Annotated in this window: 58 protein-coding genes and 1 other RNA gene (2 of these 59 cut by a window edge); 21 read left to right on the top strand and 38 right to left on the bottom strand. The window is 66.0% G+C overall.

What is annotated here, in order from left to right; translation table 11 throughout:
* The 3 genes in view from BLW05_RS14090 to BLW05_RS14080 are tightly spaced (at most 44 nt apart) and all read left to right on the top strand, a layout consistent with a single transcriptional unit that may run on beyond the window.
* Window positions 1–431, top strand: the final stretch of a protein-coding gene (locus BLW05_RS14090) for a vWA domain-containing protein (RefSeq protein ID WP_093164048.1). It extends 718 nt beyond the left edge of the window; only the last 431 of its 1,149 coding nucleotides appear in the window; its start codon lies off the left edge, out of view; the stop codon is at window positions 429–431.
* 36 nt (window positions 432–467) lie between these two features.
* Window positions 468–1,070, top strand: coding sequence for an SRPBCC family protein (locus BLW05_RS14085; protein WP_093163431.1), 603 nt, complete (start codon window positions 468–470; stop codon window positions 1,068–1,070).
* A gap of 44 nt (window positions 1,071–1,114) precedes the next feature.
* A complete protein-coding gene (locus BLW05_RS14080; RefSeq protein ID WP_093163429.1) occupies window positions 1,115–2,122 on the top strand; it encodes an XdhC family protein in 1,008 nt (335 codons plus the stop codon).
* A gap of 6 nt (window positions 2,123–2,128) precedes the next feature.
* Here BLW05_RS14080 and BLW05_RS14075 read toward each other — a convergent pair whose 3' ends face one another.
* Entirely contained in the window at window positions 2,129–2,353 is a 225-nt protein-coding gene (locus BLW05_RS14075; RefSeq protein ID WP_093163428.1) for a hypothetical protein, read from the bottom strand.
* 182 nt (window positions 2,354–2,535) lie between these two features.
* Here BLW05_RS14075 and BLW05_RS14070 point away from each other — a divergent pair, with 182 nt between their 5' ends.
* The 4 genes from BLW05_RS14070 to BLW05_RS14055 are packed head-to-tail and all read left to right on the top strand — an operon-like array spanning window position 2,536 to window position 5,917.
* Window positions 2,536–3,534, top strand: coding sequence for a zinc-dependent alcohol dehydrogenase (locus BLW05_RS14070; protein WP_256330294.1), 999 nt, complete (start codon window positions 2,536–2,538; stop codon window positions 3,532–3,534).
* A gap of 27 nt (window positions 3,535–3,561) precedes the next feature.
* Window positions 3,562–3,975 (top strand): 6-pyruvoyl trahydropterin synthase family protein, encoded by a 414-nt coding sequence (locus tag BLW05_RS14065; RefSeq protein ID WP_093163426.1) that lies wholly within the window; start codon window positions 3,562–3,564, stop codon window positions 3,973–3,975.
* Window positions 3,976–3,995: 20 nt separating this feature from the next.
* Window positions 3,996–5,036, top strand: coding sequence for a glycosyltransferase family 4 protein (locus BLW05_RS14060; RefSeq protein ID WP_218135167.1), 1,041 nt, complete (start codon window positions 3,996–3,998; stop codon window positions 5,034–5,036).
* On the top strand, window positions 5,033–5,917 hold the full coding sequence (locus BLW05_RS14055; RefSeq protein WP_093163423.1) for a class I SAM-dependent methyltransferase: 885 nt from the start codon (window positions 5,033–5,035) through the stop codon (window positions 5,915–5,917). Before BLW05_RS14060 ends, BLW05_RS14055 begins: the two co-directional genes overlap by 4 nt.
* A gap of 9 nt (window positions 5,918–5,926) precedes the next feature.
* On the opposite strand, the gene BLW05_RS14050 is transcribed toward BLW05_RS14055, so the two are convergent.
* From BLW05_RS14050 to BLW05_RS14035, 4 genes are read right to left on the bottom strand one after another with little or no spacing between them, the layout of a single operon-like run.
* Entirely contained in the window at window positions 5,927–6,820 is an 894-nt protein-coding gene (locus tag BLW05_RS14050) for a RibD family protein (protein ID WP_093163422.1), read from the bottom strand.
* The gene (locus BLW05_RS14045; RefSeq protein WP_093163420.1) at window positions 6,817–7,515 is read right to left on the bottom strand and encodes a glutathione S-transferase family protein; all 699 of its coding nucleotides are present in this window, start codon (window positions 7,513–7,515) and stop codon (window positions 6,817–6,819) included. The genes BLW05_RS14050 and BLW05_RS14045 overlap by 4 nt, the downstream gene beginning before the upstream one ends.
* Window positions 7,512–9,152, bottom strand: a complete 1,641-nt coding sequence (locus tag BLW05_RS14040) for a (2,3-dihydroxybenzoyl)adenylate synthase (RefSeq protein WP_093163418.1) — start codon at window positions 9,150–9,152, stop codon at window positions 7,512–7,514. The genes BLW05_RS14045 and BLW05_RS14040 overlap by 4 nt, the downstream gene beginning before the upstream one ends.
* A 15-nt stretch (window positions 9,153–9,167) precedes the next feature.
* Window positions 9,168–10,307 carry an FAD-dependent monooxygenase gene (locus tag BLW05_RS14035; RefSeq protein WP_093163417.1) on the bottom strand — a complete coding sequence of 380 codons (1,140 nt, stop codon included), beginning with the start codon at window positions 10,305–10,307 and terminating at the stop codon, window positions 9,168–9,170.
* A 77-nt stretch (window positions 10,308–10,384) separates the two neighbouring features.
* Here BLW05_RS14035 and BLW05_RS14030 point away from each other — a divergent pair, with 77 nt between their 5' ends.
* A complete protein-coding gene (locus tag BLW05_RS14030) occupies window positions 10,385–11,608 on the top strand; it encodes an NAD(P)/FAD-dependent oxidoreductase (RefSeq protein WP_093163415.1) in 1,224 nt (407 codons plus the stop codon).
* Here BLW05_RS14030 and BLW05_RS14025 read toward each other — a convergent pair.
* Window positions 11,605–11,823, bottom strand: coding sequence for a hypothetical protein (locus tag BLW05_RS14025; protein ID WP_093163413.1), 219 nt, complete (start codon window positions 11,821–11,823; stop codon window positions 11,605–11,607). The two genes, BLW05_RS14030 and BLW05_RS14025, sit on opposite strands and share 4 nt — an antisense overlap.
* A 51-nt stretch (window positions 11,824–11,874) precedes the next feature.
* Window positions 11,875–13,311 (bottom strand): DHA2 family efflux MFS transporter permease subunit, encoded by a 1,437-nt coding sequence (locus BLW05_RS14020; protein WP_093163412.1) that lies wholly within the window; start codon window positions 13,309–13,311, stop codon window positions 11,875–11,877.
* Between the two features lie 160 nt (window positions 13,312–13,471).
* On the opposite strand from BLW05_RS14020, the gene BLW05_RS14015 reads away from it, so the two are divergent.
* Complete coding sequence (locus BLW05_RS14015) at window positions 13,472–13,660, top strand: hypothetical protein (RefSeq protein ID WP_093163410.1); 189 nt, start codon at window positions 13,472–13,474, stop codon at window positions 13,658–13,660.
* A 6-nt stretch (window positions 13,661–13,666) separates the two neighbouring features.
* On the opposite strand, the gene BLW05_RS14010 is transcribed toward BLW05_RS14015, so the two are convergent.
* On the bottom strand, window positions 13,667–14,191 hold the full coding sequence (locus BLW05_RS14010; protein ID WP_093163409.1) for a DUF2306 domain-containing protein: 525 nt from the start codon (window positions 14,189–14,191) through the stop codon (window positions 13,667–13,669).
* 211 nt (window positions 14,192–14,402) lie between these two features.
* On the opposite strand from BLW05_RS14010, the gene BLW05_RS14005 reads away from it, so the two are divergent.
* Window positions 14,403–15,224, top strand: coding sequence for an alpha/beta fold hydrolase (locus BLW05_RS14005; protein ID WP_093163407.1), 822 nt, complete (start codon window positions 14,403–14,405; stop codon window positions 15,222–15,224).
* A 177-nt stretch (window positions 15,225–15,401) separates the two neighbouring features.
* Entirely contained in the window at window positions 15,402–15,941 is a 540-nt protein-coding gene (locus BLW05_RS14000; protein WP_177142660.1) for a GAF domain-containing protein, read from the top strand.
* Window positions 15,942–16,018: 77 nt separating this feature from the next.
* Here the strand turns inward: BLW05_RS14000 and BLW05_RS13995 are convergent, their stop codons facing one another.
* From BLW05_RS13995 to cyoA, 7 genes are read right to left on the bottom strand one after another with little or no spacing between them, the layout of a single operon-like run.
* On the bottom strand, window positions 16,019–16,561 hold the full coding sequence (locus BLW05_RS13995; protein ID WP_093163404.1) for a response regulator transcription factor: 543 nt from the start codon (window positions 16,559–16,561) through the stop codon (window positions 16,019–16,021).
* Window positions 16,545–17,906 (bottom strand): ATP-binding protein, encoded by a 1,362-nt coding sequence (locus BLW05_RS13990; protein ID WP_093163403.1) that lies wholly within the window; start codon window positions 17,904–17,906, stop codon window positions 16,545–16,547. The genes BLW05_RS13995 and BLW05_RS13990 overlap by 17 nt, the downstream gene beginning before the upstream one ends.
* Window positions 17,890–18,675, bottom strand: coding sequence for an SURF1 family protein (locus BLW05_RS13985; protein ID WP_093163401.1), 786 nt, complete (start codon window positions 18,673–18,675; stop codon window positions 17,890–17,892). Before BLW05_RS13985 ends, BLW05_RS13990 begins: the two co-directional genes overlap by 17 nt.
* Complete coding sequence (gene cyoD / locus BLW05_RS13980) at window positions 18,675–19,079, bottom strand: cytochrome o ubiquinol oxidase subunit IV (protein ID WP_093163399.1); 405 nt, start codon at window positions 19,077–19,079, stop codon at window positions 18,675–18,677. Before cyoD ends, BLW05_RS13985 begins: the two co-directional genes overlap by 1 nt.
* Window positions 19,076–19,717 (bottom strand): cytochrome o ubiquinol oxidase subunit III, encoded by a 642-nt coding sequence (gene cyoC, locus BLW05_RS13975; protein ID WP_093163398.1) that lies wholly within the window; start codon window positions 19,715–19,717, stop codon window positions 19,076–19,078. Before cyoC ends, cyoD begins: the two co-directional genes overlap by 4 nt.
* Window positions 19,710–21,713 carry a cytochrome o ubiquinol oxidase subunit I gene (gene cyoB, locus BLW05_RS13970; RefSeq protein ID WP_093163396.1) on the bottom strand — a complete coding sequence of 668 codons (2,004 nt, stop codon included), beginning with the start codon at window positions 21,711–21,713 and terminating at the stop codon, window positions 19,710–19,712. The genes cyoC and cyoB overlap by 8 nt, the downstream gene beginning before the upstream one ends.
* Window positions 21,714–21,715: 2 nt before the next feature.
* Window positions 21,716–22,780, bottom strand: a complete 1,065-nt coding sequence (gene cyoA, locus BLW05_RS13965; protein WP_093163395.1) for a ubiquinol oxidase subunit II — start codon at window positions 22,778–22,780, stop codon at window positions 21,716–21,718.
* 148 nt (window positions 22,781–22,928) lie between these two features.
* On the opposite strand from cyoA, the gene BLW05_RS13960 reads away from it, so the two are divergent.
* On the top strand, window positions 22,929–24,266 hold the full coding sequence (locus tag BLW05_RS13960) for an MFS transporter (protein ID WP_093163393.1): 1,338 nt from the start codon (window positions 22,929–22,931) through the stop codon (window positions 24,264–24,266).
* Between the two features lie 42 nt (window positions 24,267–24,308).
* Here the strand turns inward: BLW05_RS13960 and BLW05_RS13955 are convergent, their stop codons facing one another.
* From BLW05_RS13955 to gyrA, 23 genes are all read right to left on the bottom strand, one after another.
* Complete coding sequence (locus BLW05_RS13955; protein WP_177142658.1) at window positions 24,309–24,863, bottom strand: DedA family protein; 555 nt, start codon at window positions 24,861–24,863, stop codon at window positions 24,309–24,311.
* Window positions 24,864–24,961: 98 nt separating this feature from the next.
* Entirely contained in the window at window positions 24,962–25,273 is a 312-nt protein-coding gene (locus BLW05_RS13950) for a hypothetical protein (protein WP_093163389.1), read from the bottom strand.
* A gap of 69 nt (window positions 25,274–25,342) precedes the next feature.
* The gene (gene mnhG / locus BLW05_RS13945; protein ID WP_093163388.1) at window positions 25,343–25,696 is read right to left on the bottom strand and encodes a monovalent cation/H(+) antiporter subunit G; all 354 of its coding nucleotides are present in this window, start codon (window positions 25,694–25,696) and stop codon (window positions 25,343–25,345) included.
* Window positions 25,693–25,971 (bottom strand): K+/H+ antiporter subunit F, encoded by a 279-nt coding sequence (locus BLW05_RS13940; protein WP_093163386.1) that lies wholly within the window; start codon window positions 25,969–25,971, stop codon window positions 25,693–25,695. Before BLW05_RS13940 ends, mnhG begins: the two co-directional genes overlap by 4 nt.
* The gene (locus BLW05_RS13935; protein ID WP_093164046.1) at window positions 25,968–26,462 is read right to left on the bottom strand and encodes a Na+/H+ antiporter subunit E; all 495 of its coding nucleotides are present in this window, start codon (window positions 26,460–26,462) and stop codon (window positions 25,968–25,970) included. Before BLW05_RS13935 ends, BLW05_RS13940 begins: the two co-directional genes overlap by 4 nt.
* Window positions 26,462–28,117, bottom strand: coding sequence for a monovalent cation/H+ antiporter subunit D (locus BLW05_RS13930; RefSeq protein WP_177142671.1), 1,656 nt, complete (start codon window positions 28,115–28,117; stop codon window positions 26,462–26,464). The genes BLW05_RS13935 and BLW05_RS13930 overlap by 1 nt, the downstream gene beginning before the upstream one ends.
* A 41-nt stretch (window positions 28,118–28,158) precedes the next feature.
* Entirely contained in the window at window positions 28,159–28,512 is a 354-nt protein-coding gene (locus BLW05_RS13925) for a Na+/H+ antiporter subunit C (protein WP_093163385.1), read from the bottom strand.
* A complete protein-coding gene (locus BLW05_RS13920; RefSeq protein ID WP_093163383.1) occupies window positions 28,512–31,463 on the bottom strand; it encodes a monovalent cation/H+ antiporter subunit A in 2,952 nt (983 codons plus the stop codon). Before BLW05_RS13920 ends, BLW05_RS13925 begins: the two co-directional genes overlap by 1 nt.
* A gap of 39 nt (window positions 31,464–31,502) precedes the next feature.
* On the bottom strand, window positions 31,503–31,880 hold the full coding sequence (gene crcB, locus BLW05_RS13915; RefSeq protein WP_093163382.1) for a fluoride efflux transporter CrcB: 378 nt from the start codon (window positions 31,878–31,880) through the stop codon (window positions 31,503–31,505).
* 27 nt (window positions 31,881–31,907) lie between these two features.
* On the bottom strand, window positions 31,908–33,221 hold the full coding sequence (locus BLW05_RS13910; protein ID WP_093163381.1) for a TRAP transporter large permease: 1,314 nt from the start codon (window positions 33,219–33,221) through the stop codon (window positions 31,908–31,910).
* 155 nt (window positions 33,222–33,376) lie between these two features.
* The gene (locus tag BLW05_RS13905; protein ID WP_093163380.1) at window positions 33,377–33,973 is read right to left on the bottom strand and encodes a TRAP transporter small permease subunit; all 597 of its coding nucleotides are present in this window, start codon (window positions 33,971–33,973) and stop codon (window positions 33,377–33,379) included.
* A 3-nt stretch (window positions 33,974–33,976) separates the two neighbouring features.
* On the bottom strand, window positions 33,977–34,945 hold the full coding sequence (locus BLW05_RS13900; protein ID WP_093163378.1) for a TRAP transporter substrate-binding protein: 969 nt from the start codon (window positions 34,943–34,945) through the stop codon (window positions 33,977–33,979).
* 176 nt (window positions 34,946–35,121) lie between these two features.
* Window positions 35,122–35,469 (bottom strand): ComEA family DNA-binding protein, encoded by a 348-nt coding sequence (locus tag BLW05_RS13895; protein ID WP_093163377.1) that lies wholly within the window; start codon window positions 35,467–35,469, stop codon window positions 35,122–35,124.
* Window positions 35,470–35,584: 115 nt separating this feature from the next.
* The gene (lapB, locus tag BLW05_RS13890) at window positions 35,585–36,769 is read right to left on the bottom strand and encodes a lipopolysaccharide assembly protein LapB (RefSeq protein WP_093163375.1); all 1,185 of its coding nucleotides are present in this window, start codon (window positions 36,767–36,769) and stop codon (window positions 35,585–35,587) included.
* Window positions 36,759–37,079, bottom strand: a complete 321-nt coding sequence (locus BLW05_RS13885; protein ID WP_093163374.1) for a LapA family protein — start codon at window positions 37,077–37,079, stop codon at window positions 36,759–36,761. The genes lapB and BLW05_RS13885 overlap by 11 nt, the downstream gene beginning before the upstream one ends.
* 68 nt (window positions 37,080–37,147) lie before the next feature.
* Window positions 37,148–37,465: an integration host factor subunit beta gene (locus BLW05_RS13880; protein ID WP_093163372.1), complete on the bottom strand. Its 318-nt coding sequence runs from the start codon at window positions 37,463–37,465 to the stop codon at window positions 37,148–37,150.
* A gap of 68 nt (window positions 37,466–37,533) precedes the next feature.
* The gene (gene rpsA / locus BLW05_RS13875) at window positions 37,534–39,222 is read right to left on the bottom strand and encodes a 30S ribosomal protein S1 (protein WP_093163371.1); all 1,689 of its coding nucleotides are present in this window, start codon (window positions 39,220–39,222) and stop codon (window positions 37,534–37,536) included.
* Between the two features lie 159 nt (window positions 39,223–39,381).
* The gene (locus BLW05_RS13870; protein WP_093163369.1) at window positions 39,382–41,376 is read right to left on the bottom strand and encodes a bifunctional 3-phosphoshikimate 1-carboxyvinyltransferase/cytidylate kinase; all 1,995 of its coding nucleotides are present in this window, start codon (window positions 41,374–41,376) and stop codon (window positions 39,382–39,384) included.
* A gap of 140 nt (window positions 41,377–41,516) precedes the next feature.
* A complete protein-coding gene (locus tag BLW05_RS13865) occupies window positions 41,517–42,395 on the bottom strand; it encodes a prephenate dehydrogenase (protein WP_093163368.1) in 879 nt (292 codons plus the stop codon).
* Between the two features lie 18 nt (window positions 42,396–42,413).
* Entirely contained in the window at window positions 42,414–43,529 is a 1,116-nt protein-coding gene (pheA, locus tag BLW05_RS13860; protein WP_093163366.1) for a prephenate dehydratase, read from the bottom strand.
* A 20-nt stretch (window positions 43,530–43,549) separates the two neighbouring features.
* Window positions 43,550–44,671 (bottom strand): 3-phosphoserine/phosphohydroxythreonine transaminase, encoded by a 1,122-nt coding sequence (gene serC / locus BLW05_RS13855; protein ID WP_256330292.1) that lies wholly within the window; start codon window positions 44,669–44,671, stop codon window positions 43,550–43,552.
* On the bottom strand, window positions 44,668–45,258 hold the full coding sequence (locus tag BLW05_RS13850; protein ID WP_093163364.1) for a DUF2059 domain-containing protein: 591 nt from the start codon (window positions 45,256–45,258) through the stop codon (window positions 44,668–44,670). The genes serC and BLW05_RS13850 overlap by 4 nt, the downstream gene beginning before the upstream one ends.
* Window positions 45,255–47,903, bottom strand: a complete 2,649-nt coding sequence (gyrA, locus tag BLW05_RS13845) for a DNA gyrase subunit A (RefSeq protein ID WP_093164041.1) — start codon at window positions 47,901–47,903, stop codon at window positions 45,255–45,257. The genes BLW05_RS13850 and gyrA overlap by 4 nt, the downstream gene beginning before the upstream one ends.
* A 224-nt stretch (window positions 47,904–48,127) precedes the next feature.
* On the opposite strand from gyrA, the gene ompA reads away from it, so the two are divergent.
* The 9 genes from ompA to BLW05_RS13800 all read left to right on the top strand — a co-directional run.
* A complete protein-coding gene (gene ompA, locus BLW05_RS13840) occupies window positions 48,128–48,775 on the top strand; it encodes an outer membrane protein OmpA (RefSeq protein WP_088956155.1) in 648 nt (215 codons plus the stop codon).
* 99 nt (window positions 48,776–48,874) lie between these two features.
* The gene (gene ubiG, locus BLW05_RS13835; protein WP_093163363.1) at window positions 48,875–49,594 is read left to right on the top strand and encodes a bifunctional 2-polyprenyl-6-hydroxyphenol methylase/3-demethylubiquinol 3-O-methyltransferase UbiG; all 720 of its coding nucleotides are present in this window, start codon (window positions 48,875–48,877) and stop codon (window positions 49,592–49,594) included.
* Entirely contained in the window at window positions 49,594–50,262 is a 669-nt protein-coding gene (gene gph, locus BLW05_RS13830; protein ID WP_093163361.1) for a phosphoglycolate phosphatase, read from the top strand. The genes ubiG and gph overlap by 1 nt, the downstream gene beginning before the upstream one ends.
* A 12-nt stretch (window positions 50,263–50,274) precedes the next feature.
* Window positions 50,275–50,662, top strand: a transfer-messenger RNA (tmRNA) gene (gene ssrA, locus BLW05_RS13825).
* A 51-nt stretch (window positions 50,663–50,713) separates the two neighbouring features.
* Complete coding sequence (ggt, locus tag BLW05_RS13820) at window positions 50,714–52,450, top strand: gamma-glutamyltransferase (protein ID WP_093163359.1); 1,737 nt, start codon at window positions 50,714–50,716, stop codon at window positions 52,448–52,450.
* Window positions 52,450–53,208 (top strand): pseudouridine synthase, encoded by a 759-nt coding sequence (locus BLW05_RS13815; RefSeq protein ID WP_093163358.1) that lies wholly within the window; start codon window positions 52,450–52,452, stop codon window positions 53,206–53,208. The genes ggt and BLW05_RS13815 overlap by 1 nt, the downstream gene beginning before the upstream one ends.
* A 72-nt stretch (window positions 53,209–53,280) precedes the next feature.
* Window positions 53,281–54,231, top strand: a complete 951-nt coding sequence (locus tag BLW05_RS13810; RefSeq protein WP_371126943.1) for a YVTN family beta-propeller repeat protein — start codon at window positions 53,281–53,283, stop codon at window positions 54,229–54,231.
* Window positions 54,218–55,012 carry a polysaccharide deacetylase family protein gene (locus BLW05_RS13805; protein WP_177142657.1) on the top strand — a complete coding sequence of 265 codons (795 nt, stop codon included), beginning with the start codon at window positions 54,218–54,220 and terminating at the stop codon, window positions 55,010–55,012. Before BLW05_RS13810 ends, BLW05_RS13805 begins: the two co-directional genes overlap by 14 nt.
* 31 nt (window positions 55,013–55,043) lie before the next feature.
* Window positions 55,044–55,070, top strand: the 5' end (the start) of a protein-coding gene (locus BLW05_RS13800) for a sterol desaturase family protein (protein ID WP_093163352.1). Its footprint extends 945 nt past the window's final position; the window shows 27 of its 972 coding nt (coding positions 1–27); its start codon is at window positions 55,044–55,046; the stop codon falls past the right edge of the window.

The raw sequence follows: 55,070 nt of genomic DNA, 5'->3' as shown, positions 1-55,070 counted from the left end.
TCGCCTTCGGCACCCACCTGACCGACCTGACGCCCGCCTTTCGCATCGCCGACACCGATTCGATGCTGGCCGCCGCGAGCGAGGCGATCGACGACTTCGCGGGCGGCACGCGGCTCGGCGAATCGCTGGTGGAACTGCGCCGTCGGCACGCGCGTCGGCTGACCGGCCGCCGCACGCTGGTGCTGGTGATCAGCGACGGGCTCGACACCGGCGAGCCCGACGTCCTCGACAATGAACTGCAATGGCTCAAGCGCCATTCGCGGCGCGTGCTGTGGCTGAACCCGCTGCTGCGCTACGAAGGCTATGCACCCCTTGCGCGCGGTGCGGCCATGTTGCACCGCCATGCAGACGCGATGCTGGCGGTCCACAATCTCAGCGCTCTGGAACAACTGGCGGCAAGCCTCGCCGCCCTAATGCGGTCGGGCCGCTAGCCCGTCGCGACATGACACCCACAAGGAAGATTCATCATGGAAATGCTCGGCAACCGCAAGCTCGGGATCACGCAGCAACAGGCTTGGGACGCGTTGAACGACCCGGAGACGCTGAAGAAGTGCATTCCCGGCTGCGACAAGTTCGAGTTGACCGGCGACAACGAGTACAGCGTCGGACTGGCGGTCAAGATTGGTCCGGTCTCGGCCAAGTTCAGCGGCAAGGTCACGCTGTCGGACATCCAGGCGCCCGAAAGCTACAAGCTCACGTTCGAAGGGCAGGGCGGCGTGGCCGGCTTTGCCAAGGGCGCGTCGGGCGTGTCGCTCAAGCCCGCGGCCGATGGGGCCGAGGGCTGCGAACTCGACTACACCGTGCAGGCGCAGGTCGGCGGCAAGATCGCGCAACTCGGGCAGCGGCTGATCGACGGCGCGGCCAAGTCCACCGCCGACGATTTCTTCAAGCGCTTCGAAGCCGAAATGCAGAGCCGCTACGGTCCGCCGCCTGCGGAAGCGCCGGCTGAAGGAGAGGCGGCGCCTGCCGAGAAGGAGGGCGCGATGGCGGGCTTCATGCGGAAGATCGGCTTCGGCAAGAAGGACAAGGACGAGGACGGCGACGCAGCAGCCGAGAAGCCGGCCGACTGAAGGGCAAGAGACGGAAGACGTCAGAGAGATAGAGAGACAGAGCTATGGAAAACCTCGATGTAATGGTGCTTCGTGCGCTGCGCGACTGGCGACAGGCCGGCCGCCGCGGCCTGCTGGCAACGGTAGTGCGCACCTGGGGCTCGTCGCCGCGCCCGATCGGATCGATCATGGCGATGGCGGAAGATGGCGCGGTCGTCGGCTCGGTGTCGGGCGGCTGCGTCGAAGACGACCTGATCGCACGCTACACCCGCGCGCACGGTGACGGCGTGATGCCCACGGGCGCGCCGGCCTTCGTCAAGTACGGCATCACCGCCGATGAAGCGCACCGCTTCGGGCTGCCGTGCGGCGGCACGCTCGAACTGCTGCTCGAATACGACCCCGATCCGGCGTCGCTGCAGACGCTCGTGGCGGCGCTCGAACGCGGGCGGCTGATGCAGCGCACGGTGGCGCTCGTGGATGGATCGGTGAAGCTGGCCGAGGCTTCGTCGCCTGCGGAGTTGACGGTCAATGACGCGGAGCTGGTCAACACCTTCGGCCCCGAGTACCGCATGCTGCTGATCGGCGCCGGGCAACTGGCCGAGTACCTTGCGACCATGGCGCAGTTCAGCGGCTTCGCGGTCACGCTGTGCGACCCGCGCACCGAGTACCAGACCTCCTGGAACGTGCCGGGCGTGACGACCACCACCGAGATGCCCGACGACGCGGTGACCGCCTTCAAGCCCGATCGCCGCAGCTGCGTGGTCGCGCTCACGCACGATCCGAAGCTCGACGATCTCGCCTTGCTGGAGGCGCTGCAGACCGAGGCGTTCTATGTCGGCGCGATCGGCTCGCGCCGCAATGCCGAGGCGCGGCGCGAACGCATGATCGAGCACTTCGACCAGACCGAGGCTTCTCTGGCTCGCCTGCGCGGGCCGATCGGCATCTACATCGGCAGCAAGACGCCGCCGGAGATCGCGGTGAGCGTGATGGCGGAGATCCTCGCTGTGAAGAACGCGGTCCAGTTGCCGCGTGAAGCGGCAGTCGCGGTGGCGAAGGCCGCGGCGGCCGTCTGAACCGGCTCAGCGGCGGGTGTCCGTCAGCCCGCCGAGAAAGGTGGTGCTGCGGCCCATCGCACGGCGCATGTCCTTCGATTCGAGCGATTCGCTGCGGGACATCGAGAACAGGAAGAAGGCGGCGACGATCGCGATGCACAGCGCCGCCGCGATGAGCAGGCCAGCCAGCGAGCCGAAGTAAAAGGCGAGTGCGAGAAGACCGAAATTGGCAAGAAGGACGATGGCGCGCATGGCCTCACAGGCTATCAGAGAACAGTGGCGCGAACGGCCCCGGACGCTGCGTAAAAACACTGAGGACTTTCTTGTACGCGCGCGCCGCATGCCGGAGATCGGAGGACCGCGAAGTCATCGTCTTAAGATCGGCGTCCGTCGGTTGATTTGAGGGTCGCTCGCGGCAGCGGGCGTTGCGAACGATGCCTGCATATCCGTCCCACGACATTCCGGGTGACGCCAGGGCTTGCTGGATCGAGGCGCCCGGCCGGGCCGCGATCCGAGCCGCGACGACGCCTTCGCTGGCGGCGGGTCAGGTGGTCATCCGGGCCCTTCACTCCGCAGTCAGCCGGGGCACGGAGGTGCTAGTGTTTCGCGGCGAAGTGCCGACGGCCGAGTTCCAGCGCATGCGCGCGCCCTTCCAGGAGGGGGATTTCCCCGCGCCGGTGAAGTATGGGTACGCCAGCGTCGGTATCGTCGAGCAAGGCCCCGAAGCACTGAAGGGCCGCCACGTCTTTTGCCTGCATCCGCACCAGACGCGCTATGTCGTTCCGGCGGAAGCGGTGCATGTGTTGCCCGAGGGCCTTCCGCCCGCGCGGGCGGTGCTCGCCGCGAACATGGAGACCGCCGTCAACGCCATGTGGGATGCCGCGCCGCGCGTGGGTGACCGCGTGGCAGTGGTGGGCGGCGGGGTGGTCGGGTTGATGGTGGCCTGGCTCGCGGGGCGCGTGCCGGGCTGCAAGGTGGAACTCGTCGATGTGCGTGCGTCGCGTCGCGCATTGGCCGAGGCGCTGGGCGTCGGCTTCACGCTGCCGCAGGACGCCACACCCGATGCCGACCTGGTGGTCCACGCGAGCGGGAACCCACAAGGCCTTGTCACTGCGCTGGAACTCGCAGCCTTCGAGGCGACGGTCATCGAGATGAGCTGGTATGGCGCACGCGAAGTGTCGCTGCCGCTGGGCGAGGCCTTCCATTCGCGCCGGCTCACGCTCAGGAGTTCGCAGGTCGGCCATGTGGCGACGGCCCAGCGTGCGCGATGGGATCGCGGGCGGCGGATGGCGCTGGCGCTGTCGCTGCTGCGCGATCCGCTGTTCGATGCGCTGATCACCGACTGCGCGCCTTTCGATGAATTGCCCGCGGTGCTCGAACGGCTGTCCGGCGGCTCGCCCGACACGCTCTGCCAGCGCATCGACTATCCCTGAACCTCTCCTCGAATCCGAAAGGCCCGCATGTACAGCATCAACGTCCGCGACCATTTCATGATTGCCCACAGCTTCAGCGGCGAGGTGTTCGGGCCGGCGCAGCGCCTGCATGGCGCGACCTACGTGGTCGATCTGGAAATGCGCCGCGCCGAACTCGATCCCGATGGGGTGGTGGTCGACATCGCGCTCGCGACCGAGGTGCTGCGCCGCGTGCTTGGCGAACTCAACCTGCGCAACCTCGACGACGATCCGGCCTTCAAGGGCAGGAACACGACGACCGAATTCATGGCGCGCGTGATCTTCGACCGCGTGGCCGCGTGCATCGCCGCCGGTGAACTCGGCGCGCACGCGGGCGGCCTGTCGAGCCTGCGGGTGCGCCTGAACGAATCGCACGTCGCGTGGGCGGCCTACGAGGGCGCATTGCCTGCGCGGGCGTCGTGAACCGGCGCTGCAGCTTTCTCGTGCCAGGCGAGCTCGGCGCACGCACCGGCGGCTCCACCTACGACCGGCATATCGTCGATGGCCTGCGGACGCTGGGCTGGCATGTCGATGTGCGCTCGCTCGGCGATGGCTGGCCGGTGCCTGGCGATGCGGCCATGGAGGTAGCCCGCCTGGTCGTGGAAGCATTGCCCGACGACTCGCTGGTCGTCGTGGATGGGTTGGCTTTCGGCGCGATGCCCGACCTGGCGCAGGCCCATGCGAAGCGGCTGCAGTGGGTGGCGCTGGTGCACCATCCGCTCGCGCTGGAGACCGGGCTCGATGCCGGGATGCAAGCGGTGTTGTTCGACAGCGAACGAAGGGCGCTTGCGGCCGTGCGCGCGGTGATCGTCACCAGTCCTTCGACCGCGCGCGCACTGGCTGCGTACGAAGTGCCGGCCGCGCGCATCACCGTGGTCGAGCCCGGCACGGCGCCTGCACCGCTCGCTGCCGGATCCGGCGCCGGCGGACTGCACTTGCTGAGCGTGGCGAACGTGAGCCCACGCAAGGGCCACGCCCTGCTGGTCGACGCGCTCGCCGGCCTGCGCGACCGGCGCTGGGTGCTGGACTGCGTCGGCAGCCTCACGATGGATGCCGCGTGCACTGCGGCGCTCGTCGAGGCGATCGATCGCCACGGCCTGCGTGATCGCGTGACGCTGCACGGCGAACAGGACGAGGCGGCGCTGCATGCGTTCTACGCGCGCGCGGATGTCTTCGTGCTGCCGTCATTCCACGAGGGCTACGGCATGGCGCTTGCCGAGGCGCTGGCGCATGGCCTTCCGGTGATCAGCACCACGGCCGGCGCGATTCCGGACACCGTGCCGGCCGATGCGGGCGTGCTCGTGCCGCCCGGCGACGAGTCGGCCCTTCGCGCGGCCTTGCAGCGGTTGATGGACGATGCCGCCTGGCGCGAACAGCTCGCGGAAGGCGCGCGGGCGGCACGCGATCGGCTGCCAACCTGGGCGGACAGCGCGGCGCGCTTTGCCATGGCGCTCGAAGCGCTCCAGACTGCCGACGACGAATGAACGCCTTCAGCACCGACTGGCTGGCACTGCGCGAACCGTTCGATCGCGAAGCGCGCGGCGCCGCTTCCGGGTCGTTCGATCTCGCAGGCCTCGCGGCACGACTGCGCGGCGGGGACCCGGCGTTGACGGTGCTCGATCTGGGCTGCGGTACCGGCGCGAACCTGCGTGTGCTCGCGCCTCGCCTCGGTGGCGTGCAGCGCTGGACGCTGGCCGATCACGATCCGCGATTGCTGGCCGCATTGCCCGGCGCGATGGCGCCATGGTGTCGGACACACGGTTTGTCGGTGGTCACGGGCGAAGGCGGTCTCAGCTTCGAAGGGGCCGGGCTGAAGGTCGAGGTCGAGATGCTGTCCTGCGATCTCGCGCAACCGTTCGATGCCGCGTTGTTCGGGTGTCATCGCCTGATCACCGCCTCGGCGCTGCTCGATCTCGTGTCGGCGCAGTGGGTCGACCGACTGACCCGGTGCGCGCGGGACGCCGAAGCAGCGGTGCTGTTCGCGTTGAGCGTCGACGGCAGCGTCGAATGGCGGCCCGCGCTTTCAGGCGATGAAGATGTTCATCGCCTGTTCGCCGCACACCAGCGCCGCGACAAGGGCTTCGGCCCGGCACTCGCGGGCGACGCGGTGCAGGTCGCTGCCGCGAGGCTTGCCTCGCTGGGCTACGACGTTGCGCACGCCGCGAGCGACTGGCACATCGACGGCCGGGATGGCGCGCATTCGATCGTCATGCTGCGCGCCATGATCGAAGGCACAGCGGCCGCGGTGCAGAAGCAGGACCCGGCGTTCACATCGATCGAAGGCTGGGTGGCGCGGCGGCTCGAACGGATCGAGTCAACGACCCTGCGTGTCGGTCATCGCGACCTGCTGGCGACCTTGCCTTGAGGCTCGCGTTCAGCCTTTGGAGTCGGACCGCGTCTCGCGCAGGTCCAGATCCCACAGCACATCCTCGCCCATGCGGAACACACGCGCCGACGGCCGCAGGCAGTCGCGCATCGCAGCGCTGCGCGGAATCTGCAGTCCGGGCCGCCCGGAGCCGATGACGACCGGTGCGATGCTGAGATGCAGCCGGTCGAGACAGCCTTGCGCGATGAAGCGCGAGACCGTGACACCGCCGCCCTCGACAAAGAGAACCCGCAGATCGCGCGACGCGAGTTCGGTCACCAGTGCGCGCAGGTTCAGGCGGCCTTCGCCGTCCACCAGCGCGGGCACGCCGAGCACCTGATCGGCGCCGAAGCGCCGGGCCGCTTCCGCGGCGCGACGGGCGTCGCAGGCGAGGAGGGTCGGCGCGAGCCGGTCCGACAGGGCGCGCAGCGTGGGCGTCAACCGCAACGCCGGATCGATCAGCACGCGCACCGGATGTCGCCCCTCGACATGCCGCGTGGTGAGTTGCGGATCGTCGAGGGCCGCCGTGTTCGCACCGACGATGACTGCATCGCAGAGCGCACGCAGGCGGTGGAGATGCACCAGTACCTCGCGGCCGTTGACGTAGTGCGAGTCGCCGCTGTGCGTGGCAACGTAGCCGTCGAGGCTTTGGCCCAGTTGGCCGATGACCCACGGCGTGCCTTCGCGGGGCCGGTCGAGCAGCGGCTTGATGAGTTCGAACAGCTCGACCGCCGCGTCGTCCCACACCCCGCGCAGTGAGAAACCGTGCGCGGCGTCGCCGGCCAGCGGTGCATCGGGCTTCCAGGGGAGGCGCGCCAGCCCGCCGCGGCGATGCAGGGCGATGTCCAGGCACAGGGGCCAGAGCGCATCGACGCCGGGCGTGGCGGTGGGGGTGGGCATCATGGTGGGCCGATTCTCCCGTGTTGGACCCCGGTGGGAGAGGGTGCTGACGGAACGCCCTGCGCCACCGCCGCGTCATGTTGCGCGGCGAGCGCGCGTCGATAGCCTTCGCGCTGCTGGAGGCGCTCCCAGTAGGCCGCCACCGCCGGAGGGAAGTGCTCGGACAGGCGGACTTCGCAGGCCAGCATCAGGGCATAGCCCACCGAGACATCGGCGGCGGTGAAGCGGTCGGCGCAGAGGTAGTCATGCTGTTGAAGCACCGCGTCGATGCCGCGCAGTCGTGCGAGGAACCACTTGGCGTAGTCCTCGGCCGCCTGCGGGAGCTTGCGTTCGTCGGGCTCGAAATAGCGGTAGCGCAGCACGATGGTCTGCGGAAAGGTCAGCGTGGCCTCGCCGTGATGAAGCCAGTTGAGCCAACCGCCGAAGCCGGGTTCATGCGGGCGCAAGGCCAGTCCGTGCGCATTGTCCGGGTCGCAGCGCTGCGCGAGGTACTGGCACATCGCGGCCGATTCGGTCATGCGCGTTTCCCCGTCGATCAGATACGGGATGGTGCCCAGCGGATTGATCTCGAGATAGCTGCGTTGCAGCACGCGCGGCGGAAAGGGCAGCATGCGCAGTTCGTAGTCGGCGCCGAGCTCCTCGAGCACCCAGAGCGGCCGGAACGAACGCGCGCTCACGCAGTGGTAGAGGACGATCATGCGCTCGCCTGCCCCACGAGCCGCTCGCGCAGTTCGCGCTTGAGGATCTTGCCCACGGGGCTCACCGGGAACTCCTGCATGATCTCCAGCCGCTCAGGCAGCTTGAAGGAGGCGATCTTCTGTTGCTTCAGGTGGGCGATGAGCTCGTCGAAGCCGAGCGTCGCGCCGGGCTGCAGGATCACGCAGGCGCAGGCCTTTTCGCCGAAGACCGGATCGGGCAGGCCCACCAGCGCGACCACCCTGACCTGCGGCATGCCGAAGATCAGGTTCTCGATCTCGTCACAGCTGATCTTCTCGCCGCCGCGGTTGATGAGGTCCTTGCGCCGGCCTTCGGTGAAGACGTGGCGCCCGCGCTTTCGCACGATGTCGCCCATCCGGTAGAACCCGTCGGGCGTGAAGGCCTCGGCGTTCTTCTCGGGCGCGTTGTAGTAGCCGCGGATCGTGTAGGGACCGCGCGTGACCAGCTCGCCGGGCTCTCCGTCGGGTACCTCGCGGTCGTTGTCGTCGAGCACCTTGATCTCGTCGTATTCGCTGACCGGTGCACCGGAGCTTTCGAGCAGCAGGTCGTCCGGGTCGTCGAGCCGCGTCATGTTGATGAGCCCTTCTGCGGTGCCATAGATCTCCTGCGGCGTGCAGTGGAACTGCTCTCGCAGGCGCGCGCGGAGCTCTGGCGCGAGCCGCGCGCCGCCGTTCTGGATCACCTTGATCGTCGAGCGGTCGAAGCGCGCCGGCACGTCGCTGTTGATCCAGTTCGAGATCAGCGGCACCACGCTCGCGATGACCGAGACGCGCTCTCGTTCGACCGTGGCAAAGGTGGCCTCGATGTCGGTGCTCGCGGCGATGACCACGGTGCCGCCCGCATGGAAGGTGCCGAGCATGCCGGGCGAGGCGAGGTTGTAGTTGTGCCCGAGCGGCAGGATCGCCATGAACACCGTTTCGCGGTCGAAGCCCGCCGTGTGTGCGCACAGGCGCGCGTTGAGCACATAGTCGTTGTGCGTGCGCGGGATCAGCTTCGAGACCGAGGTGGTGCCGCCGGAGAGCAGCATGGTCGAGACATCGTCCGGCGAAGGGCGCACCGCATCGAGGCGCTGGCCGAGCGTGTGGGCGTCGATCCCGCTAGCGTCGATGAGCGGCGCGAGCGCGCGCTGCCCCGGCGCGGGCTCGCCCGCGACGATCACATGGCGCAGGTGCGGAAACTCCGCTGCCATCTCTGCGGCCATCGGCCGGTAGTCGAAGTTGCCGACCACGTCGGGCACCAGGTACGCGGTTGCACCCGAGGCGCGAATGAAATGCCGCACCTCGTTGTGCCGGTGCGCGCGCAGCGCCATCACCGGAATCGCGCCGATCCGGTTGAGCGCAAGGTAGGTGACGACGAACTCGGGCACGTTCGGCAACTGCATCACCACGCGATCGCGCGGCTTCAGGCCGAGGTCGAGCAGGGCCAGCGCAAAGCGCTGCGACGATCGCACCAGGTCCGCATAGCTGATGCGCTGGTCGTCGAAGACCACCGCGGTCTTGTCCGGCATGGTGCGCATGGTGCGGTCCACCATCTCGGCGACGGTGATGTCTTCCCACAGGCCAAGCTTGCGGAACTTGTCGGCGGCCTCCGCGGGCCAGGGCACGCAGCCTTCGAGCATGGTGGTTCCCTCCGGTCAGAAGCTGAGTTCGGGGTGCAGCTTTTCGTAGGCGGCCGCGAGTTCCGGGTCACGCTTGCGAACGTCGTCATGGTCCACGCGGCCGCTGCGCGTGACGTAGTCGTAGGCGAAGGAGATCGGATCGAGCGGCAGCTTGGGCCCCAGGTTCTCGTACCACTCGGTGCTCTTGATCGCGGCCTTCTGAAGCGAGTCGGAGCCGGGCTGCCGGATGCGGACGAATTCCTCGAGCATCTTCGGAATGTCGTTGCCACAGGTCTTGCAGGCATCGAAGAGCGCGATCGAATCCTGCATGGCGAGCCGCGTGCCGGACCCCACGGATGGGTGGCCCGTCCGCAGCGCATCGCCGATCAGGACGATGTTGCGCCAGTGCCATTGGCGGTTCTTCACGATGGTGTAGCGGAACCAGTTCGACTTGTTCGACAGCAGCGGGTGGCCCTGGAGGTCATCGGCGAAGACCTTCTCGCACCACGCGAGGCTTTGGGCCTCGCTCATGCGGCCGAGTCCGGCCTTCTCGAAAGTGGCCGGGTCCGCTTCGACGAGGAAGGTGCTGTGCGTGCGGCTGTAGCGGTAGGTGTGCGCGATCGCGAGGCCGTCGGGGTTCTGGCGGAAGATGAGCGACAGCGGATTGAAGAGCTGCGTGGTGCCATACCACGCGAGCAGGTTCGGACGCTCGTCGAGCGTGGGCTGGAAGTGCTCCTTGAAGCGCGTGCGGATCGCGCTGTTGGCGCCGTCCGCGGCGACGATCAGGTCCGCATCGGCGAAGGCACCGACGTCGTCCACGCGACGCTCGAACTCGATGGCGACACCGGCCTTGCGGCAATGGGTGTGCAGCGCCTTCAGCAGGTCGATGCGCGCCATGCGGTGGAAGGTGTTGTGCGCGAGCGTGACATGCACGCCCTGGTGCACCACCGCCATCTCGTCGAACACCTCCTGGTTGCGCGTCATCGCGTCGTAGAGCTCGGGGGCGATGTCGCGCACGAAGGCGAGCGCGACATCGGAGAACACGACGCCCCAACCGTAGGTGGCGCTTTCAGGGTCGCGCTCGTAGACGCGGATGTCGTGCGACGGATCGTCGCGCTTCATCAGGTAGGCGTAGAACAGGCCCGCGGGGCCGCCGCCGATGATGCGTATCTTCATCTCGCTGTCTCTGTGTTCTCTGTGGTGGTGGCTGCCATGCTAAGGCTACAGTGGCAGACACGTCACGGAAACCCATCATGAATTCGAACATCGTCATCATCGGCGGCGGCCATGCGGCCGCTCAACTCTGTGCCGGCCTCGTGGAAGCGGGGCAGGGCGCGCGCATCCACATGGTGTGCGAGGAGGCGGCCATCCCCTATCACCGGCCGCCGCTGTCCAAGACCTTCCTCAAGAGCCCTGACGAGGTGCCGCAGCAGCATCGCGCCGAGGCCTGGTACGCAGAAGCGGGTATCACGCTGCACCTGGGCGACGCGGCGCAGGCTATCGACCGCCAGGCGCGCACCGTCACGCTCAAGTCGGGCGCGGTGCTCGAATGGGAACGGCTGGTGCTTGCCACCGGCACGCGCGCGCGCCGCATCTCGGCGCTCGAAGGACTGGAAAACGTGGCGCTTCTGCGTGCGGCGCACGAGGCGGTTCAGCTTCGCGACAAGCTCGCTACAGCGCAGCATGTGACGGTGCTGGGCGGTGGCTTCATCGGGCTCGAAGTCGCAGCGACCGCGCTGGCGCTTGGCAAGCAGGTGCTGGTGCTCGAAAGCGCGCCCCGGCTGCTGGGCCGTGCGGTGTCGCCGGAGCTGTCGGCGCATGTGCTCGCGACGCATCGCGCGGCGGGCATGGACATCCGCGTCGGGGTGAAGACGGATGTGCTGCAGGTCGACGGCAACTACCTGACCGCGATCGAGATCGACGGTCAGGCGCAGCCGATCGACCTTCTGCTGCTCGGGATCGGCGCGGTGCCCGAGGTCGCGCTCGCACAGGCGGCAGGGCTCGAATGCGCCGACGGTGTGGTGGTCGATGCCTTCATGCAGACCAGCGACGAGGCGATCCTGGCGATCGGTGACTGCACGCGCTTTCCGGACCAGCGTTCGGACACGCCGCTGCGGCTCGAATCGGTTCAGAACGCCAACGACCAGGCGCGAACCGCGGTAGCGACGCTGACCGGCGCGCCGCGTCCGCATGACGTGGTGCCGTGGTTCTGGTCGGATCAGGGAGGCCTGCGGCTGCAGATGGCCGGGCTGGCCCCTGCGCCGGGGACACCGGGCGCACTCACGGTCCGCCGACCGGGCGCGAACGCCGCGTCGTTCTCGCTGCTGCACTACGTCGGTGCGCAGCTGCGTTGCGTCGAATCGGTGAACGCACCGGTCGACCACATGATGAGCCGCAAGCTGCTCGAAGCGGGCCGCAGCCCGGAACCGGCGGTCGCGGCCGATCCGGCCGTGCCTCTGAAATCGCTCCTGGCTTAGGAGTTGTTGCGCTGCGCGGGCGCCTCGACGTTCTTGCGAATCTCGGCGTCCATGATGCGCGTACCGGCCGCGAGCGCGGCCTCGTAGGTGTCCGCTCCGTACTCGGCCGAGCGCAATACCTTGCGCGGCGCGCCGCCAGCATCGGTTTCGAGAAGCGTCCAGATGAACGATCCGGGCGCGGGCTCATCAATGACCAGTTTGATCGGGTTTTTCATGCGTTGATGGTGGGCGCGCGCCCCCGGATTTTCTGTAGGCCGATGCCTACGTTACGCCCGTGTCATCGACGCTGCGGCGTGTGCACTGCCGCGAAGAAGTGCCGCCCCGAGCACGGCTGCAACGACCGCGAAGATCGCGCCGACGAGGAACGCCGATTGATACCCCGCGGTGAGCGCGGCGGGTGTCGCGATGCCGGCCGCGAGCAGACTCCCGGTGCGTGCCGCTGCGACGCTCGTCAGCACCGCGAGGCCGAGCGCGCCGCCCATCATGAAGGCGGTGTTGACCACGCCGGAGGCCAAGCCCGATTCACTCGGCGAGACATCGCTCATCGCCACCAGCAGCAGGGGATTGAGCGCCATACCCGCGCCGATGCCGAGCAGTGTCATGCCCGGCAGGACATCGACGACAAAGCTGCCGTCGACCGGCGCCCGGGCGAACAGGGCGAGGCCCGCGGCTGCCAGGAGCAGGCCGAAGGAGAGCGGCCCGCGGTTGCCGAAGCGCATCACCAGCCGGGCCGAGAGCCCGAGCGAGAAGGCCGCCATGATGAGATTCGCTGGAAGGAAGGCGAGGCCCACCTGCATCGGCGTGCTGCCCAGCACCAGTTGCAGGTACAGCGCCGAGATGAAGAACCACGCGAACATCGCCGCCGCCCAGAGCACGCCGATCACGTTGGCCGTCGACACGTTGCGCAGTCGGAAGAGCCGCAGCGGCATCAGCGGATGCTGCACGCGCGATTCGATGAAAAGGAAGATCGCCATCAGCACGATCGACACGCCGAGCAGCGACAGCGTCTGCGTCGAAGTCCAGCCCGCCTCGTTGCCGTTGACGATCGCGTAGACGGCGAGCATCAATGCGGCGGTGACGGTCACCGCGCCGCCGACGTCGAGGCGTTCCCCGGCCGCCTGCCCGCGTGCGTCGGGCAGCAGGGCCATGCAGAGCGCGTAGACCGCGACGCCGATCGGCAGGTTGACGAGGAAGATCCAGTGCCAGCTCAAGGCGCCGGTGAGCAGCCCGCCCAGCAGCACGCCGATGCTGCCGCCGCCCGCGCACACGAAGCCGTAGACGCCCATGGCCTTCGCACGCTCGCCGGGTTCGGTGAAGAGATTCATGATGAGCGACAGCGCCACGGCGGACACCACCGCGCCGCCCAGTCCCTGCACCGCGCGCGCCGCCACCAGCAGCGCCTGCGAATTCGAGAGCCCGCAAGCCAGCGAGGCGAGCGTGAACAGCGTGATGCCGTGCAGAAAGAGCCGCCGGTGCCCGTAGAGATCGCCGAGCCGCCCGCCCAGCAGCAGGAATCCGCCGAAGCTCAGCATGTAGGCATTGACCACCCAGACCAGCGAGGTCTCGGAAAAGCCGAGGTCCTGGCGGATCGAGGGCAGGGCGACGTTCACGATCGTGGTGTCGAGCACGATCATCAGGACGCCGAGGCACAGAACCGTCAGCGCGAGCCAGCGCCGGCGGTCGTCCATGGAATGCGGGGGCATGGGCGCGGTCTCCTGAAAGATTTGTGGATGCTGTACACAAACCTTAGCAGAGACGCTGGACAGCGTCGATATCCGCCCAGCGAGCACTTTTTCGCGCTCCGGGTTTCCGTGAGGCCCGACCCTTGTCGGTATTCGTGTAAGTGTAGTTAAAATGTATTACATGAATACCAATCGCGACAACTTCCACGACTGGCATCGGGACAAGCCGGACACCACCTCGTTTTCCGGCCTCCATCGCAACGAAATGCCGGACTACAAACAGCCTGTCGCGCGCTGGGGTCGACTGGTTTTCTTCGCCGTTCTCGGTGTCGTGCTGGTTCTCGGTTTCAAGTATTTCGCGCGCCTCTGAGGCGGTTCAACCCAATACGCGAAGGACATCGGCCGGGCTGCCCGCGCGGGCGGCGCGCAGGCGCAGCACCTGGAGAGTCGCACCGAGCAGGAAGACGACGAACAGGCCACCGATGATCGCCTGCAGCACCGGCGACGCATCCGGATCGGCGACCCACGGAGCGCCCAGCGGCAGGCGCGTCGCGGTCTCCGTGACGCCCGGAATCATGTGGAAGAAGAAGGTCAGCGAATAACTGACCATCGCCACGTAGGGCGACAGCCTCCCGAACACGTTCGAGCGCCCCGCCTGCCAGGCCACCGCAAGCACCACCAGAGTGACGATGCCCAGCGCATGCGGCTTGCCGAAGCCGCCGTGCTGGAAGATGCCGAAACCTGTGAGACAGGTGAGCACCGTGGCGATCACATAGACCCGACCCGCGCGGGTGTTCATCGCGATCTCCCTGAAGCGAAAGAGGGCGATGAGCCCGGTGATCACCGCCACGAGGCTGATGGCGGTGTGGACTGTACCCAGCGGCGTCAAACCATAGAACATGCGAGCTCCTTGTTCGGGGTGACTTCGGCACGCAAGGTGCGCGCCAGCTTATAGCGCGCCGGTTGCCGGTCGCGCCATCCGTCGTTGGACGTATCGCGCGGCATGCCCCGGCGCTTCCAAAAAGAAGGTCGCTCGTCTACGCTGCCCTGCCTCGCCCGATCGGGCGTGGATCTCCCTCCATCCCTCCCAGCACAACCACGGAAAGGACCGCATGAGCACCATCACCACCCAAGACGGCACGCAGATCTACTACAAGGACTGGGGCAAAGGCCAGCCAGTCGTGTTCTCCCACGGCTGGCCGCTCACCGCGGATGCGTGGGATGCGCAGATGGTCTTCCTCGGGGAGCGCGGCTATCGCGTCATCGCGCACGACCGGCGTGGTCATGGCCGTTCGAGCCAGCCGTGGGACGGCAACCACATGGACACGTACGCGGATGACCTCGCGGAGCTGATGAACAAGCTCGACATCAGGGATGCGGTGATGGTCGGCCACTCCACCGGCGGCGGCGAGGTCACGCGCTACATCGGACGGCACGGCACGTCCCGCGTCGCCAAGGCGGTGCTGCTCGGCGCGGTGCCGCCGCTGATGCTCAAGACCGCCGCGAACCCGGGCGGCCTGCCGCTGGAAGTCTTCGACGGCATCCGCGCGGGCGTGACCGCCGACCGCTCGCAGTTCTTCATGGACCTCACGATCCCGTTCTATGGCTACAACCGGCCGAACGCCAAGGTGTCGCAGGGCGTGCGCGATTCGTTCTGGCTGCAGGGGATGATGGGCGGGCACAAGGGCCTGCTGGACTGCATCAAGCAGTTTTCCGAAACCGACTTCACCGAAGACCTGAAGAAGTTCGATGTGCCCACGCTGATCGCGCATGGCGACGACGACCAGATCGTGCCGATCGGCGCCTCGGCCATGCTGTCTTCGAAGCTGGTGAAGGGCTCGACGCTGAAGCTCTACCCCGGCGGCTCGCACGGGCTGGCGACCACCCGGGCCGATGAATTCAACGCCGATCTGCTGGCCTTCATCAAGGGTTGACGCAGGCCGATCGAACATGCGGGGCCCGCTGCCTCTTTCGGAGGCAATTCAGCGGCAACCCGCATGGTGTCGAGCTCCGCGACATGGCCTCCACGCACTACACACAACGTTATCCACAAAACCCCGGTACAAGTCGGCGCGCCGAGCACCTACGATCGTTGCACCACGGGGGCAAGAATGACCAAGACATCCGACGGCGGCGCCGATGACCTGGAGACCTGGGCTTCGCGCATGGCCGCAATCACGCCGGAAAGCGGGTTCCATGTGCATGGAAGTCTCACCGAGCGCAGCATCGCGAGCCTTTTGCGCATGGTGCGCGAGCAGCTCAATCTTGAAGTGGTCTTCGTCGGCGAATTCGTCGACGACCACCGCATCTTTCGCCACATCTCCTCGAAGACGATCGACGCGATCATCAAGACCGGCCAGGGCCATCCGCGCATCGAGTCGATCTGCCAGCGCATCGTCGACGGGCGCATGCCCTGCATCATCCCCAACGTCACGCCAGTGCGGGCGGCGAACGGCTTGCCCGAGTACTACCACGGCATGGGCGCGCACGTCGGCGTCCCGGTGCGGTTCACGGACGGCAGCTTGTACGGCGTCCTCTGCGGATTCAGCTTCGAGCCGCGCACCGATCTCGATGAGCGCGACGTGAAGCGTCTGGAAATGGCCGCCAAGGCCGCCGCCAGGCTTCTCGCGCAGGCCGAAGGGCGCGTATGAGCCGCCGGGCCGCCCCAAGGCGAATACCGCAGCGCTGCTGCGCGGAGGCTTCCCAATGAGCCGCCGGACGCGACGGGCTACTTGACCTGCTGCTTGCCCAGCTTGCGCGCCAGCGTGCGGCGGTGCATGCCGAGCCGGCGTGCGGTTTCGGAGATGTTGAAGCCGGTCTCGGCGAGCGTCTCGTGGATGCGCTCCCACTCCAGCGTCTTGATCGATGTCGAACGGTTGGTCAGTTCGACGTCGACGGTGCCCTCGGCGCGCCCGAAGGCGGCCTCGATGTCGTCGGTGTTCGACGGCTTGGCGAGATAGTGGCAGGCGCCCAGCTTGATCGCCTCGACCGCGGTGGCAATGCTCGCGAAGCCGGTCAGCACGACGATCAGCATCGAAGGATCGTGCCGGTTGAGCGTCTGGACGCATGCGAGGCCCGAGGCATCGCCATTGAGCTTGAGATCGACAACCGCGTAGCCGGGCGAGTGGTCCTTCAGCAGCAGTGCGACCTGATCGACATTCGATGCGTGCATGACCGTGTAGCCCCGGCGCTCGAACGACCGGCCGAGCGTGCGCGCGAAGGCCGCATCGTCCTCCACGATCAGCAGCAGGCGTTCAGGGTCGGTGTCCATCGTCGTCTTCGTCGTCCTCTTCGAGCGTGATCGCGGCCAACGGCAGCGTCAGGGTGACGACTGCGCCGCCCTCGGGACGGTTGCGCGCCGTGACACTGCCGCCGAGCGTGCGCGCCACGTTGACCACGAGGAACAGGCCCAGCCCGCCGCCGGGCCGGCCTTTGCTCGACTGATAGGGTTTCCCGAACTGCGCCAGCATTTCCGGCGCGAAACCGGGGCCGACATCCGAGACCGTCAGGGTCAGCGCATCGCCATCGTGCGCGGCCGTGAGGCCCACCCATTGCGGCGAAGCCTCCAGCGCATTGTCCAGCACGTTGCAGATCATCTGCTTCAGGGCCGAATCCGAGACCATGGGCAGGTCGTGGCCGAAGCGGTTCTCGTAGGCGAAGGAATTCGCGGCGCGCGTGGTGCGCCATTCCTCGACGAGGTCGTCGAGGAAGGTGCTGACGGTGGTTTCCTCCGAGTTCTCGCCGCGCGCTTCACCGGCCGACAGCAGGATGCCGCTGAGGATGGTCTTGCACCGCTTGACCTGCGCTTCCATCTCGATGACCTCTTCCAGCAGTTCCGGATCGGAGGTGAAGTGGGGCAGGTGGCGCCAGTCGCCCAGGATCACGGCGAGCGTGGCGAGCGGCGTGCCGAGTTCGTGCGCCGCACCGGAGGCCAGCAGCCCCATGCGGACGATGTGCTCCTCTTCGGCTGCGCGCTGGCGCAAGTCTGCAAGGCGGGCGTCGCGGCCGCGCAGGATGCGGCTGATGCGCGTGATGAACACCACCAGCAGCGCCGCCACCAGCGCGAAGCAGATCAGCATGCCGACCACGTAGGGCCTGAACAGACCCTGGCCCGGGTCCGTCGACAGCGGCAGCGGTTCGGAAAAGAGTGCAAGGCCGGCGAAGCAGGCGATGGTCACGCCGACCATCGTCCAGGTCGACCATGACTCCAGAAGCACCGCCGCGATGATCACCTGCAGCAGGTACAGGAAGACGAAGGGGTTGGCTGCGCCGCCGCTGAGATAGAGCTGCGCAGTGAGCATGCCGACGTCCACCAGCAACGCGATGAACAACTCGGTGTTCGTCACGTCGCGGGGGATGCGCCACCGCAACTGGCTTGCCGCGTTGAATGCCGCGAGACAGGCCAGCACCGCCAGCATCTGGTCGAGCGGCAGCCGGATGCCGAAGCCGAAGTGGACGACGAGGATCGTCGCGACCTGGCCGACCACCGCGATCCAGCGCAGCTGGATGAGCTGCTGCATGTTCTTCAGGCCGGTGGCGTCGCCGAAGCGCGAGCCGGAGGCGCTGTCGGATCGAGGCGCCGGCGCGATCGCGGTCGTGTCAGTCATGGTGCGCATCTTCGCGCATGCCGCTGCGGCGTATCCGAAGCTCATCCCGCGCCACGTACCAGGCGGCCGCGACGATCATGAGTGCGAGGGCGAACCAGGTGATCGCGTAGGTCAGATGATTGTTCGGAAAGCTGATGACCGTCAGCCCCGCGACCGGCCAGGTCTGCGCTTTCGGTGCGGCCGCGCTCTGGCCGGCAGGGGCTTCCTCGTCGATGAAGAACGGTGCGACACGGTCGAGTTCGCGCGCGGCCGCGATGGCTTGCACGTCGCGCGAATACCAGCGGTTCGCGGCCGGGTCGTTGTGCCGGAGGAAGCTGCCGCCGGGCTCGGTGATTCGCAGCAGCCCGGTGATGGTGATTTCGCCGATCGGCGCGTTGTCGCCGCGATTCGCGCGATCGCGGCGCTCTGGCGGAACGAAGCCGCGATTGATCAGCACGATGCTGCCATCCGTGCGCTGCAGCGGCGTCAGCACCCAGTGGCCGCCGCCGAGGGCCGTGGTGGCCTGCACCAGCGTTTCGCGATCGTGAAGGAGGGTGCCGGTCGCGGAGACGCGACGGTATTCGTCGGCGGCCGGGTTGACTTGCGGCCATTGCCCGGGGCCGGGCGCCGCAACGGGCTGCGCGTGCACGCGCTGGTCGACCTTGGCGATGAGATCCAGTTTCCAGGCCCGCCGCTCGACCTGCCAGAGGCCGAGGGCGACCAGCCCCGCGAAGACCCCTGCCGCGCAGATCCCGAGCGCGATCAGGAAGGGCGCGGATCGGGGGCCGCGCTCGGTCATCAAGGCTTGTGGTGCTGTTCCGTCGACATGTGCGGCATCATGTTGTTGTTCATGTGGTACATGACCCACAACGAGCCGGTCAGGGTGATGACGACCACCACGACGGTGAAGATGAACGCCAGCATCGTCCAGCCATGCTGGGACTTCGAGTCCATGTGCAGGAAGTACACCATGTGCACCACGATCTGCACCGCCGCGAAGGCGAGGATGACGATCGCGGTCGTGCTGGGCTTCTCGAACACGTTGCCCATCACCATCCAGAACGGAATCGCCGTCAGGATGATCGACAGGACGAAGCCCGTCATGTAGCCCTTGAAGGTGGCGTGAGGTGCGCCATCGTCGTGGCCATGGTCGTCGTGATGATCGTGGCCGTGGTGGTCGGAGATTGCGTTGTGCGCGCTCATGGCAGCACTCCCATCAGGTAGACGAAGGTGAAGACGCCGATCCAGACCACGTCCAGGAAGTGCCAGAACATCGACAGGCACATGAGGCGGCGGCGGTTCTCGGCGATGAAGCCGTGCTTGGCGACCTGGCCCATCAGGACGATCAGCCAGATGATGCCGAAGGTCACGTGCAGGCCGTGCGTGGAGACCAGCGCGAAGAACGACGACAGGAACGCGCTGCGCTGCGGGCCATAGCCTTCATGGATCAGGTGCGAGAACTCGTAGAGCTCGATGCCGATGAAGCCAGCACCCAGCAGGCCCGTGACGACCAGCCAGATCATCACGGCTTTCACCTTGTTGCGCTGCATCTCGAGCATCGCGAAGCCGTAGGTGATCGACGACAGCAGCAGCAGCGAGGTGTTCAGCGCGATCAGCCGCAGGTCGAAGAGATCCGCGCCCGAGGGGCCGGCCGCGAAGCTGCGCCCGAGGACGCCGTAGACCGCGAACAGGCAGGCGAACACCAGGCAGTCGCTCATCAGGTAGAGCCAGAACCCGAGCAGCGTGCCGTTTTCCGGATGGTGCTCGGTCTTCAGGTAGAAGCGCGAGCTCGGGCTGGCGCTCGCGGCGCCGGCGGGGGAGAGTGCAGTAACGTCAGACATGGGCGGCCAGGAGGCGGGTGCGTGCGCCTTCGGTTTGGACGACTTCTTCTGCAGGGATGTGGAAGTCGCGCTTGTAGTTGAAGGTGTGGATGATGACGGCGGCCAGCATGGCGACGAAGCCGACGCCGGCGACCAGCCACATGTGCCAGATGAGGCCGAAGCCCATGATCGTCGCCAGGGCCGCGATGATGAAGCCGGCGCCCGTGTTCTTGGGCATGTGGATCGGGATGAAGCCGTCGGTCGGGCGGACGAAGCCGTGCTTCTTCATGTCGGCCCAGGCGTCGTTGTCATGCACGCGCGGCGTGAAAGCGAAGTTGTAGGCCGGCGGCGGCGAGGAGGTCGACCACTCGAGCGTGCGGCCGTCCCACGGATCGCCCGTGTTGTCGCGCAGCGATTCGCGGCGGATGAAGCTCACCACGAGCTGGATGATGAACGAGGCGATGCCCAGCGCGATCAGCACGGCGCCGAAGGCCGCGATCACGAACCAGATCTGCAGCGACGGATCCTCGAAGTGGTTCAGGCGGCGCGTCACGCCCATCAGGCCGAGCACGTACAGCGGCATGAAGGCGACGTAGAAGCCCACCACCCAGAACCAGAACGAGCACTTGCCCCAGAACGGATCGAGCCTGAAGCCGAAGGCCTTCGGGAACCAGTAGGTGATGCCGGCCAGCAGGCCGAACAGCACGCCGCCGATGATCACGTTGTGGAAGTGGGCGATCAGGAACAGGCTGTTGTGCAGCACGAAGTCGGCCGGGGGCACCGCGAGCAGGACGCCGGTCATGCCGCCGATCACGAAGGTGATCATGAAGGCGATCGTCCACATCATGGGCAGCTCGAAGCGGATGCGGCCCTTGTACATGGTGAACAGCCAGTTGAAGATCTTCGCGCCCGTCGGGATCGAGATGATCATCGTCGTGATCCCGAAGAACGAGTTCACGCTCGCGCCTGAGCCCATCGTGAAGAAGTGGTGCAGCCACACGAGGTACGAGAGGATGGTGATCACCAGCGTCGCGTAGACCATCGAGGCGTAGCCGAAGAGGCGCTTGCCGCAGAAGGTCGCCACCACTTCGGAGAAGATGCCGAAGGCCGGCAGGATCAGGATGTACACCTCCGGGTGGCCCCAGATCCAGATGAGGTTGACGTACATCATCGGATTGCCGCCGAGGTCGTTGGTGAAGAAGTTCGTTCCAACGTAGCGGTCGAGCGACAGTAGCGCGAGCACCGCGGTCAGCACCGGAAATGCGGCGACGATCAGGATGTTGGTGGCCAGGGCGGTCCAGGTGAACACCGGCATCTTCATGAGGGACATGCCCGGCGCGCGCATCTTCACGATGGTCGCGATCAGGTTGACGCCGGAGAGCAAGGTGCCGACCCCCGCGATCTGGAGCGACCAGATGTAGTAGTCGACCCCCACGTCAGGACTGAAGTCGAGCCCCGAGAGCGGTGGATAGGCCAGCCAGCCGGTGCGCGCGAATTCGCCGACGAAGAGCGATGCCATCACCAGGATGGCGCCGAAGGTGGTCATCCAGAAGCTGAAGTTGTTCAGGAACGGGAAGGCCACGTCGCGCGCGCCGATCTGCAGCGGCACCACGTAGTTCATCAGGCCGGTGACCAGCGGCATCGCCACGAAGAAGATCATGATCACGCCATGGGCGGTGAAGACCTGGTCGTAATGGTGCGGCGGGAGGTAGCCGGCCGAGTCGCCGAAGGCGATGGCCTGCTGGGCGCGCATCATGAGCGCGTCGGCAAAGCCGCGCAGCAGCATGACGAGACCGAGGATCACGTACATGATGCCGATCTTCTTGTGGTCGATGCTGGTGATCCAGTCGCGCCACAAGGGGCCCCACAGGCGGAAGTAGGTGATCGCGCCGAGGACTGCGATGCCGCCAAGCACGACGGCGCAGAAGGTCACCAGAAGGATCGGTTCGTGGAATGGGATTGCATCCCAGGTGAGACGGCCGAAGATCAGCTTCGTCAAATCAAGATGTTCGGACATCGTTACTCTTCGATGCGAAAGTTGGTACGCGGGATCGAGATGCCGGCAGGGTCTTCGACGGTGCACATGGCCGTCACGTAGCTGCGGATCGGGGAATTCTTCTCATCAGGCTGCCAGGGCTTCCTGGCGACGTTGTACGCACCGGGCGCGCCGCCGATGCCGCCGGTCGCGTCGATGGCCATCATCTGGTTCATGCACATCTTGTTGCGGTCGACGCAGCGGTTGAGGATCGCGTCGTACAGGTCGGGGGCCACGGTGCCGAAGCGGCGCACGGGTTCGCGCTCGCTGGGGCGCTCGAGCTTCTGGTAGACCTCGCGGCTGAGCTCGGTGCTTTCCGCGCGGGCTTTCTGGACCCACTGGTCGAAGCCTTCGTGGGTCACGCCGTGGAACTTGAAGCGCATGCCGGAGAAGCCTGCACCGCTGTAGTTGGCGGAGAAACCTTCGAACTCACCGGGCTGGTTGATGACCGCGTTGAGCTTGGTTTCCATGCCCGGCATGGCGTAGATCTGGCCCGCCAGCGCGGGGATGTAGAAGGAATTCATCACCGAGGAGGCCGTGATCTTGAAGACGATCGGCCTGTCCACCGGCGCCGCCAGCTCGTTGACGGTGGCGATGCCTTGCTCGGGGTAGATGAAAAGCCACTTCCAGTCGAGCGCAACGACTTCGACGGTCAGGGGCGTGGTGTTGTCCGGGATCGGCCGGTTGACCTCGAGGCGCCGCAGCGGGCGGTACGGGTCGAGCGTATGGGTGCTGATCCAGGTGATGGCGCCCAGCGCGATGATGATCATCAGCGGCGCGGCCCAGATCGCGAGTTCCAGCTCGGTGGAATGGTCCCACTCGGGCTGATACTTCGCCTCCTGGTTGGACTGGCGGTATTTCCAGGCAAAGAATATGGTCAGCCCGATCACCGGCACGATGATGAGGAGCATGAGCACCGTGGAAATGACGATCAGCTGGCCTTGCTGGCGGGCGATGTCGCCGGAGGGATTCAATACCACCATGTTGCAGCCCGCCAACAGGGCGAGCGGCAGCAACAGCAGTCCGCGGAGTTTGGTGAGGGGAGGCATGCCGAAGAGTGAGCTTTTGCTGGGCAAAGAGTCCAGAATCTACTTGGTTTGGCAGGTGCCGGATATTGGACGTTTTGTCCTATGGCGGCAATCCCGAAACGGTGAGAACCTCGCGGGGTCCTAGGATGACTTACGAACCTTTGCAGAAATGATGATGTCCGGCATCAGTCCCACCAACGCCCCTACCGAGATCAGCGAGTCCCTCCACGGGGATGATCACTCGCACATCACGCCCTCCGAGATCGCTGTCGGCGTGGTCATCGGCCGTGCATCGGAGTATTTCGACTTCTTCGTCTACGGGATCGCCTCGGTCCTGGTGTTCCCGGCGGTGTTCTTCCCGTTCGAGAACCGCCTCGACGGGGTGCTTCTCGCCTTCACGATCTTCTCCTTCGCCTTTATTGCGCGGCCGCTCGGCACGTTGATCTCGATGTCGGTCCAGCGCCGTTTCGGACGCGAAGCCAAGTTGACGATGGCGCTGTTCCTGCTCGGCATCTCCACTGCCGGGATCGCCTTCCTCCCGGGCTACGCCAGCCTGGGCACGGCATCGATCGTGCTGCTGTCGATCCTGCGCGTGGGCCAGGGGCTGGCGCTGGGTGGTTCGTGGGATGGTCTCCCGTCGCTGCTGGCCCTGAATGCGCCGCCGAATCGCCGCGGCTGGTACGCGATGCTGGGCCAGCTCGGCGCGCCGCTGGGCTTCTTCCTGGCCAGTGCGCTGTTCGCCTACCTCTACTCGAGCCTCCCGACGGAGGATTTCCTCGACTGGGGATGGCGTTACACCTTTTACGTTGCGTTTGCCATCAATGTCGTGGCCCTGTTCGCGCGCCTGAGACTGGTGTCCACCAACGAATACGACCGCGCGCTCGAATCCAAGGAACTCCAGCCGACCAATGTGCTGGAGATGACGCGGTCGCAGGGCTACAACATCGTCATCGGCGCCTTCGCCGCGCTGGCCAGCTACGCGCTGTTCCACCTGATCACCGTGTTCCCGCTCTCGTGGATCTCGCTGTTCTCGACCCAGTCGATCAGCGAATTCCTGGTGGTCCAGATGGTTGGCGCGGTGCTTGGCGCGATCGGCACGGTCGCCTCGGGCGTGATCGCCGACCGCATGGGCCGTCGCAACACACTCGGCAGCCTTGCGGTGCTGATCGCGGTCTTCAGCGGCTTCGCGCCGACGCTGCTCGACGGCGGCAAGCTCGGCCAGGACGTGTTCATCCTGGTGGGCTTCCTGATCCTGGGTCTGTCCTACGGCCAGGCTGCGGGTGCGGTGACTGCGAACTTCGAAAAGCAATACCGCTACACCGGCGCTGCGCTGACGAACGACCTGGCCTGGCTGATCGGGGCCGCCTTCGCGCCACTCGTCGCGCTCGGCTTGTCTTCGAGCTTCGGCTTGGGCTATGTCAGCGTCTACCTGCTCTCCGGCGCCCTCTGCACGCTCGCCGCGCTGTATGTGAATCGCGCAATTCTCGAGCGCGGCGAAAACGAGTGATCCACGCAGTGCCGCGCCAGCGGCCTGCTTGCCGTTCGGCCTTCAGCGCCGCGTGCGCCACTGCCTGAGCAATGCCAGCACCACGGCGATCGCGAGCGCCGAGGCAATCAGCGTGTGCTCGTGGGGACGCAGATGGCCGACCAGGGCATGGATCCACCCCGTGACCTGGATCCCGAACAGACTGATCACCGTGGACCAGACCACGGCGGCGATCGCGCACAACGCGGCGTAGGGCAGCGCCGCCATTCGGCCCATTCCAAGCGTCAGCGGCATCGCGATTCGCAGACCCCAGGCGAATCGCATCACGAAGATGGTCGCGACCGGGTGCCGCGTGACGAAACCATTGATCCGTTCCACATAGGAATGCAGCTTCGGGCGCTTCGCGAGCAGTTCGGTGCCCTTGCGGCGACCGAGATGAAAGTAGAACTGGTCGGTGCAGAACGCCGCCGCAGCACCGCAGGCAATCAGCGGTCCCAGCGACAAGTACCCCTGGTGCACCGCGAACGCGCCCAGCATGAGGATGGTTTCGCCCTCGAACAAACCACCGAGGAAGACGGCGAGATAGCCGTAGTTCTGCAGGAATTCGGACAGATGCATGGCGCCAATCATGCAGGCAACCGTGGGCGGGCATGGCGGCTGCGTGCGGTGCTGCTCGTTTCCGCCGGGGCGCGGGCATTTGCGCCGGCGGCGGTGAGCTATCGGCTGGTGGCGGGTGCGGGGCGAGGGATGGGGTCGCCTTCGCCCATTTGAGGTCCTCGGGCCGCCTGCGCACCGGCCTTGGCGCGCCGGGTGCGTGCTGCGGCACGCTCGTCGGTGGAGGTTCTCGGCCGCGCATCGGGGATCGGATCGCCTTCGCTCACCTGCGGGTTGCGCGCAGCGGCTTTCCCTTGCCGGGCGCGCTCGACGCGCGCCGCGCCGCCGTCGTCGACACCGAAGACCTGCGCCTGCGCATTCAACGCGACCAGTTGGATGACAGCGAGCGCCGCTGTCAGAACGAGAGCCTTCATGGCACGAACTCCAGGAAACATTGCGATGGGATGATCCGCCTTTGCATGGCCGGGGCCAAGTCTTCAGGGTTATCGGGAATCTGCGCTGGGGACGTTGCCGCCCTTGAGCCGCTCGCGGAAGAGCGCGGCGCGCATCAGGAAAATGGTCGTCACCGGCGCAGACAAGGCCACGAAAAGCGTGATCAACACGGCGTGCAGGAACAGGCTGCCGCCTTGTACCGAAAAGTAGATGATGGTCGCGAGCGTGATGCTCCAGACCCCCAGCGTCGCGCCGAGTGTCGGCGGATGGATGCGGCGGAAGAAGGTCGGCAGCCGCACGAGCCCGAACGATCCGATGGCCGCGAAGGCGGCACCCAGCACCGCGAAGGCCGCGGTCAGGATTTCCGCCCACACGGGCAGTGGCGTGGCGATGAGGTCGTTCATTCGATCACCTCGCCGCGCAGGAGGAATTTCGCCAGCGCCGTCGAGCCGAGGAAGCCGAACAGCGCGATCAGCATCGCGGCCTCGAAGTAGACGTTACTGGTGTAGTTGATGCCGAGGACGAGCATCATCAGCATGCCGTTGATGTAGAGGCAGTCGAGCGCCATCACGCGGTCCTGCGCAGTCGGGCCGATGAGCAGCCGCGTGACCGCGCAGAGCATCGCCACCGCGAGAAGAAACAGAGCGAGCTTGAGCGCCCAGAAGAGGACTGGCGTCATGGTTCGAAGATCTCCATCAGCGGGCGTTCGTAGCGCGACTTCACGAGCGCGATGAAGGCCTCGGGGTCACGCTCGTCGAACAGGTGGATCAGCAGGCTCGAGCGATCGAGCGAGATCTCGCCCCACGCCGTGCCGGGCGTGAGGCAGACGATCATCGCGAGCGCCGCGAGCGCGTTGGGATCGCGCAATTCGAGCGGAACGCGCACGAAGCGCGACTGCATCTCGTCGTTGCGGCGGGTTAGCAGGAGGCGCGCCACGGTCAGGGCGGATTCGACCATGTCGTGCAGGACCACGAAGGCGAGCTTCACTGCCGTGCCCGGCCGACGGATGCGCACCGTCCGCCGCGGGCGAAGCGACTGTGTGAGCAGCGGCACTGCGATGGCGAAGATCGCGGCCAGAAGCAGCGTCGCCACGTCGAGCGACTGGTTGAGCAGCAGCCAGACCACGAAGAGGCCCAGCGACAGCGGCGGGAAGGGGAGCCAGCGCTTGATCATTTTGCGACTCCAGGTTTTGGCGCAGGGCTGGGCACTTCGCGTGCATGAAGCACCGCGTCGCGATAGGCCGTTGGCGTGCGCAATCCCTCGGCCGTGGCGACGGCATGCTGCATGGCCGGTCCGGCGCCGAGCGCCAGCGCGAGGCAGGCGGCGAGCAGCAACCCGACCGGGATCACCTCCACGGCGGGCAGCGACGGCAGGTGGCCGTGCTCCTGCGTCCAGAAGTGCCGGATGCCGGTGCGGCTGAACGCAATGAGCGTGAAGAAGCCGGACATCAGCAACAGCACCAGGAAGCTCCAGGCCGCCGGCGTGATCCGCGTGGCGTCGAGCAGACCAGACAACATCGCGAACTTGCCGAGGAAGCCCGACAGCGGCGGCAATCCGGCGAGCAGGATCGTGCAGCCGACGAAGCCGAGCCCGAGGAACGCCACACCGGCCGGAATCGCGCGGCCGTAGAGCGCCTGCGCGTTGTCGTCGAGGTTCACGTTGTCCATGTGCTGCAGGTCGGCGGAAAGGAAGGGCACGTCGTCCGCCCCCTCGTGCGGTGCGACGCTCATGCCGGCATTGCGCCAGCGTTCGATCATGTCGATGAGCAGGAAGAAGGCGCTCACCGCCAAGGTCGAGCTGAGCAGGTAGTAGAGCGCACCGGCCCACACGGCCGCGCGGCCGAAGCCGACCGCGGTTAGCAGCGTGCCGGCGGAGATCAGGACGCTGAAGCCGGCGAGATTCGACAGCCGCTGCGTGCCCACGATGCCGAGCGCGCCCACGAAGAGCGTCGCCAGGCCCATCGCGATCAGCACGTGTTGCCCGAACCCCGCCGATGCGCCTGTGTCGGGGGCGAACATCAGCGTCCAGAGCCGCAGCAAGGCGTAGATGCCGAGTTTGGTCAAGAGCGCAAACACGGCGCCGACCGGCGAAACGGCCGAGCTGTAGGCGGGCACCAGCCAGAAATTGAGCGGCCACGCGCCTGCCTTGGCGAAGAAGGCCGTGGCGAGGATGGCTGCCGCGGCATGCACCAGCCCACGGTCCGCCGGGTTGATCTGCGCGATCTTCACGCCGAGGTCGGCCATGTTGAGCGTGCCGGTCACGCCGTAGAGCATCGCGGCGCCGATGAGGAACAGCGACGATGCCGCGAGGTTGATCGCGATGTAGTGCAGGCCCGCGTGAACGCGCCCGCGCCCCGAACCGTGCAGCAGCAGGCCGTACGAGGCGGCAAGCATCACTTCGAAGAAGACGAAGAGATTGAACAGGTCGCCAGTGAGGAAGGCGCCGTTGAGGCCCATCAGCTGCAATTGCAGCAGCGGATGGAAATGCACGCCGGCGCGGTCCCAGCGCGAGGTCGAATAGATCGACGCCGCGAAGGCCACGACGCCGGTCAGCGCGACCATCATCGTCGACAGCCGGTCGGCGACCAGCACGATGCCGAAAGGCGCCTGCCAGTTGCCCGGCAGATAGACGCCGATCGAGCCGGGGCCGCCGCCGGTGGCCGGCGCGTTGACCCACCGCAGCAGCGCGAGCGCGACCAGGAGGCCGATCAGGCCCGACGCCACGCTGAGCGCCGATTTGGTCCGGCGGCGTTCCTCGCGCAGCAGCAGCATGAGCGCGGCGGTGAGCATCGGCACCAGGATCGGCGCGGCGACGAGGTGCGGCATGCTCAGTTCGAGCATGCGGTCGAGCAGGTGGAAGAAGCCGGTCACGGGTCGGTCCCCCGGCGCTCTTCACCGTCGACGTGATCGGTGCCGGTGAGCCCTCGCGAGGCGAGGAGGACCACCAGGAAGAGGGCGGTCATCGCGAAGCCGATCACGATGGCGGTGAGCACCAGCGCCTGCGGCATCGGGTCTGCCGTGTTGGCGAGCGTGGCGGCGAAGCCCGGCGTCAGCACCGGTTCGCTGTCGACCTTGAGGCGCCCCATGCTGAAGATGAACAGGTTGACCGCATAGGAGATCAGCGTGAGGCCCATGATCACCTGGAAGGTGCGCGGACGCAGCAGCAGGTACACCCCAGACGCGGTGAGGATGGCGATGGCGATGGCGAGGACGATTTCCATCAGGCGGCATCCTTGACTTCGGCCGTGGCGGCGCGCTCGGCTTCCTTCTCGGCCTGCTCGTCGGACCAGCGGTGGCTGCGGATCGACTGGTGCGCCAGCGCGGTGAGGATCAGCATGGTGGCGCCGAGCACCAGCGCGAACACGCCGGTGTCGAAGAACAGCGCGCTCGGCACATGCACTTCGCCGAGCAGCGGCAGGTGCAGATGCGCGGTATGCGTGGTGAGGAAGGGGTAGCCGAGGAGGATCGCGCCGTCGCCCGTGATCAGCGCAAGCAGCAGCCCGACGGCGATCCAGCGCCGCGGATAGATGCGCAGATGCTCTTCCACCCATTCGGTGCCGGACACCATGTACTGGAGCACCAAGGCCACCGACATCACCAGGCCAGCGACGAAGCCGCCGCCGGGCTGGTTGTGACCGCGCATGAAGAAGTAGACCGACACCAGCACCGACAGCGGCAGCAGCAACCGCACGAGCACCGCCGGGACCATCAGGTAGCCGACCGCGGTGTCCTTGGCGCGGCGCGGATTGAGCAGGTCGCTGCTGCCGTCGTCCGGATACGCGCGCTGCTGCCGCGGCAGCGCCATCGATTCCGGCGCAGGCCGGAAGCGGCGCAGCAGCGCATAAACCGTCAGCGCCACGACACCGAGCACCGTGATCTCGCCGAAGGTGTCGAAGCCGCGGAAGTCGACGAGCATCACGTTGACCACGTTGGTGCCGCCGCCGCGTGTCAGCGCGTTGTCGAGGAAGAAGGGCGAGATGCTTTGCGGGAAGGTGCGCGTCATCATCATCCAGGCGATCGAGCCAAGGCCCGCGCCGGCAGTGATGGCGATCGCCAGGTCGCGGCCGCGCCGACCCCATTGACGCAACCAAGTCCAGGTGGGCTCGGGCGTTGCGGTGCGCATCGGCAGCCAGCGCAGGCCGAGGAGGATCAGCACGGTCGTCACCGCCTCCACCACGAGCTGCGTGAGCGCGAGGTCGGGCGCCGAGAACCAGATGTAGGTGATGCAGCTCACCAGCCCGGCGGCCGAGGCCAGCATCAGCGACGCGAGGCGATGGAACTTGGCCTGCTGCGCGGCGGCGATCGCGCAGGTACAGCCGATCAGCCAGATCATCGCGAACATCGGCGAGAAGGGCAGCAGCTCGCGCGATCCGCGTGCAGCCGGCGTGAAGTGGAGCGCCGCGGCCGCACCGGACATCGCGACGCCGACGAGCAGCAACAGCTGGATCTGCAGGCGCCGCGTGCCGAGAATCCGGCGGCTGCGGCGGCCGGTCTCGCTCAGGCGCGCCAGCAGGTTCTCGAAGATGCGCTGGCCGTCGAAGCGATGCAGCAGTGGCGTCGTCGCTTCCGCCAGCACGCCGCGTTCGCGGCCGCGGCGTTGCAACAGGTAGAGCATTCCACCGCCGACCAGTGCGATGAAACTCATGAGCAGGGGCAGGTTGAATCCGTGCCACACCGCAAGGCTGTATTCCGGCAGGACACCGCCGACGACCGGCCTTGCGGCCGTCGCGAGAAACGCGCCGACCGACCATGCGGGCGCGACGCCCACGACCAGGCAGATCAGCACCAGGAGTTCCACCGGCACCCGCATCCAGTGAGGCGGCTCGTGCGGCTGCCTGGGCACCTCGGGGGACGCGCAGGGCGGGCCGAAGAACACATCGAACACGAAGCGGGCCGAATAGGCCACGCTGAAGAGACCGGCGATCGTCGCGACGATCGGCAGGCTGCGGCTCACCCATGGGGTGGCCTCGATGAACACCGTCTCGGCGAAGAACATCTCCTTCGACAGGAAGCCGTTGAGCAGCGGCACGCCGGCCATCGATGCGCTCGCGATGATCGCCAGCGTGCCGGTGATCGGCATCAGTTTGAGCAAGCCGCTGAGCTTGCGGATGTCGCGCGTGCCGCTCTCGTGGTCGATGATGCCGGCTGCCATGAAGAGCGACGCCTTGAAGGTCGCGTGGTTCATGATGTGGAAGACCGCCGCCACCGCCGCGAGCGGGCTGTTGAGGCCCAGCAGAAGGGTGATGAGTCCGAGGTGCGAGATCGTCGAGTACGCCAGCAGCGCCTTCAGGTCGCGCTGGAACATCGCCACGTAGCCGCCGAGCAGCAGCGTGATCGCGCCGGCACCGCCGACCAGCCAGAACCATTGCTCGGTGCCCGACAGCACCGGCCAAAGGCGTGCCATGAGGAACACGCCGAGCTTCACCATCGTGGCCGAATGCAGGTAGGACGAAACGGGCGTGGGCGCCGCCATCGCGCGAGGCAGCCAGAAATGGAATGGAAACTGTGCGCTCTTGGTGAAGGCGCCGAGCAGCACCAGCACGAGCGCGGCGGGGTAGAGAGGATGTGCGCGGATCGCGTTGCCCGACGCGAGCACCACGTCGAGGTCGTAGCTGCCGGCGATGCGCCCCAGGATCAGCGCGCCGGCCAGCAGGCACAGGCCGCCCGCGCCGGTGACCACGAGCGCCATGGTCGCGCCGCGGCGCGCATCGCGCCGGTGGTGCCAGTAGCCGATCAGCAAGAAGGAGAAAAGACTGGTGAGTTCCCAGAACAGCACCAACTGGATGATGTTGCCCGACAGGACCACGCCCATCATCGCGCCCATGAACGCGAGCAGGAACGAGAAGAATCGCGGTACGGGGTCGGACGGCGACATGTAGTAGCGCGCGTACAGCACCACCAACGTTCCGATCCCCAGCACGAGCATGCAGAACAGCCATGCAAAGCCATCCATGCGGAAGACGAGATCGAGTCCGAGGACGGGCAGCCACTCGATCCTCTGCTGGATCACCTCGCCGCCGGCGACTTCCGGGAAGAACCACGCGGCTTGCACCGCGCACCCCAGCGCGACGAGGCCCGCGAGTGTCGATTCACGATTTCGCGCATCCGAAGGCAGCAGCGCGGCGAGCACGCTGGCGACGAACGGAAGTGCGACGAGAAAGACAAGGGGCATCGCGATCGATTCTATCGATCGCCCCTCTGCGATCTCCGCTCAAGCCATGAGGTATTGAACGGTCCTGAAGCCGAGCCAGGTGAGCAGCAGCGAGCCGCCAAGGTGAAGCGCGACCGTCACCAGCGCATCCCCTGGTCGTCCGGCCACCATCATGCCGACGACCTCGGCGGAGAAGCTTGAAAAGGTGGTGAGAGAACCCAGGAACCCCGTGACCACGATCAGCCGCCATGCCGGATTGATATCAGGCAGTGCCGTGAAACCGGCGATCGCAAGGCCGACCAGATAGCCGCCGATCAGGTTCACGGCCAGCGTGCCCCACGGCAACCAGCCGCCCGGGTTGAGCCAGGTCGAGAAGCCCCAGCGAAGCAGCGCGCCGACGCACGCGGAGACACAGATGACGAAGACGTTCAGCAGCATGGGGCGATTGTCGTCGGGCCATGCCGCCTATTTGTCCGCCCCCATCACGACGTCCGGCAGGATGGTCACGATGCTCGGGAACACGGTGATCAGAGCGATGCAGAGCACGAGACAGAAGAAGAACGGAATCGCCGCCTTCGCGATCACGTTGCTGTCCTTGCCGGTCATGTTCTGCAGCACGAACAGGTTGAAGCCGACCGGTGGCGTGACTTCCGCGATCTCGACCAGCAGCACGATGAAGATGCCGAACCACACGAGGTCGAACCCCGCCTTCTGGATCATCGGCAGCACGACGGCGCTGGTCAGCACGATCATCGAAATCCCGTCGAGCGCGGTCCCAAGTACCAGATAGACCAGCACCAGCGCGCCGATCAGCGCGTAGGGCGAAAGGTGCATGCTGTCCACCCACTCCGCGAGCTCGCGCGGGATGCCGGTGAAGGCCATGGTCTTGGTCAGGAAGGCCGCGCCCGCAAGGATGAACATGATCATGCAGCTCGTGCGCGTGGCGCCCATGATCCCGTCCTTGAAGTTCTGCCACGTGAGGCTTCGGCCCCACGCGGCGATCGCGAGCGAGCCCAGCACGCCGAATGCCGCGCATTCGGTGGCCGTGGCCCAGCCGGCGACCAGCACCCACACGATGAAGACAATCAGGAGCGTGCAGGGGATCAGGTTGCCCGAGAGCCGGATCTTCTCTCGGAAAGTCGTCGGCGGATCGGCGGGCGGGACCTGGTCGGGATTGCGCAGGCTCCACCAGCCGATATAGCCCGAGAAGAGCAGCATCAGCAGCAGCCCGGGCAGGAAGCCCGCGAGAAAGATGCGGATGATCGACGCATCGGCCGCGACTGCGTACACCACCATCGTGATCGACGGCGGGATCAGGATGCCCAGCGTGCCCGCAGTGGCCAGCGAGCCGATCGCCAGCTTCTCGTTGTAGCCGCGGCGCACGAGTTCCGGCAGCGCGACCTTTGCGATCGTTGCGCAGGTCGCGGCGGATGAACCGGAGACCGAGCCGAACACGCCGCAGCCGATGATCGTCGTGTGCATCAGGCGCCCGGGCACGCGGTTGAGCCATGGCCGCAGGCCTTCGAACATCTCCTCGCTCAGCTTCGTGCGAAAGAGGATCTCGCCCATCCAGATGAAGAGCGGCAGCGCGGCCAGCTCCCAGGAGGCATTCGACTCCCAGAACGAAGAGAAGAGATTCTTGGCGGGCAGCGTCTGGGTGAAGAAGGCCTGGCCGACCCACCCGACGATCGCGAGTGTCATCGCGATCCACACGCCGCCGGCGAGCAGCACCAGCATGATGGCGAGCAGCAGCGCGCCCATGAGAAGGGTTTCGAGCATTTCAGTAGTCCATCAGGCGGCCACGCGGCCCGCGTCGCATGAAACCGATGCAGCCAAGGCCAGGAATCCCGCGGAACCGGCTCTGCCGGGCCGCAGGGATTGCCCCCTGCAAGGGGGTGGAGAGCGACACGAAGTGCGCGAGCCTGGGGGTGTGCCTATACATCGGAGGAGAAATCGCCTGCCGCGTGCCGCTCCTCGACCGCGCGCTGGTAGCTCGGTTTGTCGCCGCGCAGCACGCCGGCCAACTCGTCGATCATCGCGATCAGGAGCAACCAGCAGCCGAGCACGAAGGTCGATTGGGGAATCCAGATCGGTATCACCACGAGACCGGTGGCCATCTCGGCGAACTCGTAGCTCTCCCAGGTGAAGCTGGTGGCCGCGTAGGTCAGGTAGGACACCGAGACCGCTGCGATCAGCAGGCAGCCGACGTCGAGCGCGCGCCGAACCCTTGGCGACGCAACTTCGAGCAGCAGCGTCACGCGCACGAAATCGCCATGGCGGAAGGCGTGCGCCATCGCGAAGAAACCGGCGGCCGCGCACAGCCACGCGACCACGTCATTGAGGCCGCTCACATGCCAGTTCATCTGCCGTCCGACGCCGCCAAGCACCATCAGCACGAAGATGACGAACACGCAGAGCGCCCCGAGTGCGCCGGCACCGTCGTACAGGCGATCGAGCCACACGCGAGCGCGGCCCGCGCGCTTCCCGTCGAGAGCGACCCCCGCGGGGTGCCCGGCCGAAGACTGGGTCATGGGTCAGTTCTTCTTGTAGGTGTCCACGATGGCCGCGCCATCGGGACCCGCGACCTTCAGCCAGTCGGCCTGCATGATGGTGCCGACCTGTCGCATGTCCGCATCGAGCTTGGGCGAGGGCCTGTGGATCTTCATGCCGCGCTCGGTCAGCAGGCGCTTGTACTCGTCGTTCTTTTCTTGCGCGACCTTCCAGCCGCGCGCTTCGGCATCGGCGGCGGCCTTGGTGACCGCGTCCTTCGTTGCCGGGTCGAGCGCGTCGAAGGCCTTGGCGTTCACGAGCACGGCGTTCTTCGGAATCCAGGCCTGCGTGTCGTAGAAGTTCTTGATGCTCTCGTAGGTCTTGGTGTCGTAGCCCGTCGAGCCCGAGCTCATGTAGCTTTCGATCACACCTGTCGCCATCGCTGCGCTGAGCTCGGCCTGCTGGATCTGTACAGGCTGCGCGCCGATCAGTTCGGCAATCTTCGCGGTGGCCGGGCTGTAGGCGCGCCACTTGATCCCGCGCAAGTCGGCCACCGAGCCGATCTCCTTCTTCGAGTAGATGCCCTGCGGCGCCCAGGGAACCATGAACAGGACCTTGACGCCTTGCGCGGCAAGCAGCTTTTCCATCGCGGGCTTGGAGGCTCCGTAGAGCTTCTTCGCTTCAGGATAGGTCGTGGCGAGGAAGGGTACGCCGTCGAGCGCATAGATCGGGTTCTCGTTCGCGAAGTTGGCGAGCAGGATCTCGCCCGCCTGCGCCTGGCCGCTCTGCACCGCGCGCTTGATCTCCGGCGCCTTGAACAGCGATGCGTTGGAATGCACGGTGATCTTGAGCTTGCCCCCAGTCGCCGCATCGACGTCCTTCGCGAACTGGACGATGTTCTCGGTGTGGTAGTTCGCGGGCGGATAGGCCGTGGGCAGATCCCACTTGGCCTGTGCGAACGCTGCTGCACCGAAGGTGAGGCCAGCCAGGGCGATGCCGAACTTGTGAATCATGAGCTCTCCAGAACGTGCATGGTGGAAAAGTCGATCGGGAGCATACGTTGCAAGTACTGCGCCATCGCTCGGGCATTTCCCTGCAACTGCCCGGCCTGCGCGGGCAGCGACAGATGCGAAAAGGCCGCCCGAGGGCGGCCTTCAATTCAGCGCATCGATGTGCGCGTGGATGGATCTCAGGGCTTGGCCTGCGCCTTGTGCGCGGTCGGCGTGACCTTCTTCGCATCGTTCTCTTTGACCTTGTTGGCCGGCGCCTGCCCGCTGAAGGGCTGCCCGTTGACCGTGAGGCCCTCTCCCGAGAGCTTGGTCGCGGACTTGTCCTTCACGCCCTTGACCCGGCTCATGAAGTCGGCCCAGTCCTTGAACTCGCCCTGCTTGCGGGCTTCGATGATGCGCTTGGAAAGCGCGGGGCCGACGCCCTTCAGACTGTCGAGCTCGGCTTCGGTGGCCCTGTTGACATCGACCGCGGCCCAGGAGGCGACGGCAAACAGCATGGCCGTGGCGGCCAAGATCTTCTTGAACATGACTAACTCCCTGACATTGTTGTGTGAGGAACGCGGAGCGTTCCACCGCGCACGGAGCGCGCGCGGCGAGCACATGATAGCGGGGAGGACGACGGCGCTCGCAGGCAGCCGCGGATCAGAGTTCTTCGACGCGGCGCGGCGGATAGCTGTCCCAGGCCTGGCACCCGGGGCAGTGCCAGAAGTACTGGTGCGCCTCGAATCCGCACGCGGCGCAGCGATAGCGCATGAGGGGGCGCGTCGCCTGGTCGAGGGAGCGCTGGACCTGGGGGTGGAACTGCTCGTGCTCGAACCGCTCGCTGGCGAGCCAGCGGGATGCCGCCACCAGCGACGTCTGGCGCGCGAGGTGCGCGATGTAGCCGTCGCGCGGTTCAGGTGGGGGGGCATCGGCGGCGCGTGCGTCGTCCGGCAACGCGGGGGCGCCGCCGAGGGCGATGATGGCTTCGAGCACATCGATCGACGGCGAGGCAACGTACCGGCGCTGCAGCAGGGCGAGCGCCTCGCCTGAACGCTGGGACGCCACCGCAGCCTGCTGGAGCATCGCTGCATACAGCGGCAATGCGAGCGGTGCGCGCTCGCTGAGCGCCTTGAGAGTCTCGAAGGCGGCAGCGGCGTCGCCCTTGCGCAGTTGAAGCGCGGCGGTGTCGATGGCGGGACGTGGCGCCTGGGGCGCAAGCGTCGTGGCCTCGCGAAGCATTTGCGCTGCGCCGTCCAGGTCCGCAGCGGCTACGCGCTCGGCGGCCTGCTCACAAAGATGGTGGGCGCGCCGCGCGCTGTAGCTGGCCTGTTCCGATTCGTCGAGCTTCTGCGCCACATCTTCCGCCTGAGCCCACTCGCGCGAACGCTCGTAGATGGCCAGCAGCGAGAGCCTCGCCTCGTTCTCGTAGCGCGTGCCTTCGAGCTTTTGCAGCGCGGCTTCGGCGCGGTCGAGCAGTCCCGCGCGCAGGAAGTCCTGCGCGAGCGCATGCTGCGCGCGATCGCGATCGGCGCGGCTCAGGTCCCCGCGTCCGAGCAGGTGTTCGTGCACCCGCACCGCACGCTGGTACTCGCCGCGGCGGCGGAACAGGTTGCCGAGGGCGAAGTGCAGCTCCTGCGTGTCGGCATCGTTCTGGACGGCTTCGATGAAGGCATCGATCGCCTGGTCCTGCTGCTCGTTCAGGAGGAAGTTCAGGCCGCGGAAGTAGGCCTTGGGCGCCTGGCGGTTCTCGATCCTGAGTTGCCTCAGGTCGAAGCGCGACGCGAGCCAACCGAGAACGAAGGCGATGGGGAGGCCGAGCAGCAGCCAGCTGAGGTCAAAGTCCATGTTGGCGTACGGCGGGAAGATCGGCGGCGGAAACGGTGGCGGGGGGCGCAGTCGCCGGTGCTGGCGGCGGGACGACCGGGGCAGGCGATTGCTGTGCCGCCGCGCTGCGATGCTTCCACCATCCCGGCAGCATGCCCAGGGCTCCGACCACCATGCCGCCCGCGAAGGCGGCCAGGACCACCAGCACCAGCGGGGCGCGCCAGGAGGTCCCGAAGAAGAAGTAAACCGTCGCGTCGTGCTGGTTGTTCAGCGCGAAGGCGAAGAGGGTAAAAAAAATGGCTGCCTTCAGCAGCCACAGGAGATATTTCATGCGCTTCCCCGTTGGCGGGGGAATTCTATGCCCGCCCGTCGATGGACTCGCAGGGCATGCACGTCGCTTTACGCGCGCTTTTGCTTCTCGGCGTCGAGTTCCACGCTCCGCGCATCGACCGCTTCGCGCAAGGCCTTGCCCGGCTTGAAGTGCGGCACGCGCTTTTCGGGAATCTGCACGCTCTCGCCCGAACGCGGGTTGCGTCCGATGCGTGGCGGGCGCCGGTTCACCGTGAAGCTGCCGAAGCCCCGGATCTCGATGCGGTGGCCGCGCACGAGCGCATCGCCCATCGCGTCGAGGATGGTCTTGACGGCGTATTCGGCGTCGCGGTGCGTCAGTTGTGCAAAGCGTGCGGCGAGTTCTTCGACAAGATCGGAACGGGTCATGGCAGAAACGGAGGGGACGAAAAAAAGGACAGAGCGGCCCGAAGGCCGGCCCTGTCCCCGGACTCAGCTTACTTGTCGTTGCTGCTGTCCAGCTTGGCGCGCAGCAGGGCGCCCAGGCTGGTCGTGCCGGCGTTTTCGCGCGCCGACTGCTGGCTCAGGCTGGCCATGGCTTCCTGTTGGTCGGCCATGTCCTTCTGCTTGATCGACAGTTGGATGTTGCGGGTCTTGCGATCCACATTGACCACCACGGCCGTGACTTCGTCGCCTTCCTTGAGCACGTTGCGGGCATCTTCCACGCGGTCGCGGGAGATTTCGCTGGCGCGCAGGTAGCCGACGATGTCGTCACCGAGGTCGATCTCGGCGCCGCGCGGGTCGACGGTCTTGACCTTGCCGGTCACGATCTGGCCCTTGTCGTTCACGGTCGTGAACGTGGTGAACGGATCGCTGTCGAGCTGCTTGATGCCCAGGCTGATGCGCTCGCGGTCCACGTCGACGGCCAGCACGATCGCTTCGACTTCCTGGCCCTTCTTGTAGTTGCGCACGGCGGTTTCACCCGGCTCGTTCCACGACAGGTCGGACAGGTGCACGAGGCCGTCGATGCCGGCAGCCAGACCCACGAACACGCCGAAGTCGGTGATCGACTTGATCGGGCCCTTGACGCGGTCGCCGCGCTTGGTGTTCTGCGCGAACTCTTGCCACGGGTTGGCCTTGCACTGCTTCATGCCCAGGCTGATGCGGCGCTTGTCTTCGTCGATCTCGAGGACCATGACTTCGACTTCGTCGCCCAGCGAGACGATCTTGTTCGGAGCGATGTTCTTGTTGGTCCAGTCCATCTCGGACACGTGCACCAGGCCTTCGATGCCCGGCTCGAGTTCGACGAACGCACCGTAGTCGGCGATGTTCGTGACCTTGCCGAACAGGCGGGTGCCTTGCGGATAGCGGCGCGAAACACCCATCCACGGATCGTCGCCCATCTGCTTGAGACCCAGCGACACGCGGTTCTTCTCGGTGTCGAACTTGAGGATCTTGGCGGTGATTTCCTGGCCGGCTTGCACCACTTCGCTCGGGTGGCGGACACGGCGCCATGCCATGTCGGTGATGTGCAGCAGACCGTCGATGCCGCCGAGGTCGACGAACGCACCGTATTCGGTGATGTTCTTGACCACGCCGCGCACGATGGCGCCTTCCTTGAGCGTTTCCATCAGCTTGGCGCGCTCTTCGCCCATGCTGGCTTCGACCACGGCGCGGCGCGAGAGCACCACGTTGTTGCGCTTGCGGTCGAGCTTGATGACCTTGAACTCGAGGGTCTTGTTCTCGTAGGGGGTCAGGTCCTTGATCGGACGCGTGTCGATCAGCGAACCCGGCAGGAAGGCGCGGATGCCGTTGACCAGCACCGTGAGGCCGCCCTTGACCTTGCCGCTCGTCGTGCCGGTGACGAAGTCGCCGGATTCGAGGGCCTTCTCGAGCGCGAGCCACGAAGCGAGGCGCTTGGCGGTGTCGCGCGAGAGGATCGTGTCGCCGTAGCCGTTTTCGACGCTGCCGATGGCCACGGAGACGAAATCGCCGGCCTGGACTTCGAGTTCACCCTTGTCGTTCTTGAACTCCTCGATCGGCACGTAGGCTTCGGACTTGAGGCCAGCGTTGACCACGACGTGGTTGTGTTCGACACGCACGACTTCGGCGGTGATGACCTCGCCGGCGCGCATTTCGGAGCGCTTCAGGGATTCTTCGAATAGGTCGGCAAAAGATTCAGACATTGTGTGTTCCTTCCGTCACGCAGGGTTTGCAGACGCACCATTGCGGCTGGCTTGGGTCTGGAGACGGCGGTTGTTTGGGCTTGAGGCCCGGTTGGGGTTGAACAACCAGCAGGCCGGTGCGCTGACGCGCGGTGGGGACCTGCTGGACCGAAACACCGGTCAAGAAGACTTGAACGGCTGTATTTCCTGCCACCAGTGCAACACCTGACCGACCGATTGCTCGACCGTTTGATGGGAGTTGTCCAGGAGGCGGGCGTCCTGCGCTGGCTTCAAAGGCGCGATGCTACGGGAAGAATCCCGGAGATCACGCGCTTCCAGATCGGCGCGAAGACTGTCGAGTGTAGTCGAAATTCCCTTTGAAATCAATTGCTTATGGCGCCGCTCGGCCCGATGCGCGGCGCTTGCAGTCAGGAAGACCTTGAGCTTCGCGTCGGGAAAGATCACGGTGCCCATGTCGCGGCCGTCGGCGACGAGTCCTGGCAGCTTGCGAAAGCTTCGCTGCAGGTCGACGAGGGCGGTGCGCACCGCGGGAAGCGTCGACACGCGCGATGCGTCCATGCCCGCGGCCTCGGTGCGGATGGCGTCGCTGACGTCCTCGCCGGCGAGCAGGACCTTGCCCTCGCTGAAACCGAGCGGCAGCGCGTGGGCGATCTCCGCGATCCGGACTTCGTGCTCCGCGTCCGGCGCAAGGCCGGCACGCCGCACCGCGATGCCCGTGACGCGGTAGAGCGAACCCGAGTCCAGATAGTGATAGCCCAGTCGCCGCGCCACTTCGATCGTGAGCGTACCTTTGCCCGAGGCGGTCGGGCCGTCGACGCAGATCACGGGAACCTCTTCGGCCCGCGCCACCGAAAACAGCGTCTCGAAATAGTCGGGGAAGGTCTTGGCGACGCAATGCGGCTCGAGGATGCGCACCGGTTTTCCGTCCGGATTGAAGGCCGCGAGCGAGAAGCACATGGCGACCCTGTGGTCGTCGTAGGTCCGAATGCTTGCCGCCTGCCAGGCGCCTGCGGGCAGCGGGTGGACGCGGATGAAGTCCGGTCCGGCTTCGACGGTCGCGCCCAGCTTGCCGAGCTCATTCGCCATCGCGTCGATGCGGTCGGTCTCCTTCACGCGCCAGCTCGCGATGTTGCGCAGGGTGCTCGGACCGTCGGCATAGAGCGCCATCACGGCGAGCGTCATCGCTGCGTCAGGGATGTGGTTGGCGTCGATGTCGATCGCCTTCAGCGGCCACGCTTCGCGGGAAATGGAAAGCCAGTTGGGGCCGCTGTCGACGTGCGCGCCCATCTGTCGCGCGGCGTCGATGAAGCGGATGTCGCCCTGGATCGATTCGGCGCCGACGCCTTCGATGCGGATGCCCGAGCCGTTCGCGATCGCGCCAAGCGCGATGAAATAGCTGGCCGACGAGGCATCGGCCTCGACATGGATCTCTCCGGGCGAGCGGTACTGGCTGCCGGCCGGGATCGTGAAGCGCTGCCAACCGTCACGCCGCACCTCGATCCCGAAGCGCGCGAGCAGGTTGAGCGTGATTTCGATGTAGGGCTTGGAGATCAGCTCGCCGACCACGTCGATCACGATGTCTCGCCGCGCGGCGAGAGGGAGCGCGAGAAGCAGCGCTGTGAGGAACTGGCTCGACACGTCGCCACGCACGCGGATGGGCGCGTCGAGCTGAAGGGCGCCGATCGCGACCGGGTGAATCGCCAGTGGCGGATAGCCCGGGTTGCCGAGGTAGTCGATCCGGCAGCCGAGCTGGGTCAACGCATCGACCAGGTCGCCGATCGGCCGTTCGTGCATGCGGGGCACGCCCTTGAGCTCGAACTCGCCCCCGAGGAGCGCGAGCGCTGCAGTCAGCGGACGCATGGCGGTGCCGGCATTGCCGAGGAACAGCGAAGCCTGGGTGGTCCGCAGCGCGCCGCCGAGACCTTCGAGCTTCACCGTCGTGCCGTCGCGCTCGACGACGCAGCCGAGGGCCGTCAGGGCGTCCAGCATCACACGCGTGTCGTCCGAGTCGAGCAGGTCGTGGATCGTGGTGGTACCGCTGGCGAGCGCGGCCAGCAGCAGCACGCGGTTGGAAATGCTCTTCGATCCCGGCAGCTGGACGGTGCCGGACGCACCGGCGAGCGCAGGAATGTCCAGAAATGGCGTGGTGTACATGTCAGTGCTCTACCGAGGCGCGTGAAACTGGCGTCGCCGAGGCCAGGAACCCCGCGGAACCGGCTTTGCCGGGTCGCCGGGGTTGCCCCCGGAGAGGGGGTGTCCGAGCCACACGAAGTGGGCGAGGCTGGGGGCGAGTCTCATTCAGGCGAGCCCACGATGCCGGGCCGCCACTGGCTTCGCACCTGGCTCACGGCGGCAATGGCGTTTTCGAGCGCTTGCGCATCGCTGGACGCCAGCAGCGCCTCGAATTGCCGCAGCGCTTCCCGGAAGGCTTGGGATTGGAGCAGCACCTTCTCACGATTGGCCATGAGGATGTCGCGCCAGACGGCCGAGTCGCTGGCCGCGATGCGCGTGAAGTCGCGAAATCCGGGGCCGGCCATTTCCAGAAACCGCTCGCCCTGCGGCTGCGTGACGATGCCCTTGGTGAAGGCAAACGCAATGAGGTGCGGAAGATGACTGACGGCCGCAAAGGTGGTGTCGTGCTCGTCGGGCGTCATGGTGCTGACTTTTGCGCCGATGCCGCTCCAGACCTGCGTCGCGCGCTGTACGTTGGAGCGCAGGGTGGTCTTGATCGGCGTGAGTACGACCTGCTTGCCGGTGTAGAGGCTGGCATCGGCATGTTCGACACCGGCGACCTCTTTGCCGGCGATCGGATGAGCCGGTACGAATGACGCCAGCTGGTCCTGCAGGCCTCGACGGGCCGCCTCGATCACGTCGCCCTTGGTCGAGCCCACGTCCATTACGAGCATCTGTTCGGTGATGCCGTGGCGGATCGCCTTGAACGTCTGCTCGGATGCGCCTACAGGGACCGCGATCAACACCAGGTCGGCGCCCGACACAGCGAGCAAAGCGGAGGGCGCCGCGACATCGATCACGCCGAGTTGCTTCGCCCGTTCCGTCGTCGAAGGCGACTTGCTGTAGCCGACGACCCGCTTCACCAGTTTCGCCCGCTTGAGCGCGAGCGCGAAGGAGCCGCCCATGAGGCCGCAGCCGATCAGGCCCAGTTGTTCAAACATCGTCCGTGGCCTCTGGAATCAGGAATTGACCGGATAGGCGCCGATGACCTTGTAGAACGCGCAGAGCTTGCGCAGTTCGGTCAGCGCGGCCGCAACGTTTGGCTGGGTGGGATGGCCGTCCAGGTCGATGTAGAAGTAGTACTCCCACTGGCCGGTGCGCGCGGGACGCGATTCGAACCGGGTCATCGAGACGTTGTTGGTCTTCAGCGGCACCAGCAGGTCGTGCACGGCGCCGGGCCGGTTGGGCACAGAGACGACCAGGCTCGTGCAGTCCTTGCCTGTCGCCGGCGGCATGGCCAGCGTCTGCGGCAGGCAGATGACGGCGAAGCGGGTGCGGTTGTAGGAGTCGTCCTGGATCGCGTGGGAGACGATGTGCAGCCCGAAGCGCGTGGCGGCGCGCTCGCTTGCAAGACCCGCCCAGGCCGGGTTGCCGGCGGCCAGCCTGGCGCCTTCGGCGTTGCTCGAAACCGCGCGACGCTCGGCGTTCGGCAGGTGCTTGGAAAGCCAGGTCTGGCACTGGGCGAGGGCCTGCGGGTGCGCCAGGACGGCCTCGATGCCTTCCAGCGAATTGGTGGTGCGCAACAGGTGGTGCCGCACGAGAAGACTGACTTCGCCGACCACGTGGGTGGGCGAGTGCAGAAAGAGGTCCAATGATCGGGCGACCACACCCTCGGTGGAGTTTTCGACACCGACGACGCCGTACTGGGCGCTGCCCGCAGCCGTTGCGTGGAAGACCTCGTCGAAGCTGGCGCAGTAGATCAGGTCGGCGGCGCCGCCGAAATACTCGATTGCGGCCTGCTCTGTGAAGGTGCCTTCCGGACCCAGCACCGCGACCCGCTGGGGCGATTCCAGCGCCAGGCAGGCCGACATGATCTCGCGCCAGATCGCGGCGACATGCTGCGACTTGAGCGGGCCCTGATTGGTCTGCTGCATCTTCTCGATCACCTGGGCGACGCGATCGGGGCGGAAATAGGGAGAGCCCTCGCGCTTCTTGACCTCGCCGACCTGTTCGGCGACATGGGCGCGCCGGTTCAGGAGGTCGAGAAGCTGCTTGTCGAGCGAGTCGATCTGCACGCGCAGATCGGCGAGGGAGGCGTTGTCAGGGTGCTGGGGCTGTGGGGCGGGTGCGGTCATCGGTCGGGTGCGCATGCCGTCTAGGCATGCGACCGTTCGAATTCTCGCATGTAGCTCACCAGTGCCTGCACGCCGGCGAGCGGCATCGCGTTGTAGATGCTGGCCCGCATGCCGCCGACGGACTTGTGTCCCTTGAGCTGCAGCAGGCCCGCCTCGCGTGCACCGGCGAGGAAGGCATCGTTGCGGCTCTCGTCGCGCAGGAAGAACGGCACGTTCATCCTCGAGCGGCAGGACGGGTCGACCTTGTTGACGTAGAAGGGCGAAGCGTCGATGAAGTCGTACAGCAGACGCGCCTTCGCCATGTTGCGGGCCTCCATCGCGGCGATGCCCGTGAGCTCACCCTCGGTCTGCTCCCGCAGCCACTGGAAGGTCAGCCCGGCGATGTAGATGCCCCAGGTCGGCGGCGTGTTGTACATCGACCGGTTGTCCGCGACGGTCTTGTAGTTGAAGGCACTTGGGCAGATGTCGAGCGCATACCCCAGCAGGTCGTCGCGGACGATCACGATCGTCAGGCCGGCTGGTCCCAGGTTCTTCTGGGCGCCGCCGAAGGCGAGGCCGACGCGCTGCCAGTCGACCGCGCGTGACGCCACGTGCGACGAGAAATCGATGACCAGGGGCGCCTTGCTGCCGAGGGCGGCAAGGTCCGGCAGCTCCTGGAACTCGACGCCGTTGATCGTTTCGTTGGAGCAGAGGTGCACGTACGAAGCGTCATCGGAAAGCCGCCACGATGCCGGATCGGGCAGTCGCGTGTGCTGGTCCGCCGCGTTGGTGGCGGCGATGTTCGCCTTGCAGTAGCGCTGGGCTTCCTTATGGGACTTGGTGCTCCAGCTGCCCGTGATGATGAAATCCGCGCTGGTCCCGCGCGAGAGGTTCATCGGGACGATCGCGTTCTCGCCGAGCCCGCCGCCTTGCATGAACAGGATGTGGAAGTTCTCCGGCACCGCGAGGAGAAAGCGCAGGTCTGCCTCGGCCTGCGTGCAGATCGCGCCGAATTCCTTGCCGCGATGGCTCATTTCCATCACGCCCATGCCGCTGCCCTGCCAGTCGAGCATTTCCGATGCGGCGCGGTGAAGCACCGCGTCCGGCATTGCGGCCGGACCGGCAGAGAAGTTGTAGGGGCGCGGACTCGTCGGCCGCGTCACTTCTTGGCGGGCGCCTTGGCGGGAGCAGCCTTCGGCGCCGCACCACCGCCGGCCTGCGGGTTGGTCGGCGCGCCGAGTGCCTTGGCGACGCTGCTGTCGAGGGCCACCATCTTCGGTTCGATGGTCGCGCGGGTCTCGGCAACCAGCTTTTCGGTCAGCGCTTGCTGCAGCTTCGGATTGATTTCCTGGTACTTCTTGCTCAGCGGCGAGCTGATCCAGGCCAGCAGCTGCTTCAGCTCGTCTTCGCTGAAGTTCTGCTCCATGATCGGGCCCAGTGCGCCCGGTGCGAGTTGCACCGCCTTGTCGCGCACGATCGGGTAGGCGTCGTCGAAGTACTTCTTGAGCTCTGCATCGGCAGCCTTGGCGGCTGCTTCGCGCTTCTCTGCCGGAACCTGCGTCTGGAGGTACTGCGAGCCGGCTGCAGCGATCGGAGCGCTCGACTGCTCGACCAGGCCGCGCGCCAGGGATTCGACGCCGGGGCGCTGCAGATCGATGAACTGCTTCACGAGCGCGGCCTTGTCCTGGGCCATGGCCAGCGAGCTACCGGCGAGCGCGACCGTCAGGAGCGCGAGTTTGACTTTTTTCACTGAGGATTCTCCGTTGAAGATGTTGAGGAAGTGTCGTCGGCGCCGGACTCGTTTTCGACGTTCGCGTCATTCTCGACGATGCGCTGCAGCCCGCTGAGCTTGGCGCCCTCGTCGAGTCCGATCAGCGTGACGCCTTGCGTCGCGCGACCGAGTTCGCGAATCTCGGCGACACGGGTGCGCACCAGCACGCCCTTGTCGGTGATGAGCATGATCTCGTCGTCGGTATGAACGAGGGTCGCTGCTACCACCTTGCCGTTACGTTCACTTTGTTGAATGGCGATCATGCCTTTGGTTCCGCGGCCATGGCGGGTGTACTCGGTAATGCTTGTCCTTTTTCCGTAACCGTTTTCGGTCGCGGTGAGGACGCTCTGCTGCTCGTCCTCGGCGACGAGCATCGCGATCACGCCCTGGCCGTCCTCGAGGGTCATTCCGCGCACGCCGCGGGCGTTGCGGCCCATGGGCCGGACGTCGTTTTCATCGAAGCGCACCGCCTTTCCGCCGTCGGAGAAGAGCATGACGTCGTGGGCGCCATCGGTCAGCGCGGCGCCGATCAGGTAGTCGCCCGGATCGAGGTCGACCGCGATGATGCCGGCCTTGCGCGGATTGCTGAATTCATCGAGCGCCGTCTTCTTCACGGTGCCCATGGAGGTCGCCATGAAGACGAATTGGTTGGCAGGGAAGGTGCGTTTCTCGCCGGTCAGAGGGAGGACGACGTTGATTTTTTCGCCTTCCTGCAGCGGGAACATATTGACGATCGGGCGTCCGCGAGAGCCGCGTGAGCCGGCCGGCACTTCCCAGACTTTGAGCCAGTAGAGACGACCGCGGTTCGAGAAGCACAGGATGTAGTCGTGCGTGTTCGCGATGAACAACTGGTCGATCCAGTCGTCTTCCTTGGTCGTCGTCGCCTGCTTGCCGCGTCCGCCGCGCTTCTGGGCACGGTATTCGCCCAGCGGCTGGCTCTTGATGTAGCCGCCATGAGAGAGCGTCACGACCATGTCGGTCGGCGTGATCAGGTCTTCCGTCGAGAGGTCGAAGGCGCTGTGCTCGATCTGGCTGCGGCGCGCGCCGAGCTTGCTCTGGCCGAACTCCTGCTTGATGGAGGTCAGCTCGTCGCCAATGATGATCGAGACGCGCTCGGGCTTGGCCAGGATGTCGAGCAGGTCGTCGATCTCGGCCATGACTTCCTTGTATTCGGCGACGATCTTGTCTTGCTCGAGGCCGGTCAGGCGCTGCAGGCGCATCTGCAGGATTTCCTGCGCCTGCGTGTCAGACAGCCTGTAGAGGCCGTTGGAGGACAGGCCGAACTCGCGGTCCAGGCCATCCGGCCGATAGTCGTCGGCATTGACCACGCCGCCATCGGCGCGGGTGCGGGTGAGCATCTCGCGCACGAGCTTGCTGTCCCAGGTGCGCGTCATGAGCTCCGCCTTCGCGACCGGCGGTGTCGGTGCATTGCGGATGATCGCGATGAACTCGTCGATGTTGGCCAGGGCAACGGCCAGACCTTCGAGCACGTGTCCGCGTTCGCGCGCCTTGCGCAACGTGAAGATGGTGCGCCGCGTCACCACTTCACGGCGGTGCTGCAGGAAGACCTCGATCAGGTCCTTCAGGTTGCACAGCTTCGGCTGGCCGTCGACCAGCGCGACCATGTTGATGCCGAAAGTGTCCTGGAGCTGGGTCTGTTTGTAGAGGTTGTTGAGCACGACCTCGGGCACTTCGCCGCGCTTGAGCTCGATCACCAGGCGCATGCCCGACTTGTCGGATTCATCCTGGATGTGGCTGATGCCTTCGATCTTCTTCTCGTGCACGAGCTCGGCCATGCGCTCCTGCAGCGTCTTCTTGTTGACCTGGTAGGGAAGCTCGTCGACGATGATCGCCTGCCGCTGGCCGCGATCGATCTCCTCGAAGTGGCACTTGGCCCGCATCACGACCTTGCCGCGACCGGTGCGGTAGCCCTCCTTGATGCCGTTGATGCCGTAGATGATCCCGGCGGTCGGGAAGTCCGGGGCGGGGACGATCTCCATCAGGTCGTCGATGCCGGCTTCGGGATGGCGCAGCAGATGGAGGCAGGCGTCCACCACCTCGTTGAGGTTGTGCGGGGGAATATTGGTCGCCATGCCAACGGCGATGCCGCCGGCGCCATTGACCAGAAGATTCGGCAGTTTGCTCGGCAATACCAATGGCTCTTTTTCGGAGCCGTCGTAATTCGGGCCGAAATCGACAGTTTCCTTGTCAATATCGGCGAGCATTTCATGCGCAATTTTCGCCAGCCGGATCTCGGTATATCGCATGGCCGCCGCCATATCGCCATCCACCGATCCGAAATTGCCCTGTCCGTCGACCAGCATGTGGCGCATGGAGAAGTTCTGCGCCAATCGGACGATCGTGTCGTAGACCGACTGGTCGCCGTGCGGGTGATACTTACCGATCACGTCGCCCACAATACGCGCCGATTTCTTATAGGGGCGGTTCCAGTCGTTGTTGAGTTCGTGCATCGCATACAACACGCGGCGATGCACCGGTTTGAGGCCGTCCCGGGCGTCGGGCAGGGCGCGCCCCACGATGACGCTCATCGCGTAATCGAGGTAGCTGCGACGCATTTCCTCTTCGAGGCTGATGGGGAGGGTTTCTTTGGCGAACGAGGTCATGAACGGCGGGCTGACGGCAAGGAGGCGAAATTTTACGCTGCGGACGGTGTCGCACCGCCGCAACACAAGGCGGCTATTCCGCCTCCGTCCTACGCTTCGGGGGCGTCTGCCGGGCTGTTTGCGAAAGACCCTATGGCACAATCGCCTCAACGTTTTGGGTGGTGGTCACTTAAAGCGTCCTTGATTCGCAGCGCGGCTGCGGCTTTTTCCCCAAGAGGAGAACCATGAAGAAACTGAATAAAGTGGCGATGATGTTTGCAGTCGCTGCGCTCGCCACTGCCGCCGGCGCGCAGAACCGTGTCACCGCCGCGAACGGTGGTCCGGCGATCGACAACTGGCAAAACGGCACCGGCGAACTGGTTTGGAAGAACGGCACCAACGAACTCTGCTGGCGCGATGCCAACTGGACGCCGGCAACCGCCGCTGCTGGCTGCGACGGCGCGCTCGTTCCGCCCGCACCTGCTGCTGCAGCTCCCGCTCCCGCTCCGGCTCCGGTTCCCCCGGCAGTCGCTGCTTCGAAGGTGACCTTCGCTGCTGACGCCTTCTTCGACTTCGACAAGTACGTCCTCAAGCCGGAAGGCCGCGCCAAGCTGGACGACCTCGTCTCGAAGATCAAGGACGTGAACCTCGAAGTGATCATCGCGGTTGGCCACACCGACTGGATCGGCACGAAGGAATACAACCAGAAGCTGTCGGTTCGCCGTGCTGAAGCCGTCAAGGCCTACCTGGTCTCGAAGGGCATCGAAAAGAACCGCGTGTACACCGAAGGCAAGGGCAAGACCCAGCCGATCGCTGACAACCGCACTGCCGAAGGCCGCGCCAAGAACCGCCGCGTGGAAATCGAAGTGGTGGGTACCCGCCCCAACAAGTGATTCTTCTGAATCACTGATGAAACCCCGCCTCGGCGGGGTTTTTTTATGCCTGCTCGCCGCGGGCAATGCCCTGAATTCGACCCGATTCATAATCAGCACATGACCGATACCGTGAATGCCGATCCGGCCGAGCTCGCCAAATTTTCAGAGCTGGCGCACCGTTGGTGGGATGTCGAAAGCGAATTTCGACCGCTGCACGAAATCAACCCGTTGCGCCTGGAGTGGATCGACGGCATTGCACCGATTGCCGGGCGCAAGGTGCTCGATGTCGGGTGTGGTGGCGGGATCCTGGCGGACTCGATGGCGCGCAAGGGAGCAGAGGTGCTGGGCATCGACCTCGCCGACAAGGCGCTCAAGGTCGCACAGCTTCATGCGCTGGAGGTCGGAACGCGGGGCGTGAAGTACCGCGCCGTCAGTGCCGAGGCGCTCGCCGCCGAACAGCCCGGGAGTTTCGACGTCGTCACCTGCATGGAGATGCTCGAGCACGTGCCGCAACCCGCGTCGGTTGTCAAGGCTTGTGCCGACTTGGTCAAGCCAGGGGGGTGGGTGTTCTTCTCGACCATCCATCGCAACCTGAAGTCGTTTCTGTTTGCCATCGTCGGGGCCGAATACGTGCTCGGCCTGCTGCCGCGCGGGACGCACGAATACCAGAAGCTGATCCGTCCCAGCGAACTTGCGGCGTACTGCCGGGCAGCCGGACTCGACCTCCGCCAGACGCGCGGCATGGAGCACAACCCGATCACGCGGCGCTATTGGCTGAGCGACGACACCAGCGTGAACTACATGATCGCTACGCAAAAACCGGTGCAGGTGCGGTGATGGGTGGGCGGGATACGCAAGCCATCCTGTTCGACCTGGATGGCACCTTGATCGACAGCGCCCCGGATCTTGGCGCGGCGGCGGACCAGATGCGCGTCGCCAGAGGGCTCTCGTCCCTGCCGCTGGAGCGCTACCGGCCGATGGCCGGTGCGGGTGCGCGGGGCATGCTGGGCGTCGCGTTCGGCATCACGCCGGACGCACCCGAATTCGTGACCCTGCGGGAGGAGTTCTTTCTCAACTATGAGGCGAGGATGCTGCGCAATACGCAGGTCTTTTCCGGTGTCGCCGAACTCGTCGAGGCGCTGTGCGAACGCGGGTTGCGGTGGGGTGTGGTGACGAACAAGTCCGTGCGCTTCACCGATCCGCTCACGCGCGCGATCGCACTGTTCGACACCGCCGGCGCGATCATCAGCGGCGATACGACACCGTATTCGAAGCCGCATCCCGAGCCGCTTTTCGAGGCGGCGAGGCGGCTCGGCGTGGCGCCGGAAGCCTGCGTGTACGTCGGCGATGACGAGCGCGACATCCTGGCGGGCCGCGCGGCGGGCATGCGGACGATCGCTGCCACCTACGGCTACATGGGCGAGCAGGCGGAAGTCGCGCGGTGGGATGCCGACGCGGCGATCGCTTCGCCCCTGGAGCTCTTGCAACTACTGAATCAGCCCTAAAATGGGAAGCTTGGGGCTGCACTGGTTTCGACGTGGGTTCGGAATCGCAGCAGGGCATGTCGAGCTGAATGCGCTCGTTAAACAGATTCAAACAAACTAACTGCAAACGACGAACGTTTCGCACTCGCTGCTTAATTGCCAGTGAGCTTTGCAACAGCAGGCCGATGGGCTGGGCAAGGGGGTGAAGGAGCAATCCGACGCCTCCCGGCTGCAAAGTTAATCTACATCGGCTGGCCCTGATCCGGGTACCTTGGGTCAGGGCGAGAACATAGGGTGCTGGCGGCCGGTGTAGCGTGCGACTGCGCGACACCGGCGGCGAGATCCAAATCAGATCGCTAAACATGTAGAACTGCGCGAAGAAGGCTTACGGACGGGGGTTCAAATCCCCCCAGCTCCACCAATCAATGCAACCGGCGCCTGTGGATGACCATCGGCGCCGGTCTTTTTTGACATGAGACAACTTCGATGGAGCCTCGTGCTCCGCAAGGCGGTCGGCGCCGTTCTCGTGCTGGCTGCCGCGTCGCTGGCGGATGCCGCGTCGCAGGCGCCGGTCGCTGCCGAAAACGGCATGGTCGTGACTGCGCAGCACCTCGCGTCCAAGGTCGGGGTCGATGTTCTCGGGCGCGGTGGCAATGCCATCGATGCCGCCGTGGCGGTGGGGTATGCACTGGCCGTGGTCTACCCGGCGGCCGGCAACCTCGGTGGCGGCGGCTTCATGACCCTTCAGCTTGCCGACGGGCGCAAGACTTTTCTGGACTTCCGCGAGAAGGCGCCGCTCGCCGCGAAGCCCGACATGTTTCTGGGCAAGGACGGCAACGTCGTCGAGAACCTGAGCACGGTCGGCCATCTCGCGGTCGGCGTGCCGGGAACGGTGTCCGGGCTCGAACTGGCGCGCGAGAAGTTCGGAACCATGGAGCGCGGCGCGCTGATTGCACCTGCGATTGCGCTGGCGGAACAGGGCTTCGAACTCGGCCAGGGCGATATCGACATGCTGTCGAGCGCGACAGGCGATTTCCGCAACGATTCGGCATCCGCAGCCATCTTCCTGAACAAGGGTGAGCCCTTTGCCGTGGGCCAGAAGCTGGTCCAGAAGGACTTGGCAAGAACGCTCCAGGCCATCGCCCGGAATGGCGTGGACGGCTTCTACAAGGGTCCGGTGGGCGCGGCCATCGTGGCCTCGAGCCAGGCGGGCAAGGGGCTCATCACACAGGCCGACCTCGACCAGTACAGCACGCGCGAGCTCCCGCCGGTCGAATGCGACTACCGCGGCTACCACGTGATCTCGGCGCCGCCGCCGAGCTCGGGCGGGGTGGTGCTTTGCGAGATGCTCAACATCCTGGAGGGCTACCCGCTCAAGGAACTGGGCTTTCGTTCGGCGCAGGCGGTGCACTACCAGATCGAGGCGATGCGCCATGCGTATGCCGACCGCAACACCCACCTTGGCGACCCTGATTTCGTCAGCAATCCGGTGGGCCGGCTGATCGACAAGGGCTATGCCGACGGCATCCGTGGCGTCATCGATCCCGCCAAGGCTGGGGTGTCGGGGGACATCAAGCCGGGCGTTCCGCCGCACGAGGGCACCAACACCACGCACTATTCGATCATCGACCGCTGGGGCAATGCGGTCTCGGTCACCTACACGCTCAACGACTGGTTCGGCGCGAAGGTCACCGCGGGCGGCACGGGCGTGCTGCTCAACAATGAGATGGACGATTTCACCTCGAAGGCCGGCGTACCGAACATGTATGGGCTGGTGCAGGGGCAGGCCAACGCCATCGCGCCGGGCAAGCGCCCGCTGAGCTCGATGACCCCAACGATCCTGACGAAGGACGGCAAGCCTGTCTTCGTCGTCGGAACGCCCGGCGGCAGCCGGATCACGACGGTGGTGCTGCACGCCATCCTCAACGTCGTCGACTACGGCATGAACGTGCAGGAGGCACTCGACGCGCCGCGCTTTCACCAGCAGTGGCAACCGGAGGCGACCGAGGTGGAGAACTTCGCGTTGTCGCCCGATACGCGCAAGATCCTGGTCGACATGGGGCACAAGTTCGGGCCGCCGCAGCCGACCAACCACGCGGAGGCGATCATCGTGGGCGCGCCCAGGCTCGGTGGCACGCCGGTCGGCAACAACCGGTTCTACGGCGCGAATGATCCGCGTCGCAATACCGGACTGGCCCTGGGGTACTGATGCACATCGACGAGATCCTTTATTCGCAAGGCTTCGGAACGCGCCGGGTGTGCGTCGGGCTGATCCAGCAGGGGTACGTTTCGGTGGATGGCGCCTCGGTCACGGACCCCGGCGAGGAATTCGAGACCGTGGGGCTCCGTTTCACCGTCCAGGGGACCGAGTGGGCGTATCACGAGAAGGCCTACCTGATGCTGCACAAGCCGGCCGGCACCGAGTGCTCCCAGAAGCCGTCGACCTACCCGAGCATCTACACGCTGCTGCCTTCGCCGCTGCGCCTGCGGCCGAACAAGGGCGCGGTGCAGGGCGTGCAGGCGATCGGCCGGCTGGACCAGGACACGACCGGATTGCTTCTGCTGACCGACGACGGGCAATTCATCCACCGCATGGGCTCGCCCAAGCATCATGTGCCGAAGGTCTACGAAGTGACGACGAAGCACCCGATCGACGCGAAGCAGGTCGAGCGCCTGCTGGCCGGCGTGGTGCTCGATGACGATCCGAAGCCGGTGCGCGCCGCGGCCTGCGAGATCGCGGGGCCGTACCACCTGAGCCTGACGCTCACCGAAGGCAAGTACCACCAGGTCAAGCGGATGCTGGCCGCCGTGGGGAATCGTGTCGAGGCGTTGCACCGCTCGCGCATCGGCGTGCTGGCGCTCCCGGAGGACCTGGCGCCGGGTCAATGGCGTTGGCTTGACATGGCTCAAGTCGAAGCGTTGCGAAACGCGCGCGCAAGTCAGCCAGCAGCTCGGGTCGATCGTTAAAATCCGAACTCTTCTTTCGGAACCTTCCCCTTGCGTCTCACTTCCCACCTGACAGGCCGCCTTGCGGCCTTTTTGTTTGCTTGTGCGGCGCTGTCGTCGCAAGCCACGGAGTCGCCGTCTCCTCCCATCTTCGTGCTGAACTCCCTCGATGCCACCGTGAGCGTGATCGACCCCGCCACCTGGACCGAGAAAGTACGCATCCCGACGGGCAAGGAGCCGCACCACCTCTATCTCACGCCCGACGAGACGTCGCTGATCGTCGCGAATTCGGCTGGTGACTCGCTGACCTTCCTGAATCCGCGCACGGCCGAAGTGCAGCGCGTGGTTTACGGGACGATCGATCCGTACCACCTGCGCTTCTCGCCCGACATGAAGTGGTTCGTCACCGCAGGCAACCGCCTGAACCATGTCGACATCTACCGTTGGGACGGCAAGGAGCCCAAGCTCGTCAAGCGCATCCCCACCGGCAAGACGCCGAGCCACATCTGGATCGACCCGCGCAGCACCACCGCCTACGTGACGATGCAGGACAGCGACGAGCTGATCGCGGTGGATCTTCCGTCGCAGACCGTCCGCTGGCGCATGCCCACCGGCCCGATGCCGGCCGACATCTTCGGCATCCATGACGGCAAGACCCTCCTGGTAGGCCTGACCGGCAGCGACGGCGTGCAGGTGTTCGACGTCGCGGGGCCGCAGCCCAAGCTGGTCGGCAAGCTCCCGACGGGCAAGGGCGCACATGCCTTCCGGTCGGCCGGCGACGGGCGCAGCGTTTTCGTCAGCAACCGGGTCGCCAACACGATCAGCCGCATCGACATCGCGACCCTCAAGGTCACCGACACCTACGCGGTGCCGGGCGGCCCGGACTGCATGGATGTTTCTGCCGACGGCAAGACGCTCTACGTGACCTCGCGCTGGGCCAAGAAGCTCACCGTGGTCGATCTCGTCGGCAACAAGGTCGTGCGGCAGGTGAACGTCGGCCGCTCGCCGCACGGTGTCTGGACCCTCGACCATGCGAAGTCGTAGGCGCGCACTCGGCGCGTTGCTGCTGTCGGCCGCTTTGGCCGGCAATGCGGTGGCGCAGGGCACGTGCAGCAAGCCCGTCTACCTGACCTTCGACACGGGCCACATGGGCATCGCGCCGCTCGTGGCCGAGGTACTCAAACGCCAGGATGTGCGCGTGACTTTCTTTGCCGCGGCGGAGCGCACCGAGACCGGTGGCGACAGCCTCGACACCCATTGGGCGCCATGGTGGAAGGCGAGGGCGGCCGAGGGCCACGAATTCGCTTCCCACACCTACGACCACGCCTACTGGCGCGGCGACCTCAAGGGCATCGAGCCGCGCTTCCGCATCAAGCCGACCGCTGGTGCCTTTGCGGGCCGCGAGTTCACCTGGGACGCGAAGCAGTACTGCGAGAACATCACGAAAGCCGCCGATCGGCTCGAGTTCGTCACCGGCAAGAAGCCGCTGCCGCTGTTCCGCGCGCCCGGCGGAAAGACCTCGCCGAAGTTGCTGCAGGCCGCAAAGAACTGTGGCTACGAGTACGTCGGCTGGGCGCCCGCTGGTTTCCTCGGCGACGAGTTGCCGAGCGAGAAGTACAGCAACGAGAAGCTGCTGCAGCAGGCGCTGGACACCATCCAGCCAGGCGACATCCTGCTCGCGCACCTCGGCATCTGGTCGCGCAAGGATCCCTGGGCGCCGGCCGACCTCGAACCGCTGATCGTCGGCCTCAAGGCCAAGGGCTTCTGCTTCCAGACGCTTCGGCAGCATCCGGCGTACCGCGAGTGGATCGCGGCGCATTCCTGAACCAACGCCACCTGAACCGGATCGCATCGCCATGGAGTGGCTCACCGATCAATTCTCG

It is taken from the genome of Variovorax sp. YR216 (assembly GCF_900107745.1).
GTDB lineage: Bacteria > Pseudomonadota > Gammaproteobacteria > Burkholderiales > Burkholderiaceae_C > Variovorax.
Note: the sequence above shows the minus strand (reverse complement) of the source record. Positions and strands in the feature narration are given on the sequence as shown.

Coding starts and splice junctions, on each gene's coding strand:
- BLW05_RS14085 (WP_093163431.1), top strand. CDS start 468: ATGGAAATGCTCGGCAACCGCAAGCTCGGGATCACGCAGCAACAGGCT.
- BLW05_RS14080 (WP_093163429.1), top strand. CDS start 1,115: ATGGAAAACCTCGATGTAATGGTGCTTCGTGCGCTGCGCGACTGGCGA.
- BLW05_RS14075 (WP_093163428.1), bottom strand. CDS start 2,353: ATGCGCGCCATCGTCCTTCTTGCCAATTTCGGTCTTCTCGCACTCGCC.
- BLW05_RS14070 (WP_256330294.1), top strand. CDS start 2,536: ATGCCTGCATATCCGTCCCACGACATTCCGGGTGACGCCAGGGCTTGC.
- BLW05_RS14065 (WP_093163426.1), top strand. CDS start 3,562: ATGTACAGCATCAACGTCCGCGACCATTTCATGATTGCCCACAGCTTC.
- BLW05_RS14055 (WP_093163423.1), top strand. CDS start 5,033: ATGAACGCCTTCAGCACCGACTGGCTGGCACTGCGCGAACCGTTCGAT.
- BLW05_RS14050 (WP_093163422.1), bottom strand. CDS start 6,820: ATGATGCCCACCCCCACCGCCACGCCCGGCGTCGATGCGCTCTGGCCC.
- BLW05_RS14045 (WP_093163420.1), bottom strand. CDS start 7,515: ATGATCGTCCTCTACCACTGCGTGAGCGCGCGTTCGTTCCGGCCGCTC.
- BLW05_RS14040 (WP_093163418.1), bottom strand. CDS start 9,152: ATGCTCGAAGGCTGCGTGCCCTGGCCCGCGGAGGCCGCCGACAAGTTC.
- BLW05_RS14035 (WP_093163417.1), bottom strand. CDS start 10,307: ATGAAGATACGCATCATCGGCGGCGGCCCCGCGGGCCTGTTCTACGCC.
- BLW05_RS14030 (WP_093163415.1), top strand. CDS start 10,385: ATGAATTCGAACATCGTCATCATCGGCGGCGGCCATGCGGCCGCTCAA.
- BLW05_RS14025 (WP_093163413.1), bottom strand. CDS start 11,823: ATGAAAAACCCGATCAAACTGGTCATTGATGAGCCCGCGCCCGGATCG.
- BLW05_RS14020 (WP_093163412.1), bottom strand. CDS start 13,311: ATGCCCCCGCATTCCATGGACGACCGCCGGCGCTGGCTCGCGCTGACG.
- BLW05_RS14015 (WP_093163410.1), top strand. CDS start 13,472: ATGAATACCAATCGCGACAACTTCCACGACTGGCATCGGGACAAGCCG.
- BLW05_RS14010 (WP_093163409.1), bottom strand. CDS start 14,191: ATGTTCTATGGTTTGACGCCGCTGGGTACAGTCCACACCGCCATCAGC.
- BLW05_RS14005 (WP_093163407.1), top strand. CDS start 14,403: ATGAGCACCATCACCACCCAAGACGGCACGCAGATCTACTACAAGGAC.
- BLW05_RS14000 (WP_177142660.1), top strand. CDS start 15,402: ATGACCAAGACATCCGACGGCGGCGCCGATGACCTGGAGACCTGGGCT.
- BLW05_RS13995 (WP_093163404.1), bottom strand. CDS start 16,561: ATGGACACCGACCCTGAACGCCTGCTGCTGATCGTGGAGGACGATGCG.
- BLW05_RS13990 (WP_093163403.1), bottom strand. CDS start 17,906: ATGCGCACCATGACTGACACGACCGCGATCGCGCCGGCGCCTCGATCC.
- BLW05_RS13985 (WP_093163401.1), bottom strand. CDS start 18,675: ATGACCGAGCGCGGCCCCCGATCCGCGCCCTTCCTGATCGCGCTCGGG.
- cyoD (WP_093163399.1), bottom strand. CDS start 19,079: ATGAGCGCGCACAACGCAATCTCCGACCACCACGGCCACGATCATCAC.
- cyoC (WP_093163398.1), bottom strand. CDS start 19,717: ATGTCTGACGTTACTGCACTCTCCCCCGCCGGCGCCGCGAGCGCCAGC.
- cyoB (WP_093163396.1), bottom strand. CDS start 21,713: ATGTCCGAACATCTTGATTTGACGAAGCTGATCTTCGGCCGTCTCACC.
- cyoA (WP_093163395.1), bottom strand. CDS start 22,780: ATGCCTCCCCTCACCAAACTCCGCGGACTGCTGTTGCTGCCGCTCGCC.
- BLW05_RS13960 (WP_093163393.1), top strand. CDS start 22,929: ATGATGATGTCCGGCATCAGTCCCACCAACGCCCCTACCGAGATCAGC.
- BLW05_RS13955 (WP_177142658.1), bottom strand. CDS start 24,863: ATGCATCTGTCCGAATTCCTGCAGAACTACGGCTATCTCGCCGTCTTC.
- BLW05_RS13950 (WP_093163389.1), bottom strand. CDS start 25,273: ATGAAGGCTCTCGTTCTGACAGCGGCGCTCGCTGTCATCCAACTGGTC.
- mnhG (WP_093163388.1), bottom strand. CDS start 25,696: ATGAACGACCTCATCGCCACGCCACTGCCCGTGTGGGCGGAAATCCTG.
- BLW05_RS13940 (WP_093163386.1), bottom strand. CDS start 25,971: ATGACGCCAGTCCTCTTCTGGGCGCTCAAGCTCGCTCTGTTTCTTCTC.
- BLW05_RS13930 (WP_177142671.1), bottom strand. CDS start 28,117: ATGCCGCACCTCGTCGCCGCGCCGATCCTGGTGCCGATGCTCACCGCC.
- BLW05_RS13925 (WP_093163385.1), bottom strand. CDS start 28,512: ATGGAAATCGTCCTCGCCATCGCCATCGCCATCCTCACCGCGTCTGGG.
- BLW05_RS13920 (WP_093163383.1), bottom strand. CDS start 31,463: ATGCCCCTTGTCTTTCTCGTCGCACTTCCGTTCGTCGCCAGCGTGCTC.
- crcB (WP_093163382.1), bottom strand. CDS start 31,880: ATGCTGCTGAACGTCTTCGTCATCTGTGTCTCCGCGTGCGTCGGCGCG.
- BLW05_RS13910 (WP_093163381.1), bottom strand. CDS start 33,221: ATGCTCGAAACCCTTCTCATGGGCGCGCTGCTGCTCGCCATCATGCTG.
- BLW05_RS13905 (WP_093163380.1), bottom strand. CDS start 33,973: ATGACCCAGTCTTCGGCCGGGCACCCCGCGGGGGTCGCTCTCGACGGG.
- BLW05_RS13900 (WP_093163378.1), bottom strand. CDS start 34,945: ATGATTCACAAGTTCGGCATCGCCCTGGCTGGCCTCACCTTCGGTGCA.
- BLW05_RS13895 (WP_093163377.1), bottom strand. CDS start 35,469: ATGTTCAAGAAGATCTTGGCCGCCACGGCCATGCTGTTTGCCGTCGCC.
- lapB (WP_093163375.1), bottom strand. CDS start 36,769: ATGGACTTTGACCTCAGCTGGCTGCTGCTCGGCCTCCCCATCGCCTTC.
- BLW05_RS13885 (WP_093163374.1), bottom strand. CDS start 37,079: ATGAAATATCTCCTGTGGCTGCTGAAGGCAGCCATTTTTTTTACCCTC.
- BLW05_RS13880 (WP_093163372.1), bottom strand. CDS start 37,465: ATGACCCGTTCCGATCTTGTCGAAGAACTCGCCGCACGCTTTGCACAA.
- rpsA (WP_093163371.1), bottom strand. CDS start 39,222: ATGTCTGAATCTTTTGCCGACCTATTCGAAGAATCCCTGAAGCGCTCC.
- BLW05_RS13870 (WP_093163369.1), bottom strand. CDS start 41,376: ATGTACACCACGCCATTTCTGGACATTCCTGCGCTCGCCGGTGCGTCC.
- BLW05_RS13865 (WP_093163368.1), bottom strand. CDS start 42,395: ATGTTTGAACAACTGGGCCTGATCGGCTGCGGCCTCATGGGCGGCTCC.
- pheA (WP_093163366.1), bottom strand. CDS start 43,529: ATGACCGCACCCGCCCCACAGCCCCAGCACCCTGACAACGCCTCCCTC.
- gyrA (WP_093164041.1), bottom strand. CDS start 47,903: ATGACCTCGTTCGCCAAAGAAACCCTCCCCATCAGCCTCGAAGAGGAA.
- ompA (WP_088956155.1), top strand. CDS start 48,128: ATGAAGAAACTGAATAAAGTGGCGATGATGTTTGCAGTCGCTGCGCTC.
- ubiG (WP_093163363.1), top strand. CDS start 48,875: ATGACCGATACCGTGAATGCCGATCCGGCCGAGCTCGCCAAATTTTCA.
- gph (WP_093163361.1), top strand. CDS start 49,594: ATGGGTGGGCGGGATACGCAAGCCATCCTGTTCGACCTGGATGGCACC.
- ggt (WP_093163359.1), top strand. CDS start 50,714: ATGAGACAACTTCGATGGAGCCTCGTGCTCCGCAAGGCGGTCGGCGCC.
- BLW05_RS13815 (WP_093163358.1), top strand. CDS start 52,450: ATGCACATCGACGAGATCCTTTATTCGCAAGGCTTCGGAACGCGCCGG.
- BLW05_RS13805 (WP_177142657.1), top strand. CDS start 54,218: ATGCGAAGTCGTAGGCGCGCACTCGGCGCGTTGCTGCTGTCGGCCGCT.